The sequence below is a fragment of the Asticcacaulis aquaticus genome, from assembly GCF_028550415.1.
In the GTDB taxonomy this organism is placed as follows: Bacteria; Pseudomonadota; Alphaproteobacteria; order Caulobacterales; family Caulobacteraceae; genus Asticcacaulis; species Asticcacaulis aquaticus.
Genome location: NZ_JAQQKX010000008.1, coordinates 1 through 55,808, shown reverse-complemented (window position 1 = coordinate 55,808; position 55,808 = coordinate 1). Strand labels below are relative to the sequence as shown.

The window sequence follows — 55,808 nt, the reverse complement described above, 5'->3', positions numbered from 1 at the left end:
CCGCGCCATCCAGATCGTCGAACGCGCCATCGAACTTTACGGTGCGCCGGTCTATGTGCGCCATGAAATCGTCCACAACAAGCACGTGGTCGACCGGCTGAAAGACCTCGGCGCGGTCTTCGTGAAAGACCTCGATCAGTGCCCGCCGGATCGCCCGGTGGTCTTTTCGGCGCACGGCGTGCCGAAGTCGGTCCCGGCCGATGCCACACAGCGCAAGATGTTCTTCCTCGACGCCACCTGCCCGCTGGTGTCCAAGGTCCATGTCGAGGCCGAGCGCCACCACGCCTCGGGCCGCGAAATCATCCTGATCGGTCACGCCGGTCATCCGGAGGTCATCGGCACCATGGGGCAACTGCCCGATGGCGTCGTCAAGCTGATCGAAACCGCCGAGGACGCGCGCGCCTTTGTGCCCGTCGATGCGACCAATCTGGCCTTTGTGACGCAGACCACGCTTTCGGTGGACGATACGTCGGAGATCGTCGGCATCCTGCAACAGCGCTTCCCGCAGATCGCCGTCCCGCACAAGGAAGACATCTGCTACGCCACGACCAACCGGCAGGACGCCGTCAAGCAGGTGGCCCAGGATTGCGACCTGTTCCTGGTCATCGGTTCGAAGAAGTCGTCGAACTCGCAGCGCCTCGTCGAGGTTGCTCTGCGCGGCGGGGCGAAGGTCGCGCACCTGATCGACGATGCGTCCGAGGTCGACTGGACGTGGTTCGAAGGTGTTGCGACGATGGGCCTGTCCGCCGGGGCCTCGGCGCCGGAAAACCTGATCACCGACCTGATCGAGGCGATCCGCCAACGCTTCGATGTGACCATGACCGAGAATGACGGTGTGCGCGAAACCGTGACGTTCAAGCTACCGCGCGTGCTAACAGAAGCTACGGCCTGACATGAAGAAGGTCACCATTTTCACCGACGGGGCCTGCAAGGGCAATCCCGGCAAGGGCGGCTGGGGCGCGATCATCACCTTTGGGCCACACGAGAAGGAACTCTACGGCTTCGAGGCGGAAACCACCAATAACCGCATGGAACTGATGGCCGTCATCATGGCGCTGGAGGCTCTCAAAGAACCTTGCGAGGTCGACCTCCACGCCGACAGCCAGTATGTCCTCAAGGGCATCAAGGAGTGGATTCATAGCTGGAAGGTGCGCGGCTGGAAAACCGCCGACAAGAAGCCGGTGAAGAACGACGACCTGTGGAAACGCCTCGACGCCGCGCGTCAGCGTCACAAGATCCACTGGCACTGGGTCAAGGGCCACGCCGGTCACGAGATGAACGAACGTGCCGACGGTCTGGCCAACAAGGCGATCAGCGAGGCGATGGCCTAACGCGTTCGAAGGGGGATGTCATGATCAGTATGGCCCGATTTATCACCCTGTGGGGGGAGGACGACTATCCGCCGGAAAAGGTGACGGCCAAGGCTCTGACATTGGCCGAAGCGGACCTGTCGTTTCAGTTTCCGGACGATTACCGTCAGGCCGTTCTGGCATACGGCTTACCCCGTACAAGCTTCGACCTGATGAACTCTGCTGCGGAGCAGGATATCAATGACCGTAACTATGTTCAGGCGATCAACGACTTTTACACACCGAAGACAATCGTCGAGGAAACCCTAGACTGGCGCGAAATTGGATTGCCAGCCGATCTGGTGGCCATCGGTTCCGATCCTTGCGGCAATCTTTTCTGTTTTCCCATGGCCGGCAGCGCCCACCCGACAGGTTCGATTCAGCTTTGGGACCATGATTTCGACGATGTGACCCACGTCGCCGATTCCTTCGAAGACTGGCTCGATGCCATGTGCCGGATCGAATTCGTCGAAAACGACGACGATTAGCCAACCTTGATACCTTCCCGGTAAGCCGGGAAGGTATCAAACGCTACTCCTCCAGAATCGCCACGCCCCACGGCTGTAATTCGATCGCCTGACCGGTGGCGACCTTAGCCCCACCCAGCAGTTCCGTCGCGGGTTTATAGGCATAGGTCACGCTGACGGGCGCGGTGGAGTAGTTGTAATAGAAGTGCAGCTTTTTGCCTGCCTTCGACGTCGCGTGCTTGACCTGCACCTTCTCCGGCAAGTCCTGATCGGGGCCGTAAAGGCCGATCCGTTTCAACTCCGCACGCACCACGGCCAGTTGCAAATCGTCGGTTAGTTCGGTCCCCTGATAGAGCAGCGTCCCCTTGCCATAGCTGTTACGCGTCACCGCCGGATACTTGCCGAAAAACGGATGATCGTACCACGCCAGCGCCTCGGCGGTCTCAAGATGGAGGAACTCGGCAATGGTATCGACCTCGTTCTTATCACCCACCCCGAACGGGTCGCCTTTCAGCTTTAGCGGCTTCAGCAAGGTCGAGGTTTCCTGATATCTGAACCCTGCCGCGGCGCGCAGCGGCCCCGGTGCCGTCTGCCAGCGCACGACGAAATTCTCGTTCGCCTCACCCGACTTGAAGGTCATGAGCACATGGCCGCCCCCCTTCACATAGTCCGAAATTTTCCCCAGCAGGGCATCGTCGGCGACATAGAGCGCCGGAACGATCAGCAGCTTGTATTTCGAGAAATCCGGCGCATCGGCGAAGACGATATCGGTTTCCACATGCGCCCGGTACAGCGCCGCGTGGACGCGTTCGAAGGTCCGGCGATACGCATCCGTATGGAAGCTCGGCGGTAGAGGTTTCGACCACTTGTCGATCGGCATGAAGGTCAGAGCATTATACGAGTCCGTCGAATAGAGCACCGCGACGGCATTGTCTTTTTTCAGATCGACCAGCTTCGACCCGATGCGTTTGAGGTCGTTGCCCACCCGCGAGACCTCGGCATAGGCGCGGTTCGGCTCGAAATCGTGGCCCAGCACGCCCTTCCAGTAGATTTCCTGACCGGCGTTGAGCGACGCCCAGTGCCAGTAAAGATGCGCATTGGCGCCATTACCGATATTGGCGAAGACGTCCTGATACATCTGACCGTCATAGGGCGGCACCTGTTTGGTGGCGTCCCAGCCTTGCGCCTGACCGGTGGTTTCGGCGACGAAGTAGTTCCGCTGTTTGGCCGAGCGCGCCATATTGCCCTGAAGCGTTTGATGCCGGCCGTCGTATTCGTCCTGCCAGTTGAAATAGATGTCGTTGCTGGCGACGTTCAGCGGTTTGGCCATCTCATAGGCATTGACCTCGGCGCGGCTAAAGCTGGCATTGTTCTGGATGATGAACTGATCGGCGCGGGCATTGCGGCGGACCAGATCGGCCTGCCAGCCGACGAAGCGCGTGGCGCGCCATTGCTGGAAACGCTGCCATTCCAGTTTGTAGCTGGTCGAATTGGCGAAATCACGGGTCGGAAAGTTATCCCACGTGTCGACCTGCTGACCCCAGTAGTTGAGCAGCCACGCCTCGTTCAGCGCCGCCGTGGTTTTGTACTTCGCCCTGAGCCAATCGACGAACTCGGCATGAACCGAGGCGTTGGACGAACCGTAGGCGCTGGTCTCGTTATCGACCTGCCAGCCGATAACGGTCGGGTTGTTCTTATAGTGCGTCGCCAGATTGACGATGATGCGTTCGGCGTAGCGGCGATAATTGGCGTCGTCGATATTCATATTCTGACGCATGCCGTAACCCGTATCGCCACCATTGAGCGGCCGCGCCAGCATGTCCGGGTGCCTGGCGTACATCCATACCGGGATCGAATAGGTCGGTGTGCCCATGATGACCTTGATGCCCGCCTTACCGAATGCCGCGACGACCTCATCCATCCAGCCATAATCGAACTGACCGTCGGCGGGCTCCCACCGGCCCCAGCTCGACTCGCCCATGCGCACGACGGTAAACCCCGCCGCCTTCATCATGGCCACGTCCTTTTTCAGGCGCTCGCTGCGGATCGGTGCCGGCACGTATTCATTGTAGTAGGACGCCCCGTATAGGATCGTATCGAGCTTCGGTGCCGCCGGAACGGGCTGAGCAGATGCCGGGCATACCGCGACCATAGCCGCAACCACCCCTGCAATGGTCATCATGCGAAGACATTGAAACGGCATGGAATCCTCTTTTGTACGACAATTTTGTCAGATAAATTTATATTTATTGGTCCGACCAATCGCTACAACAGTTATTTTTTGCTGACAATATGAGATTTCAGATCGGCATTGTTTTTTCGAGTGTCATTTTGCCGCCCATTTAAATCAGACAAATATTTCAAAATTCCAACTTATTGTGCGCATGGCCAACCAAATGTTGTGAATTCACAACTTTTTCATTGACGCATTACGCCCCGTGATGTTAGGCGTACACAACATTCAGACAGGAAAGCCCAACACCATGATCCCCTGGCCCAAATCCCCCGCCTATGTCGCCCTCTCCATCACCCTGTGGGTGATCTTCCTCGCCGCCATCTTCGGCCTCACCTGGGGCAAGGCCTATGACTGGCCCGCCCCCGCCCTGTGGGCGCTGGCGCTGGTGCCCGCCCTCACCGTCCTGACACAGACCAAACTCGCCTACGACCTCATTAGCAAGCAGGACGAATTCGTGCGCGCCGTCATCGCCCGACAGATGCTGATCGCCATCGGCCTGACCATCACCGTCGTCGTCGCCTTCAGCCCGTTCCAGCAGTTTCTGGGCGCGCCCGATGTCCCCGCCTGGCTGGTCTATCCGCTGTTCTGGGCCGTGTTCGGCATGATCACGCCCTTCGTCAAGGGTTCGATCTGATGAAGAGCCGCCTCAAGGTGCTGCGTGCCGAACGCGACCTCACTCAGGAACAACTCGCTGATCTTGTGGGGGTTTCGCGCTACGCCATCAACGCGCTGGAGACCGAGCGGCACGATCCGTCGCTCGACCTCGCCTACCGTATCGCCTCGGCTTTTGGACAAAATGTCGAGGCCGTCTTCCCCAATCCCTATCCGCCCCAAAACGCTAAAGAGGAATAGTCATGTTGTTCAAAACCTTGCTGCTGGCCATCCCCCTGCTGATGGCCGCCCCGGCCTTTGCCGACAGCTTCAAAAGCGACCGCATCGTCGTCACAGTCGAAGGCGAAGGCCCCGATGTCGTGCTGATCCCGGGCCTGTCGTCCTCGGCGGAAATCTGGGACGGAACCGTCAAGGCCGTGCCCGGCTATCGCTACCACCGCGTTCAGGTCAAAGGCTTTGCGGGGGTCGCTTCGGAGGCGAATGGCTCGGGCCCCGTCGTCGCCCCGGTCGCCGAGGAGATCGCCCGTTATATCGAGACGGAAAAACTGCAAAAACCGGCTCTGGTCGGGCATTCGCTGGGCGGCACTCTGGCCCTGATGGTCGCCGCCCGCCATCCCGACAGCGCCTCTAAGGTCATGGTCGTCGACATGATGCCGTTCATGGGCGCCATGTTCATGCCCGACGCTACGCCGGAAACGGTCGTGCCGGTCGCAACCCAGATCCGCGACGGGATCGCCAAATCACCCGCTGCCGCCCGTAAACCGATGGCCGAACAAACCATCGCCGGGATGATCAAAACCGAAAGTCTACGCCCCGCCTCGGTCAAATACTCGCTCGACAGCGATGCGGCGACCTCGGGCCAGGCCATGTACGACCTGATCACCACCGACCTGCGCCCGGAGTTGAAACAAATCACCGTGCCGCTGCGCGTCCTGTGGGTCGTGCCGCCGGGTGCCCCGATCACGGCGGAGCAGATGGCGGGTTACTATAAACTATCCTACGCCAATGCGCCGAACGTCTCGACGCGCCAGATCACCGACAGCTACCACTTTATCATGTTCGACCAGCCCGAGGTGTTTCAGGCCGAACTGAAAGCATTTTTGAAATAAACAAAAGGCTCCGGTTTCCCCGGAGCCTTTTGCACATCAATCGCCAAAATCGAAGATATCGAGCATATCGAAGCCCTTTTTCTTCTTCCGGTTCCCGTACTTGTCGTACTCGATCTTGCGGCCGTACTTGTCGTATTCGATGGGGCGGCCGTATTTATCGGTCTGGTGGCTCTGATGATAGGGCTGCTGCGGATAGGGCTGGGGCGATTGCTGATAGCGCGGCTGTTGCGGGGGCGGTGCGTATTGGGCCGGCTCCGGCGCCCGTTGCACGGTTCCGCCGGCGGCCAGCGACAGCAGCTTTTCCAACTCCCCGCGATCGAGCCACACGCCGCGGCACTGGGTGCAGACGTCGATCAGGATGCCCTCTTTCAGAACCTCACGAAAATCGTTTCGGCAGACGGGACACTGAAGGGCGGACATGCGTTTTCTCCTGAATAGACGGAACTATTCCAAGGACATGGGCCTCGCCGCCCGGCTTTCAAGAGGCAGTGTGAGACGCAATCGGTTTCACGCGACTCAATTTCCGAACTTGTAATTCAGCGCCACCCGGACATAGCCGTTCGGACGATAGGTCGTCTGCTGCGAGCGGTAGGTGTCCGTGATACTGGACGAGCTATAGAGGCCTTGCCGCAGGATATAGGGCGCGGACACGACCAGCGCCACCTTCGACGTCAGAGGCCGCTGCCAGCTCAGGTCGATGGTCCACAGCGGGTCGCTGCGCGACTCGATATCCGCCGTCCAGCCATATATCGAAGCCGTGGCCTGAAACTGATCGCCGCCCAGAGCCCCGCGTTTGGGTCCGTCATACTGAATGACCGAGCGCACCTGCCAAAAGATCGTCTCGCGATTACCTACCGCATCGGCGACCGCGGCGCGCCCGTATTTGTAGTTGGCGGAGCTGGTGTGGGTCCATTTGCCCTTGCCCGGCAACCCCCTGATCGGCCCGCGCCAGTTGGCGTCGAAGCCCGTCAGGCGCGTCTGCCCCAGATTGGCCGGGCGGCTATACTGCACCCCATCGGCGCCGAGGTTAGACACCCAGACGATCTGGTTGCTGGCGTCGCGGTAATAGACGGTCAGGCCCCAGCTCGATGTCTTGCGTTCGACATCGTAGCTGGCCTCAACGGAGTTGACGAGGACCAGTTGCAGGTCGGGATTGCCGCTACGCACGCTGGTCGAGGAATTATAGATAAGCTGCGGATCGTATTGCCCAAGCTGTAACGGATCGAGGCGACGGCTATAGCTCAGGCGCAGCTTCTTCCCCTCGCCCATCGCCCGGCTGAGATGGAGGGACGGAAACCATTCGGTCTCACCGCCATCCCCGTCGAAGCTTTGTCCCGGAAACCGGCGGCGGCGATCCTCGACGCGCAGGCCCGGCATGGCCGTCCACGCGCCCAGCGGCCATTGCAGAGTGACATAGGCCGCCGTCGTCGTTTCGCGCCCGACAAACAGGCTTTCCCGGTCCGCCTCGGTCGCGAAACTGCTGTCGAAGCGACGCAACGCCTGCTGGGCATCGGCCTTCCAGTCGAACCCGGCACTCAGGATACGGTTGTCGCCCAGCGGCTTTTCGTAGTCGCCTTTGATCTGCCGATCGTGCTCACGCCACAGTTCGTCGGTCAGGCGTTCACCGTCTCCACGACCGGGACGGGCATCGCGCGTCACATAGCGGATAGGGTTGGATTGCTGATGCAGCGTGTCGCTGATGTCGATGGTCAGACGCTCACCCTTGTCGTCGGCGAAGCTGTAGGTCAGGTTATGATCCCAGGTCCGCATCCGCCATATATCGCGCGAGTCCTCGCTGAAACGGCCCGTCGTGTCACGCAACGCACTCCAACGCCACGCGTCGAAGCGCGGCGTATTCTGGCTGACCCTGAACTTCAGCGCACTGCGCGGCCCAGCTTGTACCCCAGACGGATATTCATGGATTTCGACTGGTTGCGGACGTCGCTGCGCCCGGTCTGCGCCAGATAGCCGCTGGCCTGAGCCGCGCCGACCCCTTCCCGCAGGGTCTCATAGGCCATGTCGCTATATTGTTTTGTCGCGCTCAGGCCGAAGCCCCAACTCCACGGCCCCTTGCCATCGTCGAAATTAAGCCCGCCGCTGTAGCCACCCAGGGCGTCGATACGTGCCGTCAGGCTGCCGCGCCGCTTCACCGCGCCGCGCGGCTTTTTGGTGATGATATTGATGATGCCCTTGCTGGTTCCGGCGGCATATTGCGCCGACGGATTGGTGATCACCTCGATGCGCTCGATCTCCGACGCCGGCAAGGTGCGCAGAACCTGACGCCCCTCCGGCGGGGCCTTGCCATCGACCCAGATGGTCACCCCGGCATCGCCCCTCAGATACACCTTGTCGTCGGCGGTTACCGTGACCGACGGCACCTTGGCCAGCACGTCGGTCAGCAACCCGGTCGAGGCCTGAGGGTCGGTCTTCACATCATAGACGCGGCGGTCGATGCGCGTGCCAGAGTTCTTGCTGGCCGTAACGGTGACCTCCTCGACCTTTTCAGCCGGTTTGTCGTCGACCTTCGCCTCGGCGACGGGCGGCGGATCGCTGGCCTGCGCCCATCCGTTGCTGGATGTCGCCAAACCTATAAAGACCATCAGGCCGTACGTGGCACGCATATTTCCCCCCCTTATCGGCCCGCATATTAGCTCCCGGCCGATTCCCCTCGCCGGTATCTTTAAACCGCTTTCAGATCGCGCGCAAACCGCTGCGCGTTCCAAACATAATGATCGGCCGAGCGTTTCAGCCCTTCGACCTGCTCCGGCGTCAGCTCCCGGGCCACCCGCGCCGGCGCGCCGATCAGCAGCACACCATCGGGAAACACCTTGCCTTCCGGCACTAATGCCCCGGCCCCGACGATGCTGTTCTTTCCGATCTGCGCCCGGTTGAGGATCACCGAGCCGATCCCGATCAGGCTATTGTCGCCGATCGTGCAGCCATGCAGTACGACCTTGTGCCCCACGGTCACGCCTTCGCCGATCACAAGAGGCGAACCGGGGTCGGAATGCAGCACCGAACCATCCTGTATATTGCTCCGCCCACCGACGATCATCGGCTCGTTATCCGCCCGCAGCACCGCGTTGAACCAGACGCTGGCGCCCGCGCCAAAGCGCACATCGCCGATGACCTGAGCACCGGGAGCGACATAAACATTTTCGTTTTCAATGCCTTGCGGCGACACTCCGCCCAATGCAAATACCGTCATTTCCCTACCTTCTGCTCATTGTTTCCTTACGACCGGCGGCCTTTAATAAACAGGAAAACGGTTTGCAGGCGCGAATGAAAATTCCCCCATTTCGCGCATGCAAAAAGTTTTCCACAACCGTTTTAAGAACTCGGTAAGCATTATGCCGGAATCTGTTACTGTCCTTAAGGGGGAATCAGTTGCCCCCGGAAGGATTCGGTTTCAACCGACTCTGCTACCTTCTGTGAGGTCCCAAGTGGCTCTAAGGTTTGCATCTGTACCCTCTGTGGTCCCTCCGCCTCCGGCGGCACGGCCCCTTGGATGCGGCGCACCCCGGCGTCCCCTCATCATTACCTCCCCGAGCGCATACGCGAAGACGAACCCTTACACGGTTTCGTCTTTTTTTATGCCTCAAATCCCATTGAAGTTGCGCACGGATCGGCGGCTTGCACCGCTTGCCGACCTGCGTCCCATTTTAGGAGGCCTGTCATGACCAAGCGTTCCACCAAGCGTTTCCTGCGCGAAGGTACCCTCGATGCCGAACAGTATGCGAACGATACAAAAGTCCGCCGCATTACCGTCAATCACGGCAGCTGGTCTCCGATGGGCTCTGCGAACGAAGATCGCGATCAGTCCTACGTCAAAACCATCAAGGCGAAATCCGACGGTCAGGCCGAACTTCTGACCGCCATCGACGACAAGAATCTTGTCCTGGCGCTAGGGCCTGCGGGCACCGGCAAGACCTACCTCGCCATCGCCAAGGCCGTTGAGGCGCTGGAAGCCGGCAAGGTCGGCCGCATCGTCCTGTCGCGTCCGGCGGTCGAGGCCGGGGAATCGATCGGCTTTCTGCCCGGCGATATGGAAGACAAGCTCGCCCCCTATCTGCGCCCGCTGTACGACGCCCTGACCGACCGCCTCAGCATGAAGCGCGTCAAGGCGCTAATGCAGGAAGGCCTGATCGAGATCGCCCCGGTCGGCTATATGCGCGGCCGCACGCTGAACAATGCCTTTGTGGTGATCGACGAGGCGCAGAACTGCACCTATACGCAGCTCAAAATGCTGCTGACGCGTCTGGGCTGGAACTCGACCATGATCGTGACCGGCGACCCGAACCAGTCCGACCTGCTGCCCGGCCTGTCGGGTCTGGCCAGCGTGGCTGAAAAGTTCGACGTACTGGAAACCGTGTCGGTGGTGCGTTTGAAGGACAAGGACATCGTCCGCCACCCGCTGGTCGCGCAGATGCTGGGCGTGCTGTAAGGGTTGATAATTGCGTAAAACGAAAGGCGGCAGATTATTCTGCCGCCTTTTAATTTGTTGTGGCCTCGTTACTTACTCCAAGTAACGGGTGCAGGGTCTACGACCCTGCTGGTACGGGCAGCCGGACTCGAACCGGCATAGGTTTCCCTGACGGATTTTAAGGCCGTAAAAAAATCGAGGGCCTGCCGCCGGTTAAGCCGAAAAAGTATCAGGACAAAATGGCAACATTTGTGAACCTGATACCGGCTTTTTCGAGCCTGAGAATGGTAGCATATTCCTGTTCTGCCGTACATCGTAAAAGGGGCCGGTCCTCGGGCCGGCTTCACAGATTTACCCTTCCGAACCGGTATCCTAAATAGACTTTTCAGAAAACCATGATACAAAACCTCCAACTGAACTTGCATTAGTTGTAGGATTTACACCATGCTTGAGACCGGCGCTACGCAGCAGGATCGCCTTCTAAGCATCCTGAAAGCGCAACCTCTGGCGCGTTCCAACGAGCTGCGCGCTCAAGGGATAACCGCGACAACCATTGCCCGTGCCGAAGCGAACGGCCTGATCACCCGCGTTTCCCGCGGTCTCTACCAGAGCCTAGATAGCGAAATAGACCCCCACCAGTCTCTCGCCGAGGTCGCCAAACAAGTCCCCCAAGGCGTCATCTGCATGGTGTCGGCCCTCGCCTATCACGGCCTGACCGATCAAATGCCTCGACGCGTGTGGGTCGCTATAGAGAAGAACGGCTGGACGCCGTCCGTTTCCTATCCCCCGATCAAGGTCGTTCGCTTCAGCCCTCGATTTTTCGATCAGGGTATAGAGCATACCCAAATCAGCGGCGTAGACGTGCCCATCTATTCCATCCCCAAGACGCTCGCGGATGTCTTCCGCAATCCACGCCTCGTCGATCGATCCGTGGCGATCGAAAGCCTGCGCTCAGCCCTCACGCAGAGAAAAACCACCCCTTCAGCGATATATCAGGCGGCAGAAGCCGGCGGTACACTCAACACTTTGAAACCGTATCTGGAGGCCCTGACGTTCAATGGTTAAAGCCGTCTCCAACATCGCAGCCTCTGCTCGCTCGCGTCTTTTGAACGTTGTCAGACGAATTGAGCAGCCCTTCGATGTCGTCCTCACCCGATATGCGCTGGAACGCATTCTCTACCGTCTCTCCGTTTCGCCGCACCGCGATCGCTTTGTCCTGAAGGGCGGCCTCTTGGTGACCCTCTGGATTGACGACACCATGCGCGTCACGCGAGACGTTGATTTCCTTGGTTTCGGCGCCCCGGACGTAAATAAGCTGACAGCGGTCTTTGCCGAAATCCTGGCGATACCAGGAGACGATGGCCTTGAGTTTGACATCGCGCACCTTACGGCATCCGTCATTCGGGAAGAAACCGAGTACGGCGGCATCCGACTGAAAACAAACGCCGTCCTGGACAAGGCACGCATACCTATAACCATCGACATCGGGTTTGGGGATGCGATTGGGTCAAAACCTATCGAACTCGATTATCCGAGCCTCTTGGACATGCAGCCGTCGAGCATACGGGCCTACCCGCCCGCCACCGTAATCGCCGAAAAATTTCAGGCTATTGTTGCACTGGGGCTCATCAACGGACGAATGAAGGACTACTACGACCTATGGGCCCTCCCCCAAAGCCTGCATATCAGCGAAGAAGACTTGGACAAAGCTATCGCGGCGACGTTTGAGAGACGCGCCACGGCAATTCCAGCCGAAGCACCTCCTGGCCTTTCGGAAGCGATGTACACCTCCGAGGACGCCAACCGTCGCTGGAAAGCGTATGCCGCGTCGATCGAGTTTGATAGCCCACCTTTCGAGACGATCGTAACCAGAATCTGGAAAACAGTCGGCCCAAGTTGTGAACGGCTCATAGCTAAATAAAGCGCAGGATCATTATCCTCCAGCGCGCCCGAAGCGGACACGAGACCTCAGCTTTTACCTTTGTCAGAACTGGCACCTTAAACCGGACATAGGATTGAGATTTGTGGATTCGACTTTTTAAAGAAGCTCAATTGAAAACGGTGCAGTCGTCTCCCGAACCGAGTGAGACAACTATTAGATAAACTCATTCACGATCAGAGATGCTCGTTTGCCGGAAATACTCAAATACTAAGACAATGGCTGGTACAATCAGGAGATCAGCATGTCACAAAGTCAACTCAAACTCGGTTTTATTCTGCATGGCGTAGGCCCTGGCTGGGACGACTGGCGTCACCCCGATGCGCCGGTCGACGCCAGCACCAATTTTCAGTTTTACAAAAAACAGGCTCAGGCCGCTGAGCGCGGCAAGTTCGACTATCTGTTCGTCGCCGACAGCGTCTCGATCAATGCCCGCTCAAGCCCGCATTATCTCAATCGCTTCGAGCCGCTGACCATCCTGTCGGCGCTGGCGGCGGTCACCGAGCGCATCGGCCTCGTCGGTACGGCGACCGTGACCTATACCGAAGCCTATAATCTGGCGCGACAGTTCGCCTCGCTCGACCACATCAGCGGCGGGCGCGCCGGCTGGAACGTCGTCACCTCGTGGCTGGAAGGCAGCGCCGCCAATTTCGGCAAGGCCGAACATCTGGCGCACGACACGCGCTATCGTCTGGCCGAAGAATATCTCGATGTCGTGCAGGGCCTGTGGGACAGTTGGGAAGATGATGCGTTGGTGCGCGACAAGGCGACCGGGCAGTTTCTCGATGCCGACAAACTGCACACCCTGAATCACGCAGGCGAGTTCCTGTCGGTCAAGGGCCCGCTGAACATCTCGCGCTCGCCTCAGGGCCAGCCGGTGATCTTTCAGGCCGGGTCGTCGGAAGACGGACGCAACTTCGCCGCCCGCGCCGCCGAGGCCATCTTCACGCATCAGGAAAACCTGACCGAAGCGCAGGCCTTCTATGCCGACGTCAAGTCGCGCGCCGTCGGTTTCGGGCGCAATCCAGATCAGCTCTATATCCTGCCCGGCGCGCGGCCTTTCATAGGCTCGACCATCGCCGAAGCCGAGGCGCGTTACACCGAATTGGCCGGGCTGGTGTCGCTGGAGAACGCGCTGAGGGCACTGGGTCGGTCGTTCAACGACCACAATTTCAGCGTCTACGATCCCGACGCCCCCTTCCCGGAACAAGTTGCCGCCGAAGGGGTGAAAAGCAACCAGAGCGCCTCGGGCCGCATCCTGGCTCTGGCGCACGAGGAAGGCCTGTCCCTGCGCGAGGTTGCGCTCCGCGTCGCCACGCCGCGCGGCCATTTCATCGGGACGCCGGAGCTGATCGCCGATCGCTTCCAGCAGTGGCTCGACGGGCGCGGTTCGGACGGTTTCAACCTGTTCGAATCCGTACCTGGTCAGCTTGAACTCTTCGTCGACGAAGTGGTGCCGATCCTGCAAAAACGCGGCATCTACAAGACCGACTATAAGGGTGCGACCTTCCGCGAAACTCTGGGGCTGGACGTGCCGGAAAACCGCAATACGGCCCGGCGCGCCATCGCCGCGGAATAGACGGGAAAGCACAAACAGGAAGGGCCGCGGCATCCACCGCGGCCCTTTTTTATGTCGGATTTCTATATCTTCAGTAGCTGTAGCGGAGCGACAGAAGCGCCGTCGCCCGGTCGGGGAAGTTGTAGTAATAGACACCGGTCGAAGGCGTATAGGTCACCGTCACAGGCTTATCCGAACCGGTGATGTTCTTGGCGCTGAGGACGACCTGAAGCTTTGGATTGGGCGTCGTCCACACGGCGGAACCGTTGAGGAAGCCCTGACCGTCGACGCGGTCCTGGGGGCGTTTCAGCGCCGAAGCGTAGAAGCTCGACTGATACTGCGCATTGAGCGACAGTTTCAGCCCACCTTGGGCCAGCGGCCAATCATAGACGATGCCGCCGCTATAGCTTTGGCGTGGCGAATTGATCAGCGAGTTGCCGTCGGCATCGACGCCCGCCCCGCCCGCGCCCTTATATTCGTCATAGACGGCATCGAGATACCCGCCCGAGGCCTGCAGGCTCAGACGATCCGACACACGCAAACTGTTTTCCAGTTCGACACCCCAGCTATGCGCCTTACCGGCATTGCCGCGTCGGCTGCCGACATAGGCCGGGTCGTAAAAAGACACCTGCAAGTCTTCGTAATCATTATAGAAAATGGCCAGATTACTGCGCAACTTTCCACCGAACAGCCCCGCTTTCAGACCGGTCTCCCAGGTCGATACGGTCTCCGGGTTGGTCGGCAGGGTCGCCAGATCCAGACGCGTGGCGCGGTTGTCGAAACCGCCCGATTTGAAGCCACGCGACCAGGACAGATATTGCAGCAGGTCGTCCGACCACTGCGCCTGCACCGACAGCTTCGGTGTCCACGCCTTCCAGGTTTTATCCGATTCACCCTTGATCGATTGCGCCGTCGGATTGCGGTTATCGTCGATGACCTTGTTGTCGAATTCGAAGGTCTTCTTTTCGATCGTACCGCGCAGGCCCGCCGTCAGGCTCCACACATCGTTGACCTTCCACGTTCCTTCACCGAAGATCGCATAGGCGTCGGTCGTGGTGATATTGTGCGCACGCAGCTTGCTGACCGTCGCCGTGGCCGAGGTGCCCGTGCGGCTGAAGCCGTCGCGCTCGACATAGAAGCGCTCATGCAGGAAAAACAGGCCGCTGGTGAAGGTGACATTGCCATAGTCGCCGTTGAGCTGGAACTCCTGCGTTGCCGACTGATCGTCGTAATCGATCAGATTCTTCTGAATCAGGGACGCCTCACCGTCATTTTCGTACCACGGTTTAAGATTGAAGCCGCTGATCGCGGTGATCGATTTAAGGCTGAGTTCCGGCGTCAGGGCATAGCTCAGACGCGCCGACAGTGAGGCGGCTTTCAGCTTCTGCTGCGGCTCGACCTCGGAATAGGAGATGCGCGAACTGAAGCTTCCGCCCGGTTGTTTGACCGGGATATAGGAGCGCGTATCGCTGTCGTCCTTCGTGGCGCTCAACACGAACAAAGCGTCGAATTTGTCGCCGCCGATATAGCGTAGCTTGCCGCGCAGATTGCTGTAGTCGATGCGGTTGACGTCGTGGCCGAGCGTCGGGTTATTCGTCACGCCGTCGCGGCTGCGGTGGATCAGGGCCAGACTGCCCGCCCAGTTGCCGCCTAAACCGCCGGACACCAGCCCGCGCAGTTGCTTGTCGTTATAGGAGCCGACGCCGATCTCACCCTGCGCTCGGAAATGCTCGTCCGGGTCGCGGGTGATCAGGCGCAGGGCCCCTGCCGAGGAGTTGCGGCCATAAAGCGTACCCTGCGGCCCGCGCAGGACCTCGACGCGCTCCAGATCAACGAATTCGACGCCGGAGCCGATCTGACGCGGCTGATAGACGTCGTCGATATAGACCGACAGGACCGGCTCCTGAATGGGATCGGATTCGCCGATGCCGCGTAGCGAGAAGGTCTGGGTCGTGTGGCTGATCGAGACGCGCGCGACGCTGAGGTTCGGGATATGTCCGGCCAGGTCGCGGACATTGGAAATATTGCGGTTTTCGAGCGATTCGACTCCAAAGGCCGAAATGGCGATCGGCGTCTTTTGCAGAGCAGTCGTGCGGCGTTGGGCCGTCACCACCACGGTTTCGACATCGCCGGACGGATCGGGATCTGGCGTCGGCGCATCGGCGGCCAGAGCGACGGACGGCAGGGCCAGTACGACCGCCGTGCCCAGAAGCAGGGATTTTACAAAGGTCGGGCGGGCGGCTATGGGGGATAGTTTCAACATAAAGGCTCCGGAAAGAATAAAGAACATAAGAGCCGTTCGCGCCCTCTTGCTCAAATTAAAATTAAATAAATAGGAAATTAGAAACGCTATCCAATGAGTTCGACGTTGTCTTTATGATTCCCGCTCATACGCTTAGGTGTGCTGAAATTCAGGTTGAGAAAGTCTAATCCGACATGCGCGCTTTTCATTTCACAGGCGTTCAATTTCCTACTATTTATATTTTATATATACGACGGAGGCCTCATGCCCTTGGATTCCACACCCCTGCCTACCCGCCGCGCCGAACACGCGGTCGATCCTGTCTTCACCGACCGCTGGTCGTCGCGCGCCCTGACCGGCGAGCCGATCGGCGACAAAGACCTATTCACATGCTTCGAAGCCGCGCGCTGGGCGCCGTCGGCCTTCAATGCGCAGCCATGGCGCTTCGTCTACGCCCATCGCGACGGCGAAGGTTGGGATGCGTTGCTGGGCCTGCTCAATACGAAAAACCGTCTATGGGCCTATAAAGCCTCGGCCCTGATCGCTGTCGTCTCGCGCAAGGACTTCGTGTTCGAAGACCAGACCGTGCCCGTCGGCAGCCATGCCTTCGACACCGGTGCCGCCTGGGCGGCGCTGGCGCATCAGGCGCATCTGCTCGGCTATTCGACGCGCGCCATTGGCGGTTTCGATCGCAAGGCTGCGCCGCAGGTGCTCGACCTGCCTGACAATTTCGAAGCTCAGACCTTCGTGGCCATAGGCCGCCGCGCCCCCTTGAGCCAGCTCGACGAAACCTTCCACACGCAGGAATATCCGTCCGAACGCCGCCCTCTGGAAACCTTCATCTTCGAAGGTCGTTTCACCTCTGTTCACGACTGATGACCATGACTCACCTGACCATTCCCCTCGTTCCATCCGATCTTATCTGGGTGTTCGGCGCTTCGCAGCCGCTGCTGGCGCGGTTGTCTGCCGATTTCGCCGCACACGGTTACAGGATCAACGATCTGAATACAGCGCGCGATCCGCTTCTGCGCGCGCAGGGTCTGCGCCACGATATCCGCAACCTGCTGCGTGAAACCCTGAGCGAAACAGCATTCAGCGCCCGCGCGCTTGGCCATGATCAGTTTGTGATTGTGGGCATAGGTCCAACCGCGCGTCGTGTCGTGACGGTCCACCGGCATTTCCTCAGCGATCACCCGGAACTGGTACTAATATACCTTAAAGCGCTGGCCGATGACGGCCGCGATTTCAGCCTCGACGAAGCACGTCTGTCGGCCTTGCAGGGCATCGCCGGTGATCGGGGCGAGGTCCGAACGCTCGTTTCACATGCGCTTCTGCCGCTATTGGCTGACGTGGCCTGAAATGGAAAAAGGCGGCAGGGTGATCCTGCCGCCTTTTTTGTTTACTGATCATAACCCGGCAGCAATCGATCTACCTTACGCAGACTGGCCTCCCAGACCAGATCGTAGTGTGATTTCGCACCCGGCGTGCCGACACCGCTGCGCGACGACATCTGGCGTTTGACCTCTTCCTGCGCTTCTTCGGGCGCGATCAGGATATTGTCGCGGCCGATCGACAGGGTGCGCACCTGCGCCGTACAGGCCGATTCCAGATGGTAGATATTCGACCACGCCTCGCCGACATGCGCCCCCAGCGCCAGCGTACCGTGATTACGCAGCAGCATGACCTTGGTGTCGCCCAGATCGGCCACCAGACGCTCACGCTCATCGAGGTTGAGCGCCACACCTTCGTAGTCGTGATAGCTGAGGCGTGGAATGAGCGACAGGGCGCGCTGATTGAGCGGCAGGATACCTTCCTTATGAGCCGACACCGCCGTGCCGTCTGGGGAATGGAAGTGGGCGACGAAATGCGCATCGTCGCGCGCCGCATGGATGGCCGAATGGATGACGTAGCCGGCGTAGTTGATGCCGTAGGCGTGTTCGCCGATGAGGTTGCCGTCCAGATCGACCTTGACCAGCGACGAGGCGGTAATCTCATCGAAGGTCAAGCCGAACGGATTGATCAGGAAGTGGTGATCCGGCCCCGGCACGCGCGCCGAAATGTGGGTATAGATCAGGTCGTCCCAGCCATAGATGGCCGACAGACGGTAAAAAGCCGCCAGATCCTTGCGGACCTGCCATTCGGCGTCCGAAATCAGTTTGGCGGGGGTATGGGTCAGGGTGTCGGGCATGGAAAGCTCCTATGCTGGGGCGAGGCTGGGATCGGTGATAGAGGCGATATCGACGGGCTGAGCCAGAACGCCAAAGCTGTGGAGCTTGTCGGTCGTGGCCTGTAGCTGGGCGACGATGTCGGGGGTGGGCGCGAGGAACAGCGGGTTCTGCCAACCGACGATGGTGCGGGCGATCGCGACCGATACGCCTGTGCGCTCGGCAAATATCTTCGCATAGGCCTCGGGATTGGCGGCGCACCATTCATTGGCCTTGCGCAGGCGGACGAGGTAGTCGGCAATCGCCGTGCGTTTAACCGGATCGGCCAGCGCCTTTTCGGAGGCCGCGATGACGCCGAGGCCGGTATTGATCCCCTCGCCCGTGCGCAGCACCCGCGCGCCTTCGGCCTCGGCCTTGGCCTGATAGATGCCGAAGATGGCCCAGGCCTCGATCTGACCGGCCGCAAAGGCCGCCGCAGCGTCATTGGGCATCAGAAAGCCGATCTCGACCTCATTGACGGGCACGCCCGCCTCTTCGAGCGCTGCCAGCAGCAGGTAGTGAGAAATCGAACCCCGCGCGGTGGAGACGATGACCTTATGACCGCGCAGACCGGCGACATTGGCGATTTTCGAGCCCTTGGGCACGATGATCCCGATATCGCGCGCCGAAGACCTGCCGACGCCGACGATCTTCAGCGGCACCCCGGCGGCGGCGGCGAAAATGGCCGGGATATCGCCCGCCACCCCCGTATCGACGGCCCCGGCATTGAGCGCCTCAAGCAGCGGCGCGGCCCCGGCGAAGTTGGCAAATTCAGCCTGATAGGGTACGTCCTTCAACTGCCCTGCGGCCTCCAGACGCGAACGCAGCAGATAGACCTGATCACCGAGGACCAGCTTCAGGCGCGCGGGCGGTTTGGGGGCGCAGGCATAGAGCCCGGCCCCGGCCAGCAGGGTGAGGACCGTGCGACGGTCAGAACGCATAGGACAACCTCGTATAATAATAGCCGCCGTTGGGATTGAAGGGCGACGGGCCGTAATAGCCCTGCCCGGTCTGCGGACTGCCGGGGCCATTGAGTTCCGGGCGCACGTCGAAGATATTGGTCGCCCCGATCGAAACGCGCACCTTGTCGGTGACCACATAGCCGACATCGAGGTCGGTGATCGTCTTCGCACCGAAGGCCCGGTCATCGCCCGCCGCCTGACGCTGGACATACTGGCCATAGTGCGACACGGTCAGGTTGGTGGCGAACTTGCCGACCGTCCACGCGCCGTTCAGCGTCAGCTTGGCGTGCGGCAGCAGCTCTTCCAGTTCGCCGACCTTGTCGCCACCGAAGAAATAGAACCCCGCGCCGAGAATCGACTTGCCGCTGGCGTCCTTCAGCTCCTTCGGCGTGTCGATGATGCGGGTGATGTTGGTTTCGGAGTAGTTGAACGCCGCATTGAGGTTCAGCCGCCCCCACGTCCCCAGCGATTTACGATAATCGATCACAAGGTCGAGGCCCGCCGTATCGGTATCAACGGCATTGACGAAATATTCGACGGCCTGAATCTCCGACAGATTGTTGGCCGCCAGAATAGCCGAAACCTGCGTCCCCGACAGACGGCCCGTCCGCACCACGCGATCGGTAATATTGATATAGAAGGCGTCCGCCGTGATGTTGAGGCTGTCCAGCGGTCGCCAGACGAAACCCAGTCCGGCATTCCACGACTTTTCGGCCTTCAGCGGTTTGGCCCCCAGCAGCTTGCCGACCGTGGAGCTGGCCGTGACCAGCTTGGCGACATTGGGCTGAAGCTCGGTCTGTCCGGTATTGGGGTTGAAGACCAGCGCGGTGCGCCCGTCGGTCTGGGCATAGGCGATCTGGGTCAGGGACGGCGCGCGGAAACCGGTCCCTAGCGTGCCGCGAAGGGCGAATTTATCGTTGAAATCGTAGCGCGAATTGACCTTCAGGCCGATGGGGCTGTCGCCCGTATCGTTGAAATGCTCACCGCGTAGGGCCAGACCGACGTACCACTTATCGGTCGGTTGCAAGGCCAGATCGACATAGCCGGCGCTGACCTTGCGCGTGATATCGGCCTGATCGGACGGCGACAGGACGACGGCGGCCTGCACGACCGGCGAGGCCGCCAGACCGACGTTCCAGTCGTACTGCTGATCGCCTTTCTTGATGATATAGGCGTCGGCACGCCAGGCCAGTTCGGCCCCGGCAAAGGTCTGGAAGCGGTCGATGCGATATTCGAGACCCGCCGAAACCTGCACCGGTTCGGCCAGCCCCCAGTCGAAGCCGCGCGTCAGGTCAAGATTATGCGTCCACTGTGTAAACTGGAAGGTCGCCAGATCGGGCCAGTAGGTCGGGCTGGTCGGCCCCAGCGACGGCTTGATGGTCAGTTCGGAAAACTGATGGTTCCGGTTCTTGCCGAACGAACCGGAATAGTCCCAGTCCCAGCCCGACCATTGACCGCGCGCCCCGGCGACGACCTGAACGTCATATTCGTGCGTATTGTTGAGCGGGTAATAACCGTCGAGAAACAGGGCCGTGAAATTGGCCGTGCTGTTCGGGCGGCGGAAATTGTTGCCGATGGCCGTATCGCGCTCGCCATAGGTGCCGAACGAATAGAGGATCAGGCCGTTGTCGAGCGGCACTTCGCTGTTGTAGCCGACGTTCCACGCCTCGATCTCCGGATTGCCGTTGTGCGCGCCGTCGCGGTTCCATTGGGCATTGCGGGTATTGGCGGCGGCGATATTGGCATTGACCTGCGCCTCGCTCAGGCCGGAGGTCGCGGCCACCTGCGCCACCGTGCGTCCGGTCGGCAAGCTGTAGAGGTTGATGTCGGTCGCCTGCGGGTTCCACCACGCGCCGCCGCGTTTACGGGCATCGGCGCTGAGGTGCAGGAAGCCGCCATTGTCACCCAGCTTGTAACCCGCGTGCAGATCGGCTTTCCAGTTGCCGAGATCGCCACCGCCGTCGAACAGTTCGCCATAGGTGACCGAACCCACCACGCCTTCGGAACGACGATCGAGCTGGATATTGATGACGCCCGCCACGGCGTCGGTGCCGTACTGCGCGGCGGCGGAGTCTTTCAGCACCTCGATGCGCGAAATGCCGCTGGTCGGGATCAGGTCGAGATCGACCGGATTGACTCCGGAAGAATCGCCGCCGCCATTGGTGATGATCGAGCCGTTGTGGCGGCGCTTGCCATTGACCAACACCAGCGTATAGGCCGGGCCGAGACTGCGGTTGGTCACCGGGCGAACAATGGAATTGACGCCCGCGTGGGTCGATCCGAAATTGAACGACGGCAGGATCTTGGTCAGGGCCTCACCGAATTCGGCATTGCCGGTATAGTCGAGCTTTTCGGCGCTGATGACGTCGATCGGTGCCGGGCTGTCGGCGACGGTGCGCGGTACGCCGCCCCGCACGCCGGTGACCACGACGGTCTGAATATCGGCATCGTCTGCCGCTACAGGTGCCGGTGCAGGCGCGTCCGCCGCGTGGGCCGCCCCCGCCAGCAACAACGATAGCACCGACACGCTATATTTTAAATTTACAGACATAAAATCACCCCATTCATTGAATTTGCCAATATTTGATCAAATCACGGTGTGAATTTCTAACGAGTATTGCCAAATTGACATGAGAAGAAGGCATAAATTCAGAAAACCTTATGCCTTCACTTAGCTATACTTACCCGGCGAGGGCCTGACGCTGGGCCTCGCGCTGCGCGACCTTCTCACGCACCACCGGAATCAGGTCGCGGCCATAACCGATTGCGTCGTTCAGCGGGTCGAAACCACGGATCAGGAAGTGATCGACCCCAAGGTCGTAATAGTCGAGCAAGGCGTCGGCGACCTGTTCCGGCGTGCCGACCAGACCGGTCGAATTGCCCGCCGCCCCGGTCAGTTGCGCCACCCCGGTCCACAGACGACCGTCGCGACGACCGCTCGATGCGGTTTCCAGAAGGCGTTGCGCCCCAACATTGACCGGTGCGTGACCGCTGATCGGCAGACCGGCGGCGAGACGATTGGCCTTCACCTGCTCAACGATCTCGTCGGCCTTTTTCCACGCGGCTTCTTCAGTATCGGCTATGACCGGACGCAGCGACAGCGAGAAGCCGAGCCCCGTGCGGCCGTGTTTGGCGGCGGCGTTGCGTACGCGGCTGATGATCTCGCGCGTTTGGTCCAGCGTCTCGCCCCAGGTCGCATAGACGTCGGCATGACGCCCCGCCACCGCAATGGCCTCTTCGGACGAGCCGCCGAAAAAGACCGGCAGGTTGTCGGGCTTCACCGCCGCAAAGCCCTGATTGACCTTGTAAAAGCGGCCCGCGTGGTCGAACGGCTTCTGTGCCGTCCATTCCTGCTTCAGGACGTCGAGATATTCGTCCGAACGGGCATAGCGTTCGGCCTTGATCGTATGGTCGCCGTCGCGTGCCATCTCTTCGTCGGCCCCGCCGGTGATGATATGGACGGCCACGCGCCCGGCCGACAACTGATCGAGCGTCGCCAGCTGCCGCGCCGCCAGCGTCGGCTGCGTAAAGCCCGGACGGTGCGCCACAAGGAAGCCCAGCTTCGTGGTGATCGCCGCCGCATGGGCCGCGACGATCTGGCTTTCGGGGGAATTGGAGCCGAACGGGATCAGCACGCGATCGAAGCCGCCCGCTTCCTGCGCCTTCGCCGCCGCATCAACATAGTCGCGATCCAGCACGCGGCTGTGGCCGGTGTTCGGCGTCGTTTCCGAAGTATTGTTGAAGCCGATATAGCCAATGAACTTTACAGACATTTCAATCTCCTAGATCACATAGAATCCGTGGGTGGCGTCGCGCGCCAGCTGGTCGACAAGGCCGTATTCCCAGTCGAGATAGGCCTGCATAGCGGCGGCCTTATTGTCGGTGCCCTCATAGGGTCGGCGGTAGCGGCCTTCGGGACCGCGCGGCGCAGGGGCTGCGTCCGGGCCGGTCTGCAACGCGCCCTCGAAGCCGCCGTCGAGGACGTAGACCTCCCAGCCCAGTTGCGCGAGCCACGAGGCGCTCATATCGGCGCGCGGCCCGACGTCGTCGCTGAGGACGATCCGCGCCCCGCGCACCGGCGCGTAGTGGTCGGTTTCCTGCACCAGTTGCCCGCCGGGGACGTTGGCAAAACCGGCGATGTGTCCGGCCTCATAGGCATCCTTCTGACGGACATCGAAGCGATAAAGCGTCCGGTGCGTATCCTGCTTCAGCACGGTCAGATCGGCGGCGGTGATGCGTTTCACCCCCGCGCGATAGGCGACATTGCGGGCACGATTGCGCGCCTCATCGTTCGCATCAGAGGTCGCGCGGCGCGTCTGGCCACTGTCCAGCGTCTGACCGGCCAGCGTCCAGCCGATCGTGCCGTTGCGCAGGGCCACGACTCTGTTCGGCACGCCGGCATTGATCAGGGACTGTGTCCCGATGATCGAGCGCGTCCGTCCGGCGCAGTTGACGATGATCGTCGTCTCCGGATCGGGCGCCAGAGCGGCGGCATTGAGCACCAGTTCGGCCCCCGGCACCGAAATCCCGGTCGGGATCGACATGGTGTTGTATTCGTCGAAACGCCGCGCATCGAGGACGACGACATTGGCCTTTTCATCGATCAGTGCCTTGACCTCGGGTGAACTGAGCGACGGCGTGTGGCGGCGATGCTCGACCAGTTCGCCGAAGGCCTTAGAATAAGAATTGACGTCCTCGAACAGTTCGTAACCCGCCTCGCGCCAGCCGTTCAGCCCGCCTTTCAGCAGGCGCACCGTCTCGTAGCCCAGATCGCGGAAGCCGTCTGCCGCTGGTTCGGCCAGACCTTCGCCGTTATCGTAAACCACCAGCAACACGTCACGGCGCGGGATACGCCAGTGGGCCTCGGTGGCGATGCGGCGCAGTGGAATCTGGGCCGCGAATAGCGGATGGCCAAGGGCGAACTCGGCCTCTTCGCGCACGTCGATCAGGGCGATTTCCTGTTTCAGAAGCAGCGCCGTGCGCACCTCTTGCGGGGTAATAAAACTCATCGGGAGCGATCCCATAAATTGGGTAAAGTGGAATTGGCATAGCCAGAGATGAAAGGTTTGGGCGTCCCATCCGGCGCATAGGTGGCGCGGCGCACCGCCCCGATATTGGCCCCATAGACGTGGATCGAGACCGAGACGCCGTCGCAGCCGTTCGAGACGCGGTGGATGTCGCCGACCGTCGGGCTGACCGCATCGACCTCGCCCGCGTGCAGGACGTCGGGCTCCCGCGTCAGTTCGAAACCCGTTGTCGTACGGCGGTAACTTTCGACGCGTTCGGCCCCGCGCAGGACGCCGACCAGCCCCCAGACGGTGTGATCGTGGATCGGCGTCGCCTGCCCCGGCCCCCAGACAAAGCTGACGACCGAAAAGCGTTCGCGGCTGTCGCAATGGAGCAGATATTGCTGATATCGTTCCGGATTGGGGCGGGCATAGTCGTCGGGCAGCCAGTCATCCGTAGCGATCAGGCGTGTCAGCAGAACCTCGCCCGCTTTTAAGATGGCGGCCTCGTCATCGCCCTGATCGACCACATCGGCGAGATCGGCAACAAAGCGGCGCAACCGCGAAAGATCGGGCCCGGCCTTGATTTCGGTATGCACCGTCACGCGCGGAAATCCTCGTCCGGCGAGAACGGAATATTCGGCTTATCGGCGAAGACTTCGGCGATATCGGCGTCATCGCCGATGCGTCCGGTGCCGAGGAAACTCAGCAGCTTTTCGCGCAGGTCCGCCGTCAGGGCCAAACGCTGACCGCGCGGCGTGTCGATGCGCTCTTCGGCGACGATGCGCCCCTGATCCAGCACCAGAATGCGGTCGCTCAGCGCAATCGCCTCATCGACATCGTGGGTCACCAGCATGACGGCGGGCCTGTGCACCGACCATAGGCGCAAGACCAGATCGTGGACGCGCAACCGCGTCAGGGCGTCCAGCGCGGCAAAGGGCTCGTCCATCAGCAGCAGTTGCGGATCGCGCACCAGGGCCCGCGCCAGCGCCGTGCGCTGGGCTTCGCCGCCGGAAAGCGTCAGCGGCCACGCCTCAAGCCGGTGATCGAGGCCGACTTCGCGCAGGGCGGTTTCGGCGCGGCTACGGATATCCAGCCCTTTCAGACCCAGCGCCACATTGCGCCAGACCCGCTTCCACGGCAGCAGACGGGCGTCCTGAAACACCACGGCGCGCGTGGGCGGAATCCTGATCTCCTGACCGGCGATATCGGCATGAAGCTGATCGATCCCAGCCAGTGTCCGCAGCAGGGTCGTCTTACCGCTGCCCGACCGCCCCAGCAGCGAGACGAACTCCCCCGGCGCGATATCGAGGCTCAGATCCTTAATGATATCGTTGTCGCCGAAGCGCCGCGTGAAGTTGCGCAGTCGAACAACGGGCTGAGTCCCGGCGCTGCCGGTAAAGGCGGCCTGAGGGATATCCTCAGTACGAAACAGCGGGCGGGCCAGTCCAAAACCGAAACCAGCGACCCCCAGAGCGGAAACAAAGGCGTTCATGATTATTGCTCCACTAGGGCGGGCCGCCACGACAGGGCCCCTGCTTCGAGCGCCCGCACCGCGCCGTCGGCCAGCAGGCCCAGCACGGCATAGACCAGCAGGCACACCACGATAATGTCGGTGCGCATGAAGTCGCGGGCATTGTTGATGAGATAGCCAAGGCCCGCCGAGGCATTGATCTGTTCGGCGATGACCAGAAGGATGATCGAAATCGACAGCGCGTAGCGCAGGCCGACCAGCAGCGACGGCAGGGCCCCCGGCAGGACGACGTGCCAGATCTGTTCCAGACGGCTGAGGCCGAAACTGCGCGCCGCATCGACCAGACGCACATCGACGCCACGGATGCCGCTATAGAGATTGAGATAGACCGGAAACACGGTGGCAAAGGCGATCAGGGCGATCTTGGGGACTTCGCCGATACCGAACCAGACGATGAACAGCGGCGTCAGGGCGACCACAGGGATGGTGCGCTTGATCTGCATCAGGGGGTCGATGGCGACCTCGCCCTGCCGCGACAGGCCGGAGACAAGACCGAGGATAATGCCGCTGCTGACGCCGATGGCGAGGCCCAGAAGTACGCGTCCGGCGGAGACCAGCAGGTTCGATGGCAATTCGCCGGACACCACCATTTGCCACAGGGTCTCGATGACGGTCGAGGGGGCCGCCAGCGTGCGGGCGGGGATGATGCCGCTGCGCGATCCGGCCTCCCACAGCAGCAGCAGGGCGAGCGGCGACAACCAGCGCGCGCGGCTCAAGGATCGGGTAATGGATTTCGACAGGCTCACTTTAATCGGCCTTTCCTGTGACGAGGTTCGTCAATAAGGCGATTATTTCCTACTCATTCAATCAAGTTTTAATGGCGCGATATATGAGCAAATCTCAACCAGCCAGGCATTCCTGATTTCATTAGTATTTTTATCTGCTTGTATGAAAAATATGTTCAATTTTCCTGTAAGGCTTAGCGGCAACACACTGTGAAAATCGAACTCACTTTAGTTTTATTAAATCCAACCAACAGACATACGGGTTTGTCCGTATGACGCCGTTACCGGCATAAGGCGGCATCGTCCGGAGATATGACCATGCCCGTCAACCTGCCCACCAATCTGTTGCGTAGCTTCGTTGCCATCGTCGATACAGGCTCGATGCTCAACGCCTCAGAACAGGTCTTTGTCACGCAGTCGGCCCTGAGCCTTCAGGTCAAGCGACTGGAGGAGCTGGTGCAGCAGGCCCTGTTCATCCGCGACGGACGACGTCTGACGCTTACCCCCGCGGGCGACCTGCTGCTCGACTATGCGCGGCGCGTGCTGATCCTGCACGACGAAGCCGTGGCCGCCGTGTCGAACAACCACTTCAGCGGCCCTGTGCGTATCGGCATGGTGCAGGACTTTGCCGACACCCTGCTGACCGGGTTGTTATCAACCTTCGCCCGTTTGCACCCCGACACTCAGATCTATGCGCGGGTCGCCGGGACGGCGGAATTGCAAACCCTGCTGGAACGGCGACAGCTCGACGTCATTCTGGGCTTTGCCAGTGGCAGCGATTCCAACGCCATCGCGACCGCCCCGATGCAGTGGTATGGATCACGCGAACTGACCCGGCGCAATATCGTGCCGCTGGCGGTTATCGAACAGCCCTGCCGGTTCCGCGAAGCCGCCATCCGCACGCTGGACGCCGCGGAAATTCCCTACCGGATCGCGGTCGAAACACCGAACCTTTCGACGCTGAAGGCCGCCGTGCAGGCGGGTCTGGCGGTGACCTGCCGCACGCATCTGTTCCTGCACGATCTCGACCCGCTCGAAGACGGGCACCTGCCGACCCTACCGCCGATTTCCTGCGTGGTGGAAACCGCCGAGACGCTCGACGCCCCAGCACAGAAACTGGCCGATCTGACGCGGCGGATCGTCAGGGAACTATAAACAATCCTCATGCGTGGCAGGCCGAACTCATTATTTTACCGATCGCTCGAACGGTAGGCTGCGGGTGTAAGGAGACCCTCATGCCCGACAGCCTGACCACCCAGTTCGAAGCCCTGCACGCCGAGCGTCAACGGACCTGGCCCGCCGCCCAGCTTCAGAAAAACATCGACCAGCGCGCGGCCTTAAGCGCGCGCTATGACGCCGCCGCCCATATCCAGACGGGCCAGCGCCTGCCGGAATTCACCCTGAAAAGCGTCGACGGCGGCACGATCACGCGTAACGATATTGGCCCGAATGGCGCGGTTTTCGTCTTCTTCCGCTTCGCCGGTTGTCCGGCCTGTAATCTGGCCCTTCCCTATTATCAGACAACCTTGTGGCCGGACCTGAAGGCGCAGGGCATTCAGTTGATCGCCGTCAGCCCGCACGTTCCGGAAGGTCTGATCGACATCAAAACGCGGCATAGGCTCGACTTTACCGTGGCGTCGGATACCGACAATGCGTTCGGTAAGGCGCTCGGCATTACCTTCGAGCCCGACGATATATCCGCCGTGCCCCCTTCCGGTTGGATCGGCGAAGTGATCGGAACCCATAGCTGGACCCTGCCGCAACCCACTGTTCTGATTGTCGATAAGGACGCCCGTGTGCGCTTCGTCGAGGTCAGCCCGGACTGGCTGAAGCGTACGGAATCGGACGTGATTCTGAATGCGTTGACCGAGGCGAAGGTTACGGCCTGAGCCGACACCAAGGGAATAACTTGAACGGAGTGCTGCCTCGCGCTCCGGTTTTTTTCAGTAACCGGCGGCGGCGTCCACTATATCGGACGGCGCTTCACCGCGCACGAAACGGCTCAGATCGTCGGAAACCTTGTCGAACAGGCGCTCGCGCACGGCCAGATAGTTCGACGAAATGTGCGGCGTCAGGCGGATTTTCGGATGCGTATAGATCGGATGCCCTTCCGGCAGCGGTTCCGGCTCGGTCACATCCAGCGTGGCGAAGGCAAGCCTTCCGGCATCAAGCGCCTCGACCAGAGCCGCCTGATCGAGGACCGAGCCGCGCGCGATATTGATCAGGTGCGCAGTAGGTTTGGCGCGGTTCAGCACGCGTGCGTTGATCAGGTTTTGCGTGTCGCGCGTCGCGGGCAAGGCCAGCACTATATGATCGGCCGAGGCGACGACTTCTTCCAGCGGCAGAAGCCTTACACCCGCAACCGGGCTGGCCTCCGCCCGACGGCGCGTGGCCGTGACATGCGCCCCCAGAGCCAGGGCACGGCGGGCGACTTCCTGACCGATGGCACCGAAACCGATGATCCCGACCGTCGAACCTGAGACGCGGCCCAGCGGAATCTGCCGCCACTCCGACAGGCTGCGCACACGCGCGCCCTCCAGATTCTTGGCATGGTGATAGATGGCCGACAGGACATAATCGGCGATTTCGTCCGCCGCCACTCCGCGTCCGCAGGTGACCAGCGGCGCATCGAGCAGCCAGTCGGGGTAAAAATCGACCCCCGTCGAGGCGCTATAGACCCATTTCAGCTTGCCCGGCCAGAGGTCGGGTTTCGGTGCCTGACGCTGGGCCTTCCACGACGGGCCGGGCCGAATCAGCAGCACATCGGCCTGACGGGCGGCGTCCCACGGCGCGGCGTCGGGCACCTCGATCACCGTCGGCGCACTGGCGTGACGGCGCAGATTATCGTTGAAGCCGGGCTCCAGTTGCGAGGCGATGATGAGGCTCATAGGGTCAATCCTTGTTTTCCGGCAGCGGTCAGGATGGTATCGGTCTGCGGCGAATGTATGCGCGAACACAGGACGTCGCGGTAATGGCGCTCCAGCGGATTTCGGCGGCTGAGGCCCGGATTACCGGTCAGTTCCAGTCCGATCTCCACCGCGCGAATGGCATTGGCGGTCGCCAGATATTTGATTGTATTGCCCTCGACGCCCGACGGGGGATCACCGGCATCGGCACGTCGCGCCGCGTCGTCGATCAGGATGCGGTTGGCATAAAGCAGCGCCTCAATCTCACCGAACTTTTCCTGCACACGGGGAAGCGTCGCCAGAGACGCCCCCAGATTAGTCGGCACGCGATCATTGAGATAGGTTTTCAACCAGTCGCGCGCGGCACGGGCAACGCCGTCATATATGGTCGAGATGGCCAGCGCGTTCCACAGAAAAGCCGAGGCTTCGGGGGGCTGCTCAGCCCATTCGCGCGGTGTGCGAAGATCGACCGCATAGTCCGCCGCCAAAGGCGTGTCGGTAAAGACGACCTCGTGGCTGACGGTGGCGCGCATCCCCAGATGATCCCAGGCAGGTAAAATCTCGATCCCCGGCGCATCGGGCCGCACCAGAAACGTGCCGACGCGCGGCTCCGGCTCGTCGGTGCGCGCATAGACGGCGAACCAGTCTAACCCCGTCGATCCCGTCGAATAGATCTTCGATCCCGACAGGCTCCAGCCGTCCTTCGTCTTCACCGCCGTCGTCTTGGGCAAGCCACCGCGCACTGGCGTCCCAAGTTCCGGCTCGACGCGCAAACCGCCGATCAGGCCCCGCCCGGCGACCGCGTCGCGCGCCAGTTCGGCGTAGATATGCTCTGGCCACTGCGACGTCTTCAGCCCCGCATGATAGGCATAGGTCATGAACAGGATCAGCGCTGTCGAAGGCTCCCCCTTCGCCACCGCCCCCAGCACGCGCAAGCCTTCGACCAGCTTCGCGCCTTGCCCGCCATAGGCCTTGGGCACGGTCAGGCCGATCAGACCCTCGGCGGCCAGACGCTCGAAATTAGCGCGCGGAAAGGCCGCCGAGCGGTCGTACTGCTCCGCCGTGGCGCTGAAATCAAGCGTCAGGCGCTCCAGGACCGCGTCGGAAACGCGCTCATATTCGTGCCGCAAAGGCGCAATCACCCCCATTAGACCAGCCCTTTCAAAATATCGTTGAACCGCGTGTCCCACAAAGGCTTCACATCGATCTTTCGCGGCAGCAGGCCCGCCTCGGTGAAGGTATCGGCTACGGCCTGCTGCGAGGCGATGGCGGCGTCGGTGATGGGGCGCAACTGGTAGCTGTCGCTTTTGCGGACGAACTGATCTTTCACATAGTCGAGCGGGACGCCGATCTCCTTGGCCACCACCTCGGCATAGACGTCCTGATGGTCGCGCGCCCAGTCATAGGCTTTTGCAATGGTGGTGAGATACTTGCCGATGGCCTCGACCTTGGCTGGGTCGTTCAGCGCATCGATATGGGCAACGACGAGATAGTTGCCCGACAAAATCCCCAAAGCCGTCTTGAGGATGCGCGCGCCTTCGGTCGCGATGGCGCGCTGGATCGGGAAACCATAGATGGCCCAGGCGTCGAGCGCCCCCTGCGAAAAGGCAGACGCCCCGTCGGTGACATTGAGCGCCACCGGAGTGATATCGGCCCAGCTCAGGCCGACCGACTGCAACATTCGGATGAGGAAATATTGCGAGGTCGTGGCACGGACATAGCCGACGCGCTTGCCTTTCAGGTCTTCGAGTTTCTCGATTTTCGAGCCCTTGGGCAGCAGCACGACCTGATTATTGACGTCGCCATGCGCCACGGCGATCTGTTTGAAACTCTGATGCGGCGAGGCCAGCGCGAAGATCGGCGGAATCTCACTCATCGAACCATAGTCGAGCGAGTTGCCGGCGAGGGCCTCGACGACCAGATTGCCACCCTGAAATTCGCTGTACTCGACGCTGTAGCCTTCGGGTTTGAGCCCCGCCTGCGCAAACAGCAGCCGCGTATCGCCCTCACCCTTGCCGGTGATCGAGGCGCGCAGCTTTACCGGCCCAGCGGTAGCTTTCGGCTGCCCACAGGCGGTGAGCATAAGGGCCCCTCCCCCCAGCAGCAGGTGACGACGATGTAAATGGGATAGGGGCATGGGACGGGCTCGGCAGGCTGATAATTTCCTACACTATTGATCCCCTTTTAGGCCGCAAACGACATTTGCTCACCCCAGCCATGAGGGCCGCTCAACCGATAACCGTTTCTCATAAGGGATTTGGTAAAACGCATTGGTCGGATCGTCGAATTTGAGGAACGCTGAGGAAAATCCAATCCGGAGCTACTGCCATGACCGAATCCCCTCGTCAGATCAAACTCGGTGCCATCCTCGAAGGCGTCGGCACCACGGGCCAATCGTGGCGGCATCCGGACCTGCCCGGCGACGCCAGCGTCGATATCAACTGGTATATCGACAATGCCCGTCTGGCCGAGGCGGCGAAGTTCGATTTCGTCTTCATCGTCGACAGCCCCTATATCACGCCGGACTCCGCGCCGCATTTCCTCAACCGCCTGGAGCCCCTGACCCTGCTGTCGGCGGCGGCCGTTTCGACGCAGAAAATCGGCCTCGTCGCGACCCTCACCACCTCCTACTGGGAGCCGTACAATGTGGCGCGACAGTTCGGCTCGCTTGATCTGATCAGCAAGGGCCGCGCAGGGTGGAACGTGGTGACGACCGGCCTCGAAGGCGCAGCGCGCAACTACAGCCGCGACGAGCATTTCGAGCACGGCGTTCGCTATGCCCGCGCGCAGGAGTTCGTCAGCGTCGTCAAAGGCTTGTGGGACAGTTACGAAGACGGCGCCTTCCCGCGCGATAAGTCGAACGACCTGTTTCTCGACAAGACCAAACAACATGCCCTGAACCACAAAGGTCAGTTCTTCTCGGTCGCCGGACCGCTGGCGCTGGAACGCTCTCAGCAGGGGCAACCGGTCATCTTTCAGGCGGGCGACTCCAGCGAAGGTCGCGACCTTGGCGCGCACATTGCCGACGCCACTTTCACGGTGGCGGAATCGCTGGAAAGCGCCAAACAATACTATGCCGATCTCAAGGCCCGCGCCGCGGCGCTGGGCCGTGACCCGGATCAGATCATCGTCACCCCCGGCATTTCGCCGATCATCGCCGACACCGACGAAGACGCACAGGTCCTGCTGGAGATCGAACGCGGCAAGTTCGACCTCAAAAAAGCTCTGGTGCAGGTCGGGCGCGCTTTCAACTACCACGACTTCAGTCAGTACGACCTTGACGCGCCCTTCCCCGACGCGTCGCACCTGACGCTGAACAGCTATAAGGGCCATGCAGAACGCATCATCCGAACGGCGAAACAGGATAATCTGACGCTGCGGCAGGTTGCCGAACGCTTCGGCGTATGGCGCAGCGATTTCGTCGGCTCTCCCGAAACCGTGGCCAATGCGCTGGAACTCTGGTTCCGTGAACGTGCCGCCGACGGTTTTCTGCTGCGTGTAACCGAACCGAACGCCTTCCGCGATTTCCGCGAGAAGGTGGTGCCGATCCTACAGGCACGAGGTCTGTTCCGTACGGACTACACCAGCGACAACTTGCGAGATCACCTAGGCCTCGAGATACCCGAGAACCGTTATGCGGCTCAGGCCAAGGTTCAGGAAGCTGCCGAATAGCGCCCATTGCAGACATTCGAAGGTAGTTGGCAAAATCTCGTAAGCGGACATCTAACTTGGGCGCAGCAGACCCAGTTTGTGAGCCACCGGCTAGGAAAACGGCGATCACTTATGTGTCGGTTAGAGCGTCTTCGGATGCAGGTGCCGTCGCTGAAAAGTCCCGAGCTACAGAGGCGGCGACGTTGAAATGGCGTTTGTACTCGCGACTAAACTGAGAGGTGCTTTCATAACCAACACGCCGGGCTGCCTCCTTGATGCGGGCGCCTTCGAAGGTGATGAGGTCGCGGGCCATATGGAGCCGCAGCCGTTTGATATATTGAACGGGGGTCTGACCGGTTCGGCGTCGGAAGGCCCGGTGAAAAGTCGAGACGCTCATGGCGACCCGATCTGCCATTGCTTCGATGGTTACGGGCTTGGCGATGTTGAGCCTGATGTCTTCGATCAGGCCATCAAGCAGACCGTCATCGCCCGTCTGTTGCGCATAGGCTGCGAGTGCCGGTCCGCGAGGGCCACGCAACGCATGGAAGAGAATTTCACGCCGCAAGGCGGGTCCGATCACCCTGGCCGCCACCGGATCACCTATCGCCGACACGAGGCGCATCATCGTCGCCTGCATCGCCTCGGTCAACGGCGCTGGCGCAAGAGCACTCAGGCCTGCCTGCGGCTCTACAGGGGCGTAATCTGCCATCTGCCCAAGCAGCAGCGATAGGTCCTCTCGACTGGCCGAGATGAACAACCCACACACAGGCTCGTCGTTACTGGCCTGATGCGCGCATAGAAATGGCATGGGCAAGGTCAGGACCAGATAGTTCGCCGCGTCATAAATAAACGACCTGTCCCCTAAGGTACCCTCCTTTCGACCATTAAGCAGGATGGTCAAACCCGCCTCGTAGACCAGCGGCTCAGGCGGGGTCGGTTTGACGGTCCAGAATAGCCTGATGCCCTCTATGGCCGTGGGCTCGACACCTCCGAAAGCCACTTCCAGACGCTTTGCGAGCAGCTCTTTTGTCGTGCTTTGGAAAGTCACCTCAACCGCCTTGACAGAAATAGGCATCTAAATGCCACCAATTGGCATGCCGAAATGCATATAATGCCACTATTGAACATGCACATCAATGCCCGACCTGTTTCCGACATACCCGTTCCGAGACGGCTGGCAAAGGAAAGACTATGCAAACTATCCAAGGAAAAGTCGTCGTTATCACGGGGGCCAGCAGTGGCCTCGGTGAAGCGACCGCAAGACTGCTCGCCGCCAAAGACGCGAAGGTCGTACTGGGGGCACGTCGTGCCGATCGCATCAATGCGCTTGCAGCCGACATTAAAATACAGGGCGGCGAAGCGATCGCCAAGGTGACGGACGTCACTAAGCTGGCCGAGGTTCAAGCTCTGGTCGATTTGGCCGTCAAAACCTATGGCAGGCTTGATGTCATTATTAATAATGCCGGTCTGATGCCGAGTTCACTCTTAAGCCTTTTAAAGGTCGAGGACTGGGAACGCATGATTGACGTCAACCTGAAAGGCGTTCTTTACGGTATCGCTGCAGCCCTGCCGATTATGCAGACACAGAAAAGCGGTCACATCATCAATGTGTCGTCTGTCTCCGGCCATAAGGTCTCCCCAGGCACAGCCGTATACGCTGCGACCAAACACGCAGTCCGGGTCATCTCCGAAGGCCTGCGTCAGGAAGTCACCCCCTTCAATATCCGCACAACCATCCTTTCGCCGGGCGCTGTGGCAACCGAGTTACCAGACAGCGTGACCGATGGCCCGACGGCTCAGGGGATCAAGGAGTTCTACAAGATCGCCATCCCCGCAGAGTCGTTCGCACGCATGGTCGCTTTCGCAATCGAGCAGCCGGAAGACGTCAACGTCAACGAAATCCTCTTTCGCCCCACGGCGCAGGAATACTGATTTCCAGGGACGGGCACCGAACTGGATACACGCCAATTCATTCTCCCCCAAAAGGATACACTGTATGTGCATCAGATGTAACGACCCAACTCATACCGCAGTTGAAACCAACCAGGGACGCCGCAGTCTGCTTTTCAGGGGTTTCGGGCTCGCTGGGGCGGCCACGCTTGGCAATTCACTTGTAAGCGCAACCTCTGCAGATGCCGCACCGGCCAAAAAGGCCGACCTCGGCTCCTCCAAAGCCCGCGCCTGGGCGGCGACAAGTCCGACCAGTTCATTTTCGCAGATCGAGATAAAGCGTCGCGCAGTTGGACCCAACGATGTCCAGATGCAGGTTCTCTACAGTGGCATCTGTCATTCCGACATCCATATGGCCCGCAGCGAATGGGCCCCTGTTACCTATCCGATTGTGCCGGGCCATGAAATTATCGGCCGGGTAACCGCTGTCGGTGCTAACGTCACGAAGTTCCGTGTCGGCGATATTGGTGGCGTCGGCTGTATGGTCAATTCATGCGGGACATGTGTCGAATGTCTGAACGACCGCGAACATGCCTGCTTGAATGGCATGACACTGACCTATAACGCCCCGGACAAGGAGTCTGGCGGCGTAACCTATGGTGGTTATTCCTCCTCAGTCGTTGTTACGGAAAAGTTCGTAATCCGTATTCCACCGGGCGTGAACCTTGCCGGCATGGCACCGGTCCTGTGTGCAGGGATTACAACCTTCTCCCCTCTGCAACATTGGAAAGCTAGCCGTGGCCAAAAGGTTGGCGTGATCGGTTTCGGCGGTCTGGGTCATATGGCTGTTAAGCTGGCGGTTGCCAAAGGTGCCGACGTGACAGTCTTTACGACGACACCTAGCAAGCGTGAAAACGCCCTGAAGATGGGAGCCAAGGCGGCAGTCCTCTGGGAAGAGAGAAATAGCCTTCGCGAGATGGGGGCCAGCTTTGATTTGCTCATTGCCGCCGTGCCGCAAGCTTTCGAGATTCAGCCATTCATGAACCTGCTGAAGACCGATGCCACACTGGTCAATGTCGGCACCTTGGAATCGATCTCGGGCTACAACGCAATGCTCAACAATACAGCGCGTCGGAATCTCTCGGGGTCTATGATCGGCGGCATCGCCGAAACACAACAAGTCGTCGACTTTTGCTCAGCGCGCAATATCACTGCAGACGTCGAACTCATTCGACCGGATCAGATCAACGAAGCTTTCAGCCGCGTCGTCAACAAGGACGTCAAATTCCGCTTCGTCATCGATATGGCCGCCGCCTGATAAAGCAAGTTGCTAACAAATCGCTCAGGCCGCGACAGATATTCAAGAGGACAATATGACGACAAGGGTCTGGTTTATCACGGGCGCTTCTTCAGGGATGGGCTATGCTTTGGCAAAAGCTGTTCTGGCACTCGGTGACCATGTGGTTGCCGCCGCCAGACGCATTGACCGTCTTGAGGCGCTATCAACGGACGCGAAGGGGCATCTGCTGCCGGTCCAACTGGATGTGACAGATGCACAATCACGGCACGATGCGCTTAAGGCTGCCATTGACCGGTTCGGGCGAATTGATGTTCTTGCCAACATAGCCGGGCGCGGGATCAATGGCGCCGTCGAGGAGCTAAGTCTTGATGAGGTACGGTCCGCCTTTGAACTGAACTTCTTCGGCGCTATCGAAATGGTTCGTATGGTCCTGCCTGAGATGCGGGAAAGACACCACGGGCATATCATCAACATGACGAGCATCTGCGGTCTGGTCGCGATGAGTGATCTCGGTGCCTATTGTGCCTCAAAGTTTGCCCTTGAGGCATGGAGCGAAGCCTTGGCGGGCGAGGTCCGTGATTTCGGTATACGCGTAACCCTTGTGGAGCCGGGTGGGTTCCGCACGGAATTTGAAGGGGGCGCTATCATTCGCCCCTCTAACAGGATCGCGGCATACGCACCGATTGTGGGGCCAATCGAAAAGCATCTGGCCGATGCCGCCGGCAGACAGCTTGGGGACCCAGACAAAGCTGCCAAGGTGCTGATCGAGGCCGTTGAGGCCCCTTCGTCTCCGCTGCGTCTTGTCTTGGGAAGTGACGCACATGCCTTTTGGGAAGACCATGCACAGCGTACAACCACGGACATCGCGAGTTGGAAAACACAGGGTCAGTCCACGGACTTTGCCTTGTAATTTTGATCTAAGGACGAGCATTTCTCAACGCGATCAAATCCGGTGTTTTAGTACAGGCAAAATCGCTAAGCCGACATTCATGCGCCCAGAGCGGACATGGTGCCCTCCCGTATTTGGCGCACTCCAAAGCGGACATTTAACGGGGCCCGGCTCTGCCTTAGTTGCTGATTTAATCCTGTTGAGGACGTGATATACTGCCGGAATGCAGAAGCGAGTTGCGGTGGGAGGGCCGGCGGAGAAACCGTCATGTCTGAAAACCCATTATCTGCTCATAGCCAACCGTGGAATAAAGGCCTTTTGGTTGGCCAGAAAAAGCCGCTCCAGCCCAAACACGTCTGGTCTATCCGCGTTAGGCTAGAATTAGGTCAATCACGAGAGACCTCGCACTCTTCAATCTCGCCATCGACAGTAAATTAAGGGCCTGTGATCTGGTACGCCTTCGCGTAAATGATCTCTGCCAAGCCGGGAAGGTCCGCGACCGCGCGACCGTCATTCAGCAAAAGACTGGCAAGCCTGTAAAATTCGAAATCACCGAACACACCCGGTTGTCGATTGAGCGCCTACTCGCGCAATTACCAGCGGGCGGTCCCGGCTACCTGTTCCCCGGTCGATCAAAGCAGCGGCCTCATATTTCCACGAGACAATACTCACGGATTGTTCACACTTGGGTGGAGAGTATCGGACTGGAGACGACCATTTACGGCACTCACACCATGCGTCGAACGAAAGCGTCCCAATTGTACCGGAAGACCGGTAACCTACGTGCCGTACAACTGCTACTTGGACACACCAAGTTGGAGAGCACAGTCAGATATCTCGGTATCGAGGTCGATGATGCTCTGGAAATGGCTGAGCAGATTGACCTGTGAGCCGCTTAGAGGCGTTCGGCGGCCAAAGCTACCGGACGCCCGACGCGGGCATTCTACTCGATCTGATGCGTATTGCCGAAAAGCGAGCTATGTGACCCGTAGATTTCGCCCCGCCCCCTCTGCAGCCTTCCACTCTTCCAAACCGGGTTGATTCGCGTACCACAATCTATTAAGAGGCCAAACAGCCAGTCCCGGCACGTCCCTGAATCAGGAAAGGAGAAAATCATGCGAGCAATGTTCCTAAATCTCGAAACCGATTTCCCAATCCAAAATATTCAGGAACTTATTGCATGGGCAATTTCCTATCAGGCGACGAAGCACGCCTGAGCACCAATAGCTGCGCCATTGGCGTCGCTACTTTCCTAAAATCTGACTTTTGCCATATGAGCGGCGAGACCGTCCCCTTTACCAAAGGAGGTCTTGATGCGTTCTGACATGTTCAAGGTAATCGTCGAGCGGCCGCGCTGGGGCGCGAGCCATGCCGCCTCCCCCAAACTCAAAAGGACGAAAGACTACACACTTAAGCGCATAGGCCATAAGCGTCACGCTTACGAAAACGCCCCTTACACTAAGTCGCTCAACGAGAATCTGGCTCCGCTTGTACGTTTTCTACGCAGCCGTCTTGGCCAGTCATGGAACAGCGTATTCAGCGAAATTTGCGAACAGCTAGACACGGGCAGCACGATGAAGATGCACGTGCGTCAGCACATCGAGGATTTCGTTCTCACACGCATTTCCATCGGGAGATACGGAGAGTGGCTGTTTGAAGGTGAGGTTCTGGGCGCTCACAGGCGTTGGTTCAGACAGCGCAAATTCTTCGTAGACCCGCGTGATGGCATCCTCAAGGATCAGGCTTCGCTGCTTGCCAGTCTGCCATCTGCAAATCGAGCACTGACGGGAGGGGCAAAATGAATACATGCTGTGAACTCACCCTCATCGGGCGCGATCCGACACGCTTTGATCCCTTAGCGCTCGATCAGCTGGATGCCACCGCGCGTCTGGAAGGCATGGGCAAGGTCGTCGGCCTGCCCGACCTCCATGCAGGAAACGGTATCGCCGTTGGCGCGGCATTCTGGTCGCCCGATCGTATCTGGCCTCATTTGGTCGGGAGCGATATCGGCTGCGGCATGGCCTTGTGGGAGACGAGTCTGCCGGTGCGCAAGTTCCGCGTCGGTCAGGTTGACCGCAAACTACAGGGACTTGATGAACCCTGGGATGGGCCCGTTGTAACCGCGCTGGTTTCCGCCGGTCTGCCGCCAGAACTGGCCGGTCCTTCGCTCGGAACGATTGGCGGGGGCAACCACTTCGTCGAGTTCCAAAGGATCGAGGAAATCGTTGATCCTAGCCGTTTTGCAATGCTCAACCTTCAGGACGACCGTGTCTGGATGATGGTGCATAGCGGCTCACGCGGACTAGGTCAGGCGATCCTGCAAGGTCAGTTGGAGGAAACCGGTAAGTCGGGCCTCTTGGCTTCAGAGCCACAGGCCATGTCCTACCTGTCGCGGCACGATCAGGCCGTGACATGGGCCGTGGTCAACCGCAGGATCATCGCGGACCGGTTTATGAACGCCCTTGGCCTGTCCGGCACTTGCGTACTGGACATCGTCCACAACAGCGTCACTCGATATGGCACCGGCTGGCTTCATCGAAAGGGTGCGGCTCCAGCGGATCGCGGCCCGGTCGTGATCCCGGGCTCAAGAGGCGACTTCAGCTATCTGGCGGAGCCCGTGGTCGAGGGCGCCGATGCCGCCTTGCATTCACTTGCACATGGCGCTGGACGCAAGTGGAGTCGCAACGATGCCCATGCGCGCTTGTCTCGACGATATCGAGTGGCTGACTTGCAGCGCACAAAGCTGTCGAGCCATGTCATTTGCGAAGATCGCCGCCTGATCTTCGAAGAGGCACCGGAGGCCTATAAGGACATCGCCGGTGTCATTGCCGATCTTGAGGCAGCAGGCCTAATTCGTGTCATCGCCCGGCTTCGGCCTTTGCTCAGCTACAAAACGAGGCATCATGACTGAAATTACACTGCACCTGACCTCAGGCAAGGGCCCCGACGAATGCTGCTGGGTGGTCGCGCAACTGGCGCAGGCCTTCATACGTGAAGGCCTGCGACAAGGCGTGAATTGCGACATCCTTGATGCGCAGGAAGAACTACCAGCCTCTCTCCTTCTTTCGATTACAGGAGAACAAGCCGAAGCCTTCGCGTCGGAACGGATCGGCACCATTCAATGGGTAGGCGATAGTCCGTTTCGACCGGGGCACAGGCGTCGAAACTGGTTTGTAGGCGTTACATTAGCGCCATCACCAGAGACAGTTCCCGACCTGCGTGATGAGGATATTGTGTTTCAGACCATGCGCGCCAGCGGCCCCGGCGGACAGCACGTCAATAAGACGGACAGCGCTGTGCGTGCTACTCACCGGCCGACCGGACTGGTCGTGACCGCGCAGGAGCAGCGCTCTCAGCACGCCAATCGCAAGCTGGCGAAGCTTAAACTGGCCCTGATGCTCGAAGAAAGGCGCTTACAGGCAGGTGACCATGCCCGACAGGCGCACTGGTCAGCCCATCAGAGCCTCGAACGCGGCAATCCGGTGCGGACCTACACGGGCCCGCTCTTCAAACTCAGGCCTTCCAGGTAACACTTTCACTGTCGCGGGACTGATAAAACAGTTCCGCGACAGCACTCAAGCGGAGCACGCCTTCGTGTCCTAGGCCGTCGCGCGCCCTAAGCAGAAGTGCAACTCTAGCAGTAGCGATTGCAGGATCTCTTCCCGAAACCGGACATGTTCGGCGTTAGGGACGATGGGCCGGCAGCGGCAGATCGGCACGGCAGGGTATTGAAATTTTGAAGATTGGTTTCGAGTGTGACGCCGATGTCAGACTCTGGCCTTTCCAAAACCTTTTCTCAGGAACACTCACCGATGGTGTCAGAAGGGATGGCTTAACGGTCAACCGCTCACAAAAAATCTTTGTGAACTTATACATCAAGAAGGCGATTGACTTTCGCGGGAGCAAATGACTACCTTGCTGAGGTAACGTCGTTTTTGATTTTTGATTAATGTCTATCGTCGCGTAACACAGCGCACTCCCAAATTATCACGCATAGCGTGTAATTGAGATGTAGTCGCCTCTTCGAATTCGGACAATTTAGTTTTTGCATCCTGCTATACTGCCTGGAGTGTACTCGTGCGTCGTGTCGTCGTCACCGGCATGAGCGTCATCTCCCCCTTGGGCGATGACCTCGACATCTTCTACTCAAATCTGATTGCCGGTCAATCAGGTATAGGCAACTGGCGTTTCTTCGAGGACGATCGCGTGTATTCTCGTGTCGGAGGAGACCTGAGCGACTACGACTGGAAGGCCCGCCACGCTGCCATGGAGGCCACGCTCCCCGACAGCAACCGCGCCCGCATGCGCAAGATCATGCGTCTGGCGCCATTTGCCACTCGTCTCTCGATTTTAACCGCCGTCGATGCCTGGCGCGATTCAGGGCTTAGTTTCGATGTCGATTTCACCCGCGTCGCAGGGCTACTGGCCGGACACAATCTCAACGAAAACTACCTGATGAAGAACCATCAGGTCTTCATCGAAAGCGAGCCTGACTGGATCGATGCCCAGGCCGCCGTGCTCGATCTCGACACCGACCACGCCTCTTCGGTCAATGAGGTCTTAGGGATTCGCGGTGCCGGGTACACCATGGGCGGGGCCTGTGCCTCGGCCAACATCACCTTGCGCGCCGCCATCGATGAAATCCGCCATCATGGCCACGACATCGCGGTCATGACCGGAGCGGCGCTAGACTTCTCGCCCATGGGTCTGCACGCCATGGCGCTTCTTGGCGCAATCACGACCCAGAGCTTTAATGACGCGCCAGAACTGGCCAGCCGCCCCTACGATACCCGTCGCGAAGGCTTCGTGCCGTCGCATGGTGCGGGTACGCTGATCCTTGAAGAGCTTGAGCACGCGCGCGCGCGCGGTGCGACCATCTATGGCGAAGTTCTGGGTTGCGTCGTCATGTCCGACGCGAACCATCTGCCCAACCCGTCCCCGGAAGGTCAGACAGCGACCATTCGCCGCCTGTTCGACACGTGTGGCATTGCGCCCGAACAGGTCGATTACGTTTCAGCCCATGCGACGTCAACACCGCTGGGCGATCTCTCCGAACTCAAGGCACTTAGGGCTGCCTTCGGGCCACACGCCTACAAGCTCAAGCTCAATGCACCCAAATCGATGCTGGGCCATACCTGCTGGTCGGCACCGGTCGTCGAGACTATCGCGGCGCTGATGCAGATGAAAAATGGCCGTCTGCATCCGTCGATCAATATCGATACACTTGATCCGGAGGTCGATCTCGACGTCTGCTCCAACACGCCGGTCAATCATCAGATCCGCCTGTTTCTCAAGAACTCGTTCGGTTTCGGCGGCATCAACTGCTGCGCCTTGTGGCAGCACCCGGACCTGATCCAATGACCGAAGTCGCCCTGATCACCGGCGGTACGCGCGGCATCGGACTGGCCATCGGCCTCGCCCTGGCGCGGGGCGGCGCGCAGGTCATCCTGACTCACCGCTGGGGCAGCGACGATCCCCAAACCGTGGTCAATATTTTCACCGCCGAAGGCCTTCTGGTACCCGAGATTGTCGAGGCGGATGTCGGCGAGGACGGCGATACCGAAGCCCTGATGGCGCATATTGATCGACGTTTCGGCCGGTTGGACATCTTCGTCAGCAATGCCTGCGTGGCGGCGCGCGCGGACGGGCTGGCCTCGCTGGCGCCGCGCGACCTGACTAAAACCTTGCAACGCAGCGCCTGGCCGCTGATCGCCTATATCGATTCTGCCTTGGCGCGGTTCGGCCGCGTGCCGCGCGTCAGCATCGGCGTCAGCTCCGATGGAGCCCAGCACTTCTATCCCGGCTATGACTATGTCGCCGCCGCCAAGTCGGTGCTCGAAGCCCTGATCGCCGCCGAAGCGCCGCGCATTCTGGCCGGTGGCGGTCGCATCTTCGGACTCAGTACGCGCCAGGTCGATACCGACAGTATGCGGCGCATGTTCGACGCCGACACGATCAACTTCCTGCTGGATGAGTTCAAGGACTATGCGCTCGACGCCCGCGTCATGGGCGATGCCACAGTGGAACTGTGCAGCGGCAGGCTCGATGCCCTGAACGGCCAGGTGCTGTTTATCGATAAGGGCGCGGCCTTCCTCGACAACACCATATCCATCCTGCCGCCGTTGCTGCACAAGCTTATGGAGCGGGCATGATTGCGCTGGATGATCGCCCATCGCAGGATCTGGAAACCGCCGTAGCCGCCCGGTCGGGGCCGGTGTTCGTCCTGAAGGGCCCCGTCGATGCCGATGCACTGCAAGGCGCCGGCACACGCAACCTCGTCATGCCAATCGCCGCGCCAGCCAACCGCGCTGAGGTTTCCAACATCGCCTGCCGCATCCCGCAGGCTTTGCGCTTATTAGACGCCATGGCGACCGGGGACACCTCCTACCGTCTTTGCGTCCTGATCGCTCAGGCCGACGATCCTTTGACGCACAGCTTGGCGGCCCTCTCCGAAACCCTGATCCGTTACGGCACCGGCCACCTGACGATGCGGCCGGTCCAGGTCAATCTGCTACGCTACCGGACAACGCCTGAAGGCTATTTGCGCGCCGCCGACATGGTGAGCGCGCTGTTCAGTGGCCGACTCGACGGCGTCTGCGGTCAGGTATTTGTTCTGAATGATCTCGGGGAGCTGCCGTCATGACGCGACCTGTGATCCTGCTTTTTCCTGGTCAAAGCTCACGCGACGCTGACATGTTCCGCCGGCTCGACGCCGTGGCGCCGGGCTTGGGTGCCGCGGCCTATGCGCGCGTGACCACGCGGCTAGGGCATGCACCGAACGGCTTTGCCAGCAATCTCGACATTCAGGTCAGCGTGCACGAGTTGAACCTCACCTATCTCGATCTGTTGCAGGGTCTGCCGGTCACAGCATCGGCGGGTCTGTCGCTTGGCGAGTACGCGCATCTGGTCGCCATCGGCGCGCTCGATGCCGACCATAGCCGAGACCTGGTGGCCGCACGTGGCGCAGCCTACGATGAGGGCCCGTCGGGCTGCATGGCGGCCGTCCAACCCATCGATCCAGACGAAGCCATCACCCTGTGTACCGAGATCTGCGCCCGGTTTGACGATGCAGAAGCCGTCGCCGTCTCGAACTTCAACTCCCCGACCCAGTGCGTTGTCGCTGGCCGCGCCGATGCCGTCGACGCCTTCATGGTTGCCGCCGAAGAGCGCTTTTTTGCTATCGGGCGTATCATCGAAGACCGCATCTGCATGCACATGCCGCGCTTCCGTCCGGTAAGCGAGTCCTTTGCATTGGCTCTGGCGGCCGCCGAGTGGCGCGTACCCAGCCAATCCTACTGGGCAAACGTAACCGCGCAACCCGCAATGGCCGACGCCGCGATCATCACCGACTGCCTGACGCGCCACGTCTATCAGCCGGTCCTGTGGCGTCAGACCATGGAAGCCTTCCACATAACCTATCCCGACGCCGTCTTTATCGAGGTCGGCCCTCTGCAGATTCTCAGCAAGATGATGGGGCGGCGCTGGCTACCGCAAGCGACTGTCTTTGCCCTCGATCCGATGGAGTTCGCAACACCTTCGGCCCTGACGTCCAAGCTGGAGGCGATCCATGCCGCCATCGCTGCCTGAGCCCCCCTCCGCATCCGAATGGCGGGTAGCGGCGAAGAAGCCGCTGTTTGCCGTCGCCGACCTGCCCATCCAGGTAAGGTTTGGGCCCGACGTACTGATGCGCCTCCTGCCCCATCGCGGCACCTTCCTGCTGGCGCACACGATCACCGGCATGGACCTAACCACAGCGCGATTATCGGGTGCGCGTGTGCTTGATCCGGAAGATCCGGTCTTTGCCGATCACTTCCCCGGCGCGCCCGTCTATCCGGGTGTTCTACTGATCGAGATGGCCGGACAGTTCGGACTGTGCCTGCCCTCTTTCCTCGACGCTGGACTGGTCGATGCCGAAAACCTGCCAGAGCCCAGCCCGGTCCGGCTGCTGCGCGTGCGCGACGCCCTCTTCGTGTCGGAAGCCAGGCCCGGCGACCGCCTGACCACCCTGGTGCAGGCCTATGACGATGGCGGTTTCACCTTTTGCGCCGCTGCCCAGGTGCTTTGCGGCGACCGCGTCGTCTGTCTTGTCCAGTTCGAAGCCATGATCGGAGACCGCCTATGAGCGCCACAGCCCGCCCCGTTTTGTTCGTCACGGGCGGTTCGCGCGGCATTGGCCGGGCGCTGGTCGAAGCGGCTGCCATCGAGGGCTGGGACGTCGCCTTTACCTATGTCAGCCAAGCCGAGGCGGCCGAAAGCCTGATCACCGAACTGAAAGCCACGGCACCAGAAGCCACGATCAAATCCTGGTGTCTGGATGTGCGCGATTCCAAAGCGGTCGACCGCGTTGCCGACGACGTGTTGGGGGCGTTCGATCGCGTCGATGCCGTCGTGCCCAATGCCGGGATCAGTCTCAACGGTCTGGCCTACTCGCTGACGGACGAGGACTGGAGCACGGTCATCGACACCAACCTCACTGGTCCTTTTTACGTTTGCCGCGCATTCCTCCCGGAACTGGTGTCGCGGCGCAAGGGCCGCATCCTGCTGGTCAGTTCGATCATCGCCGCCGGTGCCTCAGGGCAGGCGGCCTATGCCACCTCGAAAGCCGGCCTGATCGGACTCGCGACCAGCCTGGCCAAGGAATACGGCCCCAAGGGCATCACCACCAATGTCGTTGCGCCTGCCTATTTTGAAACCGACATGACGCGCGACACCATGTCGTCAGGCCTTGTCGATTACGCCAACAAGTTCTGCCCCATGCGGCGGTTAGGTGCGCTTGATGAATTGGCGGCGACCATGCTGTTCCTGATTTCCGACAAGGCCGGTTACATCAACGGCGAAACCATCCGCGTCAGCGGCGGCCTGGACTGGGCACCATGACCGCAACCTTACCCTCTGTCGGCATTGAACGCCTGTGGGTCGAGCCCTCGACCCTCGCCATGGACATGGCGACGCTGGTGCGCGACCGCGGCGGCAGCGTTGACGAGGTGTGTGGCGATATGATGATCACCGAGCGTTCGGTCGTGCCGCCTTGGGAAGACCCCATCACTCTGGCGGTCAATGCTGTGCTGGGCCTGCTGCCAGATCCGGCTGACCGGGAGCGGATTAAACTTCTGCTGGTCGCATCCGAAAGCGCGCCGGATCAGGAAAAAGCGCTGTCGACCTGGGTGCAGCGCCACTCCGGCCTGCCCGACGATTGTCGTAACCTTGAAGTGAAGCATGCCTGCTATGGCGGATCGGGCGCGCTGCGTCTGGCGGCCGGCTGGCTTATGGCCGAAGCGGCGCCTGACGAGATGGCGGTCGTCATCTGCACCGATATCAGCCGCACGCATTTCCACAAGCCCTATGAGTTCGTCATGGGCGCCGGCGCGATTGCCATGCTGATAAGCCGTAACCCGGCCTTTTTCGCGCTCGATCGCGGCATGAGCGGGCTTTACACTCACGAAGTCTCCGACCTGATCCGCCCAACCTCGCGCGTCGAAGCCGGCCACAGCGAAACCTCGCTGCTGTCCTATATGGATGCCGTCGATATCGCCTTTTCGCGCTACGCCGCCGCGGTCGAACGTCACGGCGGGCCTCATATCGCCAGCGTCGATGATCTTAGAAGCTGGCTACCGCATCAGGTCTATCATGCCCCATTTGGCGGCATCACGCGCCGCGCCCACCGCACCCTGATGCGCAGCCTGACAGGCTGGAGCGCCGGCGATCAGACGGCCGACTATGCACGGCGTGTTGAACCCTCCCTGACCTTCAACCGGCGCATGGGCGGCACCTATGCGGCCAGTGTCTTTATCTCCCTGCTGGGGCTGGCGGCCTCTGGCCCGGCGATCAATGGACAGCGTACCGGCATCTATTCCTATGGCTCAGGCTCGACCGGCGAATTCTATTCCGGCGTCTTTGGGTCGGATGCCCATGCCATAGCCCAGGCGGCAGATCTCGATGCCCGCCTCAGCGCCCGGACTGCCGTCGATATCGCGCTTTATGAAGACGCTGAAACCAGGCGCAGCGCCTATATCGACAACGGCGATTTCGACATTCCCACGCACGGTTTGGCGGGCCTTTATGACAGCCACTATGTCGGCCGTAACCGCCTGGTCTTCACCGGCGCGCGCGACCATGTGAGGCGCTACGCATGGAGTTGAACATCACTCTGCCCGCCCGCTTCGACCGCGCCAGTCTCGAAGCCTTCAAGCGCTCGCTGGACAGGGCTCTGCCCGGCCAAACCATCGTGCTGACCGGCGGCAAGGACATGTTTTGCGGCGGCCTCGATTTTCACGCGGCCATTGCGGGCGAAATGTCGGTGGCAGATGGCATGAGATTATATGCTGACTGCGTCTATGCCCTGCGCGCCCATTCCGGTCCGTGCATCGCCATCATCGAAGGCGATGCCTTTGGCGGCGGCGTCGGACTTTTTGCCACCTGCGACTACGTCATCGCAGGACCTGAGACGCGCTTTGGCCTACCCGAAGCGCTTTACGGCTTCTATCCCGCCATCGTCTTTGCGGCCTTGAGCGAACGCGTTGCCCCCACACTGGCCCGCCAATGGGCCCTTCAATGCGAAAGCATCGATACCGCAGCGGCACTTTCCGCTCACCTGATTGACGAGATCGCGTCAGAACCAACCACCCGCCTGCCACGGATACTGCGCCGTTTCGGTCGCGCCCTACCCGAAGCCGTCGCCGCCATCCGCGCCAATCCCGCCCACCTTTCCGCTTTCCGGCAGGCACTGGACGCCAGCGTCGCTGAGACCTTGATCTTGCTCGACCGCCCCGAGGTCCGCGCGCGGCTGAAGGAGGCAGTGACATGAGCGCCTGGCTCCAAGCGACAGACGTCGCCACAGATTTGATCCACGTCGCTATGACCGAGGACGGTATCGCCGAAATGGCCCTGCGGGATGTCGATGGCAAGAACGGCATGTCGCCCGCCTGGGTCAAGGCCTTCATAGCCGGTCTGGCCGAAGTGGCGCAGATGCCGGGTGCTCGCGTGCTCCTGCTCTCAGGCCTGCCCGACTATTTCTGCACCGGTGCGACCAAAGAGGTCCTGAAAGACCTGGTCGAAAACCGCCTGATGCCCGGTGAATTGACGCTCGGCCGCCAGTTGATCGGTTTCGACCTGCCGGTCGTTGCGGCAGCCGAAGGCCATGCCATTGGCGGCGGCCTCGCGCTGCTGCTGTCGTGCGACCTCGGCGTCATTTCTGAGACCAGCCGTTATGGTGCCAATTTCATGACGCTGGGGATTACGCCCGGCATGGGCACGACCCGCCTGCTGGAAGAGGCGCTTGGCCGAGCGATAGCGCATGAGATGATCTATACCGGCGACCTGTGGCGCGGACGGCGGTTTGCCGGCACCGGTGCGTTCAACGCCGTCGTTCCGGCCACGGAGGTCCGCGACCGCGCGCTCCTTCTGGCGCGCGGTCTGGCCGACAAGCCGCGCGACAATCTCATCCATTTGAAACGCAGCCTCAGCCTGCCGCGCCGACTGGCTTTCGAGACCGCCATGACCACCGAACCACTGATGCACGCTTTGAGCCTGCGCAATCTCGACACCGACCTTTGGGGGGCACCATGAAGAATCCGATCGATCAGACAGGGCGTACGGTGCTGGTAACCGGTGGCACCATGGGCATCGGCCTGGCCTGCGCGCTGGCCTTTGCAGCGCAAGGGGCGCAAACCATCCTGACCTACCGCTGGGGCACGGCCGACATGGACGAGGTCCGCGCCCAGTTCGCTGCCGTCGGCGGCCTCGAACCCTTAATCCTTGAGGCGGATGTCAGCCAGGAGCACGACACCAAGGCGCTGATGAACGCCATCGCCGATCGATTTGCGCACATCGACGTGCTGATTTCCAACGTCGCCTTCGCGCAGAGGACGGAGGATTTTGACGCCTATAGCCGCCGTTCGCTCTACCGCAGCATCGACTACTCCGCCTGGCCGATCGCCAGTTACACCCACGCAATAAAGGCGCGCCTTGGCCGCTACCCCAGCCACGTCATCGCTTTGTCGAGCGATGGACCCGATGGTTTCTTCATGAATTACGACTTCGTGGCGGCATCGAAGTCGGTGTTGGAGACCTTTGTCCGCTACATGAATTTCCGTCTGTTCGACGATGGCGTGAAGGTCAATGCCATCCGCTCAAGGTTGGTGCGTACCGCCTCGTTCGATGCGACGTTCGGCGAAACCTTCCACCAGTTTCTGGAAAGCATGGGCGGCTTCGACGACTGCTACACCACGCCCGAAGACGTCGCCAATGTCGTGCTGATGGTTGCCAGCGGATTCTGTGACGCCATCGGCGGACAGGTCATCATGGTCGATAAGGGCTTCCAGTTCTTCGACAACCTGATGGGTATAGCCGAGCGCGCCCGCCGCAAGGGCAAGCTTTTGTGGGCGCCACAGGCTGAGTGACTTTACTTTCGCGTACCTCCCCACCTTTTTTACATGGAGAATTCAAGATGAGCGTTTCCAAGGATGAAGTCTTTGCCGTCGTCAGCAAGCACTTGCTCGACATCTGCCCCGACATCGACGCCAAGGCGATCGCGCCCGACGTGTCTATGAAGGACCTCGGCGCCTCCAGCCTCGACATGGTCGAGGTCGTGTCGTGCGCCATGCGCGAATTGGCCGTGCGCATCTCACGCCAGGACCTGTCGGACATCAAGGACATCGGCGGTCTGGTCGATAAACTGTATGATGCCGTGCAGGCCAAGGTCGCCTGACCATGGCACCGCCGCCGGCCGATACAGCATACCGCCACAACACGCTGGACATGTTCATGTTCGGCATCGGGCGCGAATTTGAAGAGATCGACGAATTCAACGCCTGGAAGGCGGCGGTCAATGCCGACAATGTCTATCCGTTCGAAGCCGTCCGCGCCGAGGCCCAGAGACCGCATCTCAGCCTGCGGCGCGAAACGGGCGAGCAGTTCGATGCCCTAAGCTTCGCTAATTTCAACTATCTGGGCCTCGGCTACCACCCCGAGGTCATCAAGGCGGCGCAGAATGCCATTGGGCGTTACGGCATAGGTGCATTCGCAACACCAACCCTAGCTGGCACCTTGGCCATACATAAGGAGCTGGAGCAAGCCCTAGTCGATTTCTATGGCCTGCCTGATCGTGGCATAACCCTGTTCAGCTCAGGTTATGGCGCCAACGTCGGCTCGATTCAGGCCCTGGTCCAGCGCGGCCACCACGTCGTCATGGATCAGCTGGTGCACATGTCGATTCTCGATGGTGCCAAGACGTCAGGCGCCAAGCTGCACTTCTTTGAGCACAACGACGCCGATAGTCTTGAGGCGATCCTCAAGCCACTGTCCGGCCAGGGCAACCGCATCCTGGTCTGCGCCGAAGGCGTCTACAGCGCCGACGGTGACTTCGGCAGGCTGGCCCAACTCACCGAAGTGGCGCATCGTCACGGCGCTCACATCCTGGTCGACGAAGCGCATTCGGTCATGCTGTGTGGCAAAAAAGGTCGGGGCGTCTGTGATCAAGCGGGTGTCATTGATCAGGTAGACTTCATCATCGCCACGCTCAGCAAGGGCTTCGCTGGAGTCGGCGGTGCCCTGATCGCCTCGCGCAAGGTGACCGAATACGTCAACTGGTATGCGCGTTGCCGGCTGTTTTCAACAGCCATGGACCCCGGCACGGCTGGCGGGCTAATCAAGGTCATCGAGCTTGGTAGCGGCAGCGAAGGCGACAATTTACGCGCGCGCCTGCATCACAATAGTCAGCGTTTGCGCGACGCCCTGTCGCCCCATGTCGATCTCGGCGCTAGCGAAAGCTGGATAGTGCCCGTGATCTACGGTCCCGACCACATGACGTTTGAGATTGTCGATCATCTGCAAAGGCATGGCCTGGACGTCAGCCTGATGCAGTTTCCCTCGACACCCAAGGACAAGGCACGCCTGCGTCTGTTCGCCAATGCCGCCCACAGCGATGCGGATATCGACTTCGCCGTTACGACTATTCTCGATGCCGCCCGGCGCTTCAACTTCCTAAAGGCCGATGCGTAATGGCAACCGCACCCGCCATGTCTCGTGAGACACAGCGGGCCCTGATGGCGGCGCTGCGGCCGCTTCAGGTCATGTCACCCTGGCCAGGTCTGCATCATCTGATGATCCGGGTTCCGATCCAGTTGACGCTGATCGGCGGAGCGCTCAGACTGTGGGCGAACGGCCAATATGCGGCGTTCGCGGGCGTGGCCGTCCTGTCGGCGCTCTGGTACGCCAGTCTGCTGTGCCTGACCCATGACGCCCTGCATTGCAGGTTGACGGGCGTACGACGCTTGGATGCCGTTGCTGGTCGAATGATCGCCTGGCCACTATTCTGGCCGGTCGGCATCTACAAACCTGTCCACCTGATGCACCATAAGCTGAACGGCAGTGATCCTATCCAAGACCCCGAACGCGTCACACCCTTGCCGGGTGACTGGCACGGCAGTGCGTTTCAGCGTATCTGCCTGCGCCATCCACTAGTTATAGGTATGGCGACCGGCGGGCTCGGCCAGTTGTGGCGCCTGCTTAAAGCAGCGCGCCTGCTGCCCGCCGAAGGCCGCGCAGGACTGATAGTGTTTGAGCTTTCTGGCTGTGCCGTCACCTTCGCCGCCATGGCCGGCGCCGGTTGGCTATGTCAAGGCGCATTGGGGCTTTGGGCCGTTATCTGCCTATGGCTGATCCACGCCCAGATCGTTGGTGCCATCCATAGCTGGCGCGCCCATGCCGAACATTATGGTGTCTGGGAGGCGCGGGATACATGGGCCGATACCCAATGGCACAGCGCCCGCACCATCGACACTCATCCCATGGTCAGCCTTTATTTCAACAGACTCAACCATCACGCCGCGCACCACGTCAACGCTGCTATTCCCTTCTACAAATTGGCCCGTGCCACGGCCCTGATCCGTGCCGCCGCGCCCGAAACTGTGGTCACGAGCGGTTACCGCCGCGCCGTCGGGGACGTCGCACAGGCGGTACAGGCAAAGTGCGCCATCGCGCGCGAAGGCGACCGCATAATCTTTCTCAGGGAGACGCATTGAATGGCCATCCTGTTAACCGGAGCGACCGGCAGTGTCGGACTGGAACTGCTGCGTCTTTGGGACGACCGCCACGATGGTCCTCTCGTCTACTGCCTCGTGCGTGCGCCGGACCGGACGGCAGGATTGGCGCGATGGACGGCCTACTGCCGCGCGCAAGGCCTTAAGGGCAGACGCTTTGTCCCGATTATCGGCGATATCGAACATCCCGGCCTTGGTCTGTCCGCAACGGATCGTCAAGCGCTACAGGCCGAGATCACGACCATCATCCACGCGGCCGCCCATATCCGCTTTGACGCACCCTATCCGGTGGCGCATGCTACCAATGTCGCCGGCACACAGTCGATCCTGGATTTCGCCAAAGGCTGTGCAGATCTCAAGCGTTTCTGCCAGGTTTCGACCCTGTTCGTCGTTGGCCAGCGGAGCGGCGTGGTTCCGCCCGGCGGCGGCCCCGAAGGCGCGGCCTTCAACAACAGCTACGAGGAGACCAAATACGAGGCCGAGGCCCTCGTACTCGCCAGCGGCCTGCCGGTGGAGATCGTGCGGCTATCGCTGATGCCGGGCCGTCAGTCCGATGGCTATATCCACCATTATCTCGAAGCCCACATGCTGTTTGAGGCCTTCGGACGCGGCTTCTGCGGCTCGTTTCCCGGCACGGGCGCAAGCCCCCTCGACATGCTGCCTGTCGACTATTCGGCGACCTGCCTTGCGCTGCATCTGGACAAGCCGGGCTTTGATATCGGCGCTATCCATGCGGTGGCCGCCGGTGCTCAGGCGACAACCATGCAGGACATTTACGATTCCATCGCCAGCACGCGTAGCGCGCGCGGCCTGTCGGTTCCGCCCTTACCGGAATGGCTGCCCGAAGCGAAGTTCAACGCCATGCTCGAAACAGAGACACCTGAGGATTTCGGCATCAGTTTCGGTGCCCAGATGATCTTCCGTTCGGTCGGGGCCTATATCGCAAAACCCAAGCACTTCGAGGGCTCGATGAACATATTGTATACACCGCCGCCGGCTCCGATAAGCTGGCTACCCGCCGTGATCGGTTATGCGCTGGACGACAACTGGGGCCGCGGCCGGACAAGGGCCGCGTCCTGATGCCGTTCGCCGTCGTCACAGGCGCCTCCGGTGGCATCGGCCTAGCGCTGTGCCGTCTCCTTGCCGCGCGGGGGTACGGCCTGCTGCTTGTCGGGCGCGATGCGACACGGTTGGCCGCAATCTCAGTTGAACTTGGCTCCGATACCCAGCCGTTTATCGCCGATCTTGAGCGCGAGGCAGATGTTGCAGCACTGTCGACTGAGATCGCAAACAGGGTGCGACTCGATCTTTTTGTCTGCTGCCACGGGATCAGCGAACCTGATGCCGTCGCTAAAAGTGACGCAACCGCCCTGAGCCGCCAAATCAGTATCAATCTCACCGCCTCCATGATCCTTATGGCCGCAGGCGTCCGGCGGATGATCCGGCAAAACACGGGCAATATCCTCTGCATCGGTTCTCAGGGCGCCTTTGGGGGCATGGGCGACAGTGCGGCATATGCCGCTTCAAAGTTCGGCCTGCGCGGATTCTGTCTGTCACTGATACAGGAATTGCGTGGTACAGGCGTTGGCCTGACCTTGGTCCATCCCGGTGCGGTCGATACGCCGATGCTCCGCCATGAGGCGGCGGCCGGCGGGTCGGCACTGAACTTTCTGAACGAACGGCCAATGAATGCCGAACACGTAGCAACCGCTGCGTTGAAGGCGCTCGATGCGGGAAAATCGGAAATCATCCTCCCGGTGTGGGACAGCCTGAGCATGCGGCTGGTCTCCGGCTGGCCAGATCTACTCCACAGCCTCCTGCCCACGCTGCTGCGCCACGGCGAAAAGGGCCGTAAACGCTATCTTTCAAGGGGCTGAGAACCAGGCAATAGTGGCCACGTGCGCGTCGCTGACCGCGTACCGCCCTGTCACTCCTTCGGCCAAATGACCATGCCGGGCCTGATCAACCATGACAATGTGAAAGGCCTCATCTTCAATGCGGACCTCCGCATCGAGAAAATCCAGCACCTCTGCATGCGTCGCGAACTGGCACTTGTAAAAGGCTTCCTTGGCCGAAAAGGTGATAGCCATCTGCCGCTGCCGCATGGCCTCATCCGACGGAAGTTCCGCTTGCTCCCTGACAGTCAGCACAACCTCGGCTAGGCCATCGTGAAACCGCCCGAGGTCTTCGATATCGACACCCAGCGCGGTGATGCGATCTGTCTCCGCCACAGCCGCAAACACCATATCACGGCAGTGGCTGATCGATCCGGTGATCCCCTTGGGCCACAACGGCACCCCATTACCGTCACTACCAAGGATCTGACCGCCTTGCCCCAAAACCGCCAAAAGTTTGCCCACCAGATTACGCCCGGCTATATACTCCCTCTGTCGGCGCGTACTGGCCCGTAACCCCGCCCCGTCCACTTCGACAGTCGTTAGTGGTTGCTGAAGCTCGGCGATTGCCGTCACAGCGCTCACGACGTAACCGGGCAAATCCAGCTCAAGTAGACATACCATTACTGCCCCCGCCAGACGCCAAGCGCGTCGCAAATACGAGATTAAATTAACCGACAAAGCTCATAAAGCGCCAGATTTTTGGATTTTAAACGGCCGCATATTTCCGTGAACATGTGGAAGGCACCCAAGAAAAAATGCGCCCAACTTATTCACTTTATTTAATATTTTTTTCACTTAAATCTATTTTTAAGCAAACGTCCCTATATTAAATAGTGGACAATTTGGGCCGAATTTCTGAGGTTATTAAAGACAACGTCGTCCATCGCGGCTCGCCTCAAACAAAGCGCGAGAACCATGTATTGATTATTTCTGTTTCGCACCCAAAGCGGACATCTGGCTCCGAAATGCCCGACGATCTCCTAAGCAGACATAAGCCAGCATTGTATGCCATTCCCAATGTGGCAGTACACTTTGATTTAAGTCCGAGGTTCGGTATCCACAGCAGAATAGGCGGCTTCGATGAAGGCCACGCCATTTTGCAGTGCCTGTAAACCTTCCGGAAGCATGGTAGCATACATATGCCAGACGTGGAACATCTCGGGCCACACCTCCAGCGACACCCGGACCCGGTTCATGGCCAGATGCGAAGCCAGTTGAATGCCCTCGCTGAGCATCACTTCGCTTTCGCCGACCTGCACCATGATCGGCGGTAGGTTACGCACGTCGGCAAAGACTGGCGAGGCGTCCGGGTCATTTTTCAATGCGCCGTTCGGGAAAGTCTTCGCCAGAGTCACGAGTCCGGCATAGCTGACGGTCGGGTCTGCATCGTCACGACTGACCATCGATGACCCGGTGTGTTCCAGATTGCACCAAGGCGAAATCGCCACGCCCGCCACGGGTAAGGGAAGACCGGCATTGCGCGCCCTTACCCGTGGCGGAAACGACCATAGCGCCACCCGCCGAGTCACCGGGCTCGCCGCGCAGCACAGGGACGAAGGCCATGGATGCTTCGTTCCAGGCGTTGAGACGTTCTTTAACTACGGATGTAATGGGCATGATGAATAGCTCCATCAGAGACTGCGTTGCCGTCCGAACCGGGACACACAGGTTGAATTGAGGAAATTGGGAGAGTGTTGATTTCCGCTGAGAAGTGACCCGCCTAAAGGGTATAATGGTGAGGGTCAGTATGGGGTCAAGTCACGAGTTTTTCCTTCTTTGATTTTGCGGTCGCCGAGCTGGCTTTGAAGCGGAAGCTGTCATTGCCAGTTTCAAGGATATGGCAGTGGTGAGTTAGCCGATCGAGCAAGGC

Annotated in this window: 59 protein-coding genes (1 of these 59 running past the window's edge); 37 read left to right on the top strand and 22 right to left on the bottom strand. The window is 60.3% G+C overall.

The genetic code is table 11. From position 1 onward, the window contains the following. The 3 genes in view from ispH to PQU92_RS10870 are tightly spaced (at most 20 nt apart) and all read left to right on the top strand, a layout consistent with a single transcriptional unit that may run on beyond the window. On the top strand, positions 1-892 hold the 3' portion of the coding sequence (gene ispH, locus PQU92_RS10880; RefSeq protein WP_272748246.1) for a 4-hydroxy-3-methylbut-2-enyl diphosphate reductase. The gene continues 62 nt to the left of window position 1, outside the view; only the last 892 of its 954 coding nucleotides appear in the window; the start codon falls outside the window, past its left edge; it ends in the stop codon at positions 890-892. A 1-nt stretch (position 893) separates the two neighbouring features. Continuing rightward, entirely contained in the window at positions 894-1,331 is a 438-nt protein-coding gene (gene rnhA, locus PQU92_RS10875; RefSeq protein WP_272748245.1) for a ribonuclease HI, read from the top strand. A 20-nt stretch (positions 1,332-1,351) separates the two neighbouring features. After that, positions 1,352-1,837 carry an SMI1/KNR4 family protein gene (locus PQU92_RS10870; protein ID WP_272748244.1) on the top strand — a complete coding sequence of 162 codons (486 nt, stop codon included), beginning with the start codon at positions 1,352-1,354 and terminating at the stop codon, positions 1,835-1,837. Between the two features lie 43 nt (positions 1,838-1,880). On the opposite strand, the gene PQU92_RS10865 is transcribed toward PQU92_RS10870, so the two are convergent. Beyond that, complete coding sequence (locus PQU92_RS10865; protein ID WP_272748243.1) at positions 1,881-4,019, bottom strand: beta-galactosidase; 2,139 nt, start codon at positions 4,017-4,019, stop codon at positions 1,881-1,883. Positions 4,020-4,299: 280 nt separating this feature from the next. Here PQU92_RS10865 and PQU92_RS10860 point away from each other — a divergent pair, with 280 nt between their 5' ends. From PQU92_RS10860 to PQU92_RS10850, 3 genes are read left to right on the top strand one after another with little or no spacing between them, the layout of a single operon-like run. Then, complete coding sequence (locus PQU92_RS10860) at positions 4,300-4,686, top strand: hypothetical protein (protein WP_272748242.1); 387 nt, start codon at positions 4,300-4,302, stop codon at positions 4,684-4,686. Then, complete coding sequence (locus tag PQU92_RS10855) at positions 4,686-4,904, top strand: helix-turn-helix transcriptional regulator (protein WP_272748241.1); 219 nt, start codon at positions 4,686-4,688, stop codon at positions 4,902-4,904. Before PQU92_RS10860 ends, PQU92_RS10855 begins: the two co-directional genes overlap by 1 nt. Positions 4,905-4,906: 2 nt before the next feature. Next, on the top strand, positions 4,907-5,773 hold the full coding sequence (locus PQU92_RS10850) for an alpha/beta fold hydrolase (RefSeq protein WP_272748240.1): 867 nt from the start codon (positions 4,907-4,909) through the stop codon (positions 5,771-5,773). Between the two features lie 36 nt (positions 5,774-5,809). On the opposite strand, the gene PQU92_RS10845 is transcribed toward PQU92_RS10850, so the two are convergent. The 4 genes from PQU92_RS10845 to PQU92_RS10830 all read right to left on the bottom strand — a co-directional run bounded on the left by PQU92_RS10845 (position 5,810) and on the right by PQU92_RS10830 (position 8,981). Further along, positions 5,810-6,193 carry a TFIIB-type zinc ribbon-containing protein gene (locus tag PQU92_RS10845; protein ID WP_272748239.1) on the bottom strand — a complete coding sequence of 128 codons (384 nt, stop codon included), beginning with the start codon at positions 6,191-6,193 and terminating at the stop codon, positions 5,810-5,812. Positions 6,194-6,289: 96 nt separating this feature from the next. Beyond that, positions 6,290-7,651 carry a TonB-dependent receptor domain-containing protein gene (locus tag PQU92_RS10840; protein ID WP_272748377.1) on the bottom strand — a complete coding sequence of 454 codons (1,362 nt, stop codon included), beginning with the start codon at positions 7,649-7,651 and terminating at the stop codon, positions 6,290-6,292. Then, positions 7,648-8,394 carry a TonB-dependent receptor plug domain-containing protein gene (locus tag PQU92_RS10835; protein WP_272748238.1) on the bottom strand — a complete coding sequence of 249 codons (747 nt, stop codon included), beginning with the start codon at positions 8,392-8,394 and terminating at the stop codon, positions 7,648-7,650. Before PQU92_RS10835 ends, PQU92_RS10840 begins: the two co-directional genes overlap by 4 nt. Before the next feature lie 59 nt (positions 8,395-8,453). Next, positions 8,454-8,981: a gamma carbonic anhydrase family protein gene (locus PQU92_RS10830; RefSeq protein WP_272748237.1), complete on the bottom strand. Its 528-nt coding sequence runs from the start codon at positions 8,979-8,981 to the stop codon at positions 8,454-8,456. A gap of 468 nt (positions 8,982-9,449) precedes the next feature. Here PQU92_RS10830 and PQU92_RS10825 point away from each other — a divergent pair, with 468 nt between their 5' ends. The 4 genes from PQU92_RS10825 to PQU92_RS10810 all read left to right on the top strand — a co-directional run bounded on the left by PQU92_RS10825 (position 9,450) and on the right by PQU92_RS10810 (position 13,714). Further along, entirely contained in the window at positions 9,450-10,217 is a 768-nt protein-coding gene (locus tag PQU92_RS10825; RefSeq protein ID WP_272748236.1) for a PhoH family protein, read from the top strand. 423 nt (positions 10,218-10,640) lie between these two features. Beyond that, the gene (locus PQU92_RS10820) at positions 10,641-11,261 is read left to right on the top strand and encodes a type IV toxin-antitoxin system AbiEi family antitoxin domain-containing protein (protein WP_272748235.1); all 621 of its coding nucleotides are present in this window, start codon (positions 10,641-10,643) and stop codon (positions 11,259-11,261) included. Further along, a complete protein-coding gene (locus tag PQU92_RS10815) occupies positions 11,254-12,117 on the top strand; it encodes a nucleotidyl transferase AbiEii/AbiGii toxin family protein (RefSeq protein ID WP_272748234.1) in 864 nt (287 codons plus the stop codon). Before PQU92_RS10820 ends, PQU92_RS10815 begins: the two co-directional genes overlap by 8 nt. A 262-nt stretch (positions 12,118-12,379) precedes the next feature. Then, entirely contained in the window at positions 12,380-13,714 is a 1,335-nt protein-coding gene (locus tag PQU92_RS10810; RefSeq protein WP_272748233.1) for an LLM class flavin-dependent oxidoreductase, read from the top strand. 70 nt (positions 13,715-13,784) lie between these two features. Here PQU92_RS10810 and PQU92_RS10805 read toward each other — a convergent pair whose 3' ends face one another. Next, positions 13,785-15,956 carry a TonB-dependent receptor gene (locus PQU92_RS10805; protein WP_272748232.1) on the bottom strand — a complete coding sequence of 724 codons (2,172 nt, stop codon included), beginning with the start codon at positions 15,954-15,956 and terminating at the stop codon, positions 13,785-13,787. A 243-nt stretch (positions 15,957-16,199) separates the two neighbouring features. Between PQU92_RS10805 and PQU92_RS10800 the strand changes: the two genes are divergently transcribed. Both PQU92_RS10800 and PQU92_RS10795 read left to right on the top strand, forming a co-directional pair. After that, positions 16,200-16,811: a nitroreductase family protein gene (locus PQU92_RS10800; protein WP_272748231.1), complete on the top strand. Its 612-nt coding sequence runs from the start codon at positions 16,200-16,202 to the stop codon at positions 16,809-16,811. 5 nt (positions 16,812-16,816) lie between these two features. After that, the gene (locus tag PQU92_RS10795) at positions 16,817-17,293 is read left to right on the top strand and encodes a hypothetical protein (protein WP_272748230.1); all 477 of its coding nucleotides are present in this window, start codon (positions 16,817-16,819) and stop codon (positions 17,291-17,293) included. Between the two features lie 41 nt (positions 17,294-17,334). Here the strand turns inward: PQU92_RS10795 and PQU92_RS10790 are convergent, their stop codons facing one another. The 8 genes from PQU92_RS10790 to PQU92_RS10755 all read right to left on the bottom strand — a co-directional run bounded on the left by PQU92_RS10790 (position 17,335) and on the right by PQU92_RS10755 (position 26,387). Then, positions 17,335-18,123 (bottom strand): class II aldolase/adducin family protein, encoded by a 789-nt coding sequence (locus tag PQU92_RS10790; protein ID WP_272748229.1) that lies wholly within the window; start codon positions 18,121-18,123, stop codon positions 17,335-17,337. A gap of 9 nt (positions 18,124-18,132) precedes the next feature. After that, complete coding sequence (locus PQU92_RS10785; RefSeq protein ID WP_272748228.1) at positions 18,133-19,080, bottom strand: ABC transporter substrate-binding protein; 948 nt, start codon at positions 19,078-19,080, stop codon at positions 18,133-18,135. Next, positions 19,070-21,652, bottom strand: coding sequence for a TonB-dependent receptor plug domain-containing protein (locus PQU92_RS10780; protein ID WP_272748227.1), 2,583 nt, complete (start codon positions 21,650-21,652; stop codon positions 19,070-19,072). Before PQU92_RS10780 ends, PQU92_RS10785 begins: the two co-directional genes overlap by 11 nt. Positions 21,653-21,782: 130 nt before the next feature. Then, complete coding sequence (locus PQU92_RS10775; protein WP_272748226.1) at positions 21,783-22,874, bottom strand: LLM class flavin-dependent oxidoreductase; 1,092 nt, start codon at positions 22,872-22,874, stop codon at positions 21,783-21,785. Positions 22,875-22,883: 9 nt separating this feature from the next. Further along, entirely contained in the window at positions 22,884-24,110 is a 1,227-nt protein-coding gene (locus tag PQU92_RS10770) for a rhodanese-like domain-containing protein (RefSeq protein WP_272748225.1), read from the bottom strand. Further along, positions 24,107-24,712 (bottom strand): cysteine dioxygenase family protein, encoded by a 606-nt coding sequence (locus PQU92_RS10765; RefSeq protein ID WP_272748224.1) that lies wholly within the window; start codon positions 24,710-24,712, stop codon positions 24,107-24,109. The genes PQU92_RS10770 and PQU92_RS10765 overlap by 4 nt, the downstream gene beginning before the upstream one ends. Continuing rightward, the gene (locus PQU92_RS10760) at positions 24,709-25,602 is read right to left on the bottom strand and encodes an ABC transporter ATP-binding protein (protein WP_272748223.1); all 894 of its coding nucleotides are present in this window, start codon (positions 25,600-25,602) and stop codon (positions 24,709-24,711) included. Before PQU92_RS10760 ends, PQU92_RS10765 begins: the two co-directional genes overlap by 4 nt. 2 nt (positions 25,603-25,604) lie before the next feature. After that, complete coding sequence (locus PQU92_RS10755) at positions 25,605-26,387, bottom strand: ABC transporter permease (protein WP_272748222.1); 783 nt, start codon at positions 26,385-26,387, stop codon at positions 25,605-25,607. 297 nt (positions 26,388-26,684) lie between these two features. Between PQU92_RS10755 and PQU92_RS10750 the strand changes: the two genes are divergently transcribed. After that, positions 26,685-27,521, top strand: coding sequence for a LysR substrate-binding domain-containing protein (locus PQU92_RS10750; protein ID WP_272748221.1), 837 nt, complete (start codon positions 26,685-26,687; stop codon positions 27,519-27,521). An 80-nt stretch (positions 27,522-27,601) separates the two neighbouring features. Continuing rightward, a complete protein-coding gene (locus tag PQU92_RS10745; protein ID WP_272748220.1) occupies positions 27,602-28,255 on the top strand; it encodes a peroxiredoxin-like family protein in 654 nt (217 codons plus the stop codon). Positions 28,256-28,309: 54 nt separating this feature from the next. Here the strand turns inward: PQU92_RS10745 and PQU92_RS10740 are convergent, their stop codons facing one another. The 3 genes from PQU92_RS10740 to PQU92_RS10730 are packed head-to-tail and all read right to left on the bottom strand — an operon-like array spanning position 28,310 to position 31,355. Continuing rightward, positions 28,310-29,254, bottom strand: coding sequence for an NAD(P)-dependent oxidoreductase (locus PQU92_RS10740; protein WP_272748219.1), 945 nt, complete (start codon positions 29,252-29,254; stop codon positions 28,310-28,312). Further along, the gene (locus PQU92_RS10735) at positions 29,251-30,420 is read right to left on the bottom strand and encodes an acyl-CoA dehydrogenase family protein (RefSeq protein WP_272748218.1); all 1,170 of its coding nucleotides are present in this window, start codon (positions 30,418-30,420) and stop codon (positions 29,251-29,253) included. The genes PQU92_RS10740 and PQU92_RS10735 overlap by 4 nt, the downstream gene beginning before the upstream one ends. Then, complete coding sequence (locus PQU92_RS10730) at positions 30,420-31,355, bottom strand: ABC transporter substrate-binding protein (protein WP_272748217.1); 936 nt, start codon at positions 31,353-31,355, stop codon at positions 30,420-30,422. Before PQU92_RS10730 ends, PQU92_RS10735 begins: the two co-directional genes overlap by 1 nt. Positions 31,356-31,600: 245 nt before the next feature. On the opposite strand from PQU92_RS10730, the gene PQU92_RS10725 reads away from it, so the two are divergent. Next, the gene (locus PQU92_RS10725) at positions 31,601-32,944 is read left to right on the top strand and encodes an LLM class flavin-dependent oxidoreductase (RefSeq protein ID WP_272748216.1); all 1,344 of its coding nucleotides are present in this window, start codon (positions 31,601-31,603) and stop codon (positions 32,942-32,944) included. A gap of 109 nt (positions 32,945-33,053) precedes the next feature. Here PQU92_RS10725 and PQU92_RS10720 read toward each other — a convergent pair whose 3' ends face one another. Further along, on the bottom strand, positions 33,054-33,998 hold the full coding sequence (locus PQU92_RS10720; protein WP_272748215.1) for an AraC family transcriptional regulator: 945 nt from the start codon (positions 33,996-33,998) through the stop codon (positions 33,054-33,056). Between the two features lie 116 nt (positions 33,999-34,114). Here PQU92_RS10720 and PQU92_RS10715 point away from each other — a divergent pair, with 116 nt between their 5' ends. From PQU92_RS10715 to PQU92_RS10610, 22 genes are all read left to right on the top strand, one after another. Continuing rightward, the gene (locus PQU92_RS10715; protein ID WP_272748214.1) at positions 34,115-34,855 is read left to right on the top strand and encodes an SDR family oxidoreductase; all 741 of its coding nucleotides are present in this window, start codon (positions 34,115-34,117) and stop codon (positions 34,853-34,855) included. A 64-nt stretch (positions 34,856-34,919) separates the two neighbouring features. Beyond that, positions 34,920-36,131, top strand: coding sequence for an NAD(P)-dependent alcohol dehydrogenase (locus PQU92_RS10710; protein ID WP_272748213.1), 1,212 nt, complete (start codon positions 34,920-34,922; stop codon positions 36,129-36,131). Positions 36,132-36,186: 55 nt separating this feature from the next. Continuing rightward, positions 36,187-37,023 carry an oxidoreductase gene (locus PQU92_RS10705; protein WP_272748212.1) on the top strand — a complete coding sequence of 279 codons (837 nt, stop codon included), beginning with the start codon at positions 36,187-36,189 and terminating at the stop codon, positions 37,021-37,023. A gap of 359 nt (positions 37,024-37,382) precedes the next feature. Continuing rightward, positions 37,383-37,892, top strand: coding sequence for a tyrosine-type recombinase/integrase (locus PQU92_RS10700; RefSeq protein WP_368407105.1), 510 nt, complete (start codon positions 37,383-37,385; stop codon positions 37,890-37,892). Between the two features lie 423 nt (positions 37,893-38,315). Beyond that, entirely contained in the window at positions 38,316-38,804 is a 489-nt protein-coding gene (locus PQU92_RS10695; protein WP_272748211.1) for a hypothetical protein, read from the top strand. Next, positions 38,801-39,913, top strand: coding sequence for an RNA ligase RtcB family protein (locus tag PQU92_RS10690; RefSeq protein WP_272748210.1), 1,113 nt, complete (start codon positions 38,801-38,803; stop codon positions 39,911-39,913). The genes PQU92_RS10695 and PQU92_RS10690 overlap by 4 nt, the downstream gene beginning before the upstream one ends. After that, positions 39,906-40,532, top strand: coding sequence for a peptide chain release factor H (prfH, locus tag PQU92_RS10685; protein ID WP_272748209.1), 627 nt, complete (start codon positions 39,906-39,908; stop codon positions 40,530-40,532). The genes PQU92_RS10690 and prfH overlap by 8 nt, the downstream gene beginning before the upstream one ends. A gap of 547 nt (positions 40,533-41,079) precedes the next feature. Beyond that, positions 41,080-42,363: a beta-ketoacyl-[acyl-carrier-protein] synthase family protein gene (locus PQU92_RS18895; RefSeq protein WP_272748208.1), complete on the top strand. Its 1,284-nt coding sequence runs from the start codon at positions 41,080-41,082 to the stop codon at positions 42,361-42,363. After that, positions 42,360-43,154, top strand: coding sequence for an SDR family oxidoreductase (locus PQU92_RS10675; RefSeq protein ID WP_272748207.1), 795 nt, complete (start codon positions 42,360-42,362; stop codon positions 43,152-43,154). Before PQU92_RS18895 ends, PQU92_RS10675 begins: the two co-directional genes overlap by 4 nt. Continuing rightward, positions 43,151-43,645 carry a hypothetical protein gene (locus PQU92_RS10670; RefSeq protein ID WP_272748206.1) on the top strand — a complete coding sequence of 165 codons (495 nt, stop codon included), beginning with the start codon at positions 43,151-43,153 and terminating at the stop codon, positions 43,643-43,645. The genes PQU92_RS10675 and PQU92_RS10670 overlap by 4 nt, the downstream gene beginning before the upstream one ends. A 50-nt stretch (positions 43,646-43,695) precedes the next feature. Further along, on the top strand, positions 43,696-44,589 hold the full coding sequence (locus tag PQU92_RS10665; RefSeq protein WP_272748205.1) for an ACP S-malonyltransferase: 894 nt from the start codon (positions 43,696-43,698) through the stop codon (positions 44,587-44,589). Continuing rightward, a complete protein-coding gene (locus PQU92_RS10660; RefSeq protein ID WP_272748204.1) occupies positions 44,570-45,124 on the top strand; it encodes a 3-hydroxyacyl-ACP dehydratase FabZ family protein in 555 nt (184 codons plus the stop codon). The genes PQU92_RS10665 and PQU92_RS10660 overlap by 20 nt, the downstream gene beginning before the upstream one ends. Beyond that, positions 45,121-45,879 carry an SDR family oxidoreductase gene (locus tag PQU92_RS10655; RefSeq protein ID WP_272748203.1) on the top strand — a complete coding sequence of 253 codons (759 nt, stop codon included), beginning with the start codon at positions 45,121-45,123 and terminating at the stop codon, positions 45,877-45,879. The genes PQU92_RS10660 and PQU92_RS10655 overlap by 4 nt, the downstream gene beginning before the upstream one ends. Beyond that, the gene (locus PQU92_RS10650) at positions 45,876-47,141 is read left to right on the top strand and encodes a hydroxymethylglutaryl-CoA synthase family protein (RefSeq protein ID WP_272748202.1); all 1,266 of its coding nucleotides are present in this window, start codon (positions 45,876-45,878) and stop codon (positions 47,139-47,141) included. The genes PQU92_RS10655 and PQU92_RS10650 overlap by 4 nt, the downstream gene beginning before the upstream one ends. Continuing rightward, positions 47,132-47,806: an enoyl-CoA hydratase/isomerase family protein gene (locus PQU92_RS10645; protein ID WP_272748201.1), complete on the top strand. Its 675-nt coding sequence runs from the start codon at positions 47,132-47,134 to the stop codon at positions 47,804-47,806. Before PQU92_RS10650 ends, PQU92_RS10645 begins: the two co-directional genes overlap by 10 nt. Next, positions 47,803-48,567 carry a polyketide synthase gene (locus PQU92_RS10640; protein ID WP_272748200.1) on the top strand — a complete coding sequence of 255 codons (765 nt, stop codon included), beginning with the start codon at positions 47,803-47,805 and terminating at the stop codon, positions 48,565-48,567. Before PQU92_RS10645 ends, PQU92_RS10640 begins: the two co-directional genes overlap by 4 nt. Further along, entirely contained in the window at positions 48,564-49,400 is an 837-nt protein-coding gene (locus PQU92_RS10635) for an SDR family oxidoreductase (RefSeq protein ID WP_272748199.1), read from the top strand. Before PQU92_RS10640 ends, PQU92_RS10635 begins: the two co-directional genes overlap by 4 nt. Positions 49,401-49,447: 47 nt before the next feature. Then, positions 49,448-49,708: a phosphopantetheine-binding protein gene (locus PQU92_RS10630; protein WP_272748198.1), complete on the top strand. Its 261-nt coding sequence runs from the start codon at positions 49,448-49,450 to the stop codon at positions 49,706-49,708. 2 nt (positions 49,709-49,710) lie between these two features. Beyond that, positions 49,711-51,000 (top strand): aminotransferase class I/II-fold pyridoxal phosphate-dependent enzyme, encoded by a 1,290-nt coding sequence (locus tag PQU92_RS10625; protein WP_272748197.1) that lies wholly within the window; start codon positions 49,711-49,713, stop codon positions 50,998-51,000. A gap of 44 nt (positions 51,001-51,044) precedes the next feature. Next, a complete protein-coding gene (locus tag PQU92_RS10620) occupies positions 51,045-52,022 on the top strand; it encodes a fatty acid desaturase family protein (protein ID WP_272748196.1) in 978 nt (325 codons plus the stop codon). Next, positions 52,023-53,120, top strand: coding sequence for an SDR family oxidoreductase (locus PQU92_RS10615; protein WP_272748195.1), 1,098 nt, complete (start codon positions 52,023-52,025; stop codon positions 53,118-53,120). Then, entirely contained in the window at positions 53,120-53,917 is a 798-nt protein-coding gene (locus PQU92_RS10610; RefSeq protein WP_272748194.1) for an SDR family NAD(P)-dependent oxidoreductase, read from the top strand. Before PQU92_RS10615 ends, PQU92_RS10610 begins: the two co-directional genes overlap by 1 nt. Here PQU92_RS10610 and PQU92_RS10605 read toward each other — a convergent pair. From PQU92_RS10605 to PQU92_RS10590, 4 genes are all read right to left on the bottom strand, one after another. Further along, a complete protein-coding gene (locus PQU92_RS10605; RefSeq protein ID WP_272748193.1) occupies positions 53,906-54,559 on the bottom strand; it encodes a 4'-phosphopantetheinyl transferase family protein in 654 nt (217 codons plus the stop codon). The two genes, PQU92_RS10610 and PQU92_RS10605, sit on opposite strands and share 12 nt — an antisense overlap. 416 nt (positions 54,560-54,975) lie before the next feature. Then, on the bottom strand, positions 54,976-55,386 hold the full coding sequence (locus PQU92_RS10600) for an alpha/beta hydrolase fold domain-containing protein (protein ID WP_272748375.1): 411 nt from the start codon (positions 55,384-55,386) through the stop codon (positions 54,976-54,978). Continuing rightward, positions 55,328-55,555 (bottom strand): hypothetical protein, encoded by a 228-nt coding sequence (locus PQU92_RS18890; RefSeq protein ID WP_272748381.1) that lies wholly within the window; start codon positions 55,553-55,555, stop codon positions 55,328-55,330. The genes PQU92_RS10600 and PQU92_RS18890 overlap by 59 nt, the downstream gene beginning before the upstream one ends. A 136-nt stretch (positions 55,556-55,691) precedes the next feature. Continuing rightward, positions 55,692-55,808 (bottom strand): ATP-binding protein (locus PQU92_RS10590; RefSeq protein WP_272748374.1); only part of this gene is annotated, 117 nt, incomplete at its 5' end.

Coding starts and splice junctions, on each gene's coding strand:
- PQU92_RS10745 (WP_272748220.1), top strand. CDS start 27,602: ATGCCCGACAGCCTGACCACCCAGTTCGAAGCCCTGCACGCCGAGCGT.
- rnhA (WP_272748245.1), top strand. CDS start 894: ATGAAGAAGGTCACCATTTTCACCGACGGGGCCTGCAAGGGCAATCCC.
- PQU92_RS10630 (WP_272748198.1), top strand. CDS start 49,448: ATGAGCGTTTCCAAGGATGAAGTCTTTGCCGTCGTCAGCAAGCACTTG.
- PQU92_RS10655 (WP_272748203.1), top strand. CDS start 45,121: ATGAGCGCCACAGCCCGCCCCGTTTTGTTCGTCACGGGCGGTTCGCGC.
- PQU92_RS10870 (WP_272748244.1), top strand. CDS start 1,352: ATGATCAGTATGGCCCGATTTATCACCCTGTGGGGGGAGGACGACTAT.
- PQU92_RS10625 (WP_272748197.1), top strand. CDS start 49,711: ATGGCACCGCCGCCGGCCGATACAGCATACCGCCACAACACGCTGGAC.
- PQU92_RS10825 (WP_272748236.1), top strand. CDS start 9,450: ATGACCAAGCGTTCCACCAAGCGTTTCCTGCGCGAAGGTACCCTCGAT.
- PQU92_RS10865 (WP_272748243.1), bottom strand. CDS start 4,019: ATGCCGTTTCAATGTCTTCGCATGATGACCATTGCAGGGGTGGTTGCG.
- PQU92_RS10775 (WP_272748226.1), bottom strand. CDS start 22,874: ATGTCTGTAAAGTTCATTGGCTATATCGGCTTCAACAATACTTCGGAA.
- PQU92_RS10795 (WP_272748230.1), top strand. CDS start 16,817: ATGACTCACCTGACCATTCCCCTCGTTCCATCCGATCTTATCTGGGTG.
- prfH (WP_272748209.1), top strand. CDS start 39,906: ATGACTGAAATTACACTGCACCTGACCTCAGGCAAGGGCCCCGACGAA.
- PQU92_RS10640 (WP_272748200.1), top strand. CDS start 47,803: ATGAGCGCCTGGCTCCAAGCGACAGACGTCGCCACAGATTTGATCCAC.
- PQU92_RS10660 (WP_272748204.1), top strand. CDS start 44,570: ATGCCGCCATCGCTGCCTGAGCCCCCCTCCGCATCCGAATGGCGGGTA.
- PQU92_RS10855 (WP_272748241.1), top strand. CDS start 4,686: ATGAAGAGCCGCCTCAAGGTGCTGCGTGCCGAACGCGACCTCACTCAG.
- PQU92_RS10805 (WP_272748232.1), bottom strand. CDS start 15,956: ATGTTGAAACTATCCCCCATAGCCGCCCGCCCGACCTTTGTAAAATCC.
- PQU92_RS10620 (WP_272748196.1), top strand. CDS start 51,045: ATGGCGGCGCTGCGGCCGCTTCAGGTCATGTCACCCTGGCCAGGTCTG.
- PQU92_RS10740 (WP_272748219.1), bottom strand. CDS start 29,254: ATGAGCCTCATCATCGCCTCGCAACTGGAGCCCGGCTTCAACGATAAT.
- PQU92_RS10845 (WP_272748239.1), bottom strand. CDS start 6,193: ATGTCCGCCCTTCAGTGTCCCGTCTGCCGAAACGATTTTCGTGAGGTT.
- PQU92_RS10675 (WP_272748207.1), top strand. CDS start 42,360: ATGACCGAAGTCGCCCTGATCACCGGCGGTACGCGCGGCATCGGACTG.
- PQU92_RS10730 (WP_272748217.1), bottom strand. CDS start 31,355: ATGCTCACCGCCTGTGGGCAGCCGAAAGCTACCGCTGGGCCGGTAAAG.
- PQU92_RS10790 (WP_272748229.1), bottom strand. CDS start 18,123: ATGCCCGACACCCTGACCCATACCCCCGCCAAACTGATTTCGGACGCC.
- PQU92_RS10780 (WP_272748227.1), bottom strand. CDS start 21,652: ATGTCTGTAAATTTAAAATATAGCGTGTCGGTGCTATCGTTGTTGCTG.
- PQU92_RS18890 (WP_272748381.1), bottom strand. CDS start 55,555: ATGCCCATTACATCCGTAGTTAAAGAACGTCTCAACGCCTGGAACGAA.
- PQU92_RS10810 (WP_272748233.1), top strand. CDS start 12,380: ATGTCACAAAGTCAACTCAAACTCGGTTTTATTCTGCATGGCGTAGGC.
- PQU92_RS10735 (WP_272748218.1), bottom strand. CDS start 30,420: ATGGGGGTGATTGCGCCTTTGCGGCACGAATATGAGCGCGTTTCCGAC.
- PQU92_RS10770 (WP_272748225.1), bottom strand. CDS start 24,110: ATGAGTTTTATTACCCCGCAAGAGGTGCGCACGGCGCTGCTTCTGAAA.
- PQU92_RS10670 (WP_272748206.1), top strand. CDS start 43,151: ATGATTGCGCTGGATGATCGCCCATCGCAGGATCTGGAAACCGCCGTA.
- PQU92_RS10705 (WP_272748212.1), top strand. CDS start 36,187: ATGACGACAAGGGTCTGGTTTATCACGGGCGCTTCTTCAGGGATGGGC.
- PQU92_RS10760 (WP_272748223.1), bottom strand. CDS start 25,602: ATGAACGCCTTTGTTTCCGCTCTGGGGGTCGCTGGTTTCGGTTTTGGA.
- PQU92_RS10820 (WP_272748235.1), top strand. CDS start 10,641: ATGCTTGAGACCGGCGCTACGCAGCAGGATCGCCTTCTAAGCATCCTG.
- PQU92_RS10615 (WP_272748195.1), top strand. CDS start 52,023: ATGGCCATCCTGTTAACCGGAGCGACCGGCAGTGTCGGACTGGAACTG.
- PQU92_RS10725 (WP_272748216.1), top strand. CDS start 31,601: ATGACCGAATCCCCTCGTCAGATCAAACTCGGTGCCATCCTCGAAGGC.
- PQU92_RS10605 (WP_272748193.1), bottom strand. CDS start 54,559: ATGGTATGTCTACTTGAGCTGGATTTGCCCGGTTACGTCGTGAGCGCT.
- PQU92_RS10635 (WP_272748199.1), top strand. CDS start 48,564: ATGAAGAATCCGATCGATCAGACAGGGCGTACGGTGCTGGTAACCGGT.
- PQU92_RS10720 (WP_272748215.1), bottom strand. CDS start 33,998: ATGCCTATTTCTGTCAAGGCGGTTGAGGTGACTTTCCAAAGCACGACA.
- PQU92_RS10645 (WP_272748201.1), top strand. CDS start 47,132: ATGGAGTTGAACATCACTCTGCCCGCCCGCTTCGACCGCGCCAGTCTC.
- PQU92_RS10715 (WP_272748214.1), top strand. CDS start 34,115: ATGCAAACTATCCAAGGAAAAGTCGTCGTTATCACGGGGGCCAGCAGT.
- PQU92_RS10815 (WP_272748234.1), top strand. CDS start 11,254: ATGGTTAAAGCCGTCTCCAACATCGCAGCCTCTGCTCGCTCGCGTCTT.
- PQU92_RS10860 (WP_272748242.1), top strand. CDS start 4,300: ATGATCCCCTGGCCCAAATCCCCCGCCTATGTCGCCCTCTCCATCACC.
- PQU92_RS10830 (WP_272748237.1), bottom strand. CDS start 8,981: ATGACGGTATTTGCATTGGGCGGAGTGTCGCCGCAAGGCATTGAAAAC.
- PQU92_RS10750 (WP_272748221.1), top strand. CDS start 26,685: ATGCCCGTCAACCTGCCCACCAATCTGTTGCGTAGCTTCGTTGCCATC.
- PQU92_RS10835 (WP_272748238.1), bottom strand. CDS start 8,394: ATGCGTGCCACGTACGGCCTGATGGTCTTTATAGGTTTGGCGACATCC.
- PQU92_RS10610 (WP_272748194.1), top strand. CDS start 53,120: ATGCCGTTCGCCGTCGTCACAGGCGCCTCCGGTGGCATCGGCCTAGCG.
- PQU92_RS10710 (WP_272748213.1), top strand. CDS start 34,920: ATGTGCATCAGATGTAACGACCCAACTCATACCGCAGTTGAAACCAAC.
- PQU92_RS10785 (WP_272748228.1), bottom strand. CDS start 19,080: ATGCGTTCTGACCGTCGCACGGTCCTCACCCTGCTGGCCGGGGCCGGG.
- PQU92_RS10695 (WP_272748211.1), top strand. CDS start 38,316: ATGCGTTCTGACATGTTCAAGGTAATCGTCGAGCGGCCGCGCTGGGGC.
- PQU92_RS10850 (WP_272748240.1), top strand. CDS start 4,907: ATGTTGTTCAAAACCTTGCTGCTGGCCATCCCCCTGCTGATGGCCGCC.
- PQU92_RS10650 (WP_272748202.1), top strand. CDS start 45,876: ATGACCGCAACCTTACCCTCTGTCGGCATTGAACGCCTGTGGGTCGAG.
- PQU92_RS10665 (WP_272748205.1), top strand. CDS start 43,696: ATGTTCCGCCGGCTCGACGCCGTGGCGCCGGGCTTGGGTGCCGCGGCC.
- PQU92_RS10690 (WP_272748210.1), top strand. CDS start 38,801: ATGAATACATGCTGTGAACTCACCCTCATCGGGCGCGATCCGACACGC.
- PQU92_RS10800 (WP_272748231.1), top strand. CDS start 16,200: ATGCCCTTGGATTCCACACCCCTGCCTACCCGCCGCGCCGAACACGCG.